The 57,671-nt window shown below is 44.7% G+C and carries 56 protein-coding genes, 1 rRNA gene and 1 other annotated feature (1 of these 58 running past the window's edge); of the genes, 38 read left to right on the plus strand and 19 right to left on the minus strand.

The genetic code is table 11. The features are described from left to right. Positions 1 to 9 precede the first annotated feature (9 nt). The 14 genes from rrf to O9X84_RS16910 all read left to right on the plus strand — a co-directional run bounded on the left by rrf (position 10) and on the right by O9X84_RS16910 (position 15,205). A 5S ribosomal RNA gene (gene rrf / locus O9X84_RS16845) occupies positions 10 to 125 on the plus strand. A gap of 670 nt (positions 126 to 795) precedes the next feature. Further along, entirely contained in the window at positions 796 to 1,530 is a 735-nt protein-coding gene (locus O9X84_RS16850; protein WP_269520844.1) for a hypothetical protein, read from the plus strand. A gap of 168 nt (positions 1,531 to 1,698) precedes the next feature. Next, complete coding sequence (locus tag O9X84_RS16855; RefSeq protein WP_269520845.1) at positions 1,699 to 2,190, plus strand: HvfA family oxazolone/thioamide-modified RiPP metallophore; 492 nt, start codon at positions 1,699 to 1,701, stop codon at positions 2,188 to 2,190. 76 nt (positions 2,191 to 2,266) lie between these two features. Continuing rightward, complete coding sequence (locus O9X84_RS16860; protein ID WP_269520846.1) at positions 2,267 to 3,118, plus strand: HvfB family MNIO-type RiPP peptide maturase; 852 nt, start codon at positions 2,267 to 2,269, stop codon at positions 3,116 to 3,118. After that, on the plus strand, positions 3,118 to 3,876 hold the full coding sequence (locus O9X84_RS16865) for an HvfC family RiPP maturation protein (RefSeq protein WP_269520847.1): 759 nt from the start codon (positions 3,118 to 3,120) through the stop codon (positions 3,874 to 3,876). Before O9X84_RS16860 ends, O9X84_RS16865 begins: the two co-directional genes overlap by 1 nt. A gap of 335 nt (positions 3,877 to 4,211) precedes the next feature. Beyond that, positions 4,212 to 4,748, plus strand: a complete 537-nt coding sequence (gene apt, locus O9X84_RS16870; protein ID WP_032095911.1) for an adenine phosphoribosyltransferase — start codon at positions 4,212 to 4,214, stop codon at positions 4,746 to 4,748. 92 nt (positions 4,749 to 4,840) lie between these two features. Next, a complete protein-coding gene (dnaX, locus tag O9X84_RS16875; RefSeq protein ID WP_269520848.1) occupies positions 4,841 to 8,104 on the plus strand; it encodes a DNA polymerase III subunit gamma/tau in 3,264 nt (1,087 codons plus the stop codon). Between the two features lie 37 nt (positions 8,105 to 8,141). Beyond that, positions 8,142 to 8,468: a YbaB/EbfC family nucleoid-associated protein gene (locus O9X84_RS16880; protein WP_269520849.1), complete on the plus strand. Its 327-nt coding sequence runs from the start codon at positions 8,142 to 8,144 to the stop codon at positions 8,466 to 8,468. Positions 8,469 to 8,862: 394 nt separating this feature from the next. Continuing rightward, positions 8,863 to 9,699: a hypothetical protein gene (locus O9X84_RS16885; protein WP_269520850.1), complete on the plus strand. Its 837-nt coding sequence runs from the start codon at positions 8,863 to 8,865 to the stop codon at positions 9,697 to 9,699. 262 nt (positions 9,700 to 9,961) lie between these two features. Next, entirely contained in the window at positions 9,962 to 10,888 is a 927-nt protein-coding gene (locus tag O9X84_RS16890; protein ID WP_442864554.1) for a hypothetical protein, read from the plus strand. A gap of 7 nt (positions 10,889 to 10,895) precedes the next feature. Further along, positions 10,896 to 11,495 (plus strand): recombination mediator RecR, encoded by a 600-nt coding sequence (gene recR / locus O9X84_RS16895; protein ID WP_269520852.1) that lies wholly within the window; start codon positions 10,896 to 10,898, stop codon positions 11,493 to 11,495. A gap of 105 nt (positions 11,496 to 11,600) precedes the next feature. Then, positions 11,601 to 13,523 (plus strand): molecular chaperone HtpG, encoded by a 1,923-nt coding sequence (gene htpG, locus O9X84_RS16900; RefSeq protein ID WP_269520853.1) that lies wholly within the window; start codon positions 11,601 to 11,603, stop codon positions 13,521 to 13,523. 340 nt (positions 13,524 to 13,863) lie between these two features. After that, entirely contained in the window at positions 13,864 to 14,508 is a 645-nt protein-coding gene (adk, locus tag O9X84_RS16905; RefSeq protein ID WP_269520854.1) for an adenylate kinase, read from the plus strand. 301 nt (positions 14,509 to 14,809) lie between these two features. After that, positions 14,810 to 15,205 carry an MAPEG family protein gene (locus O9X84_RS16910; RefSeq protein WP_269520855.1) on the plus strand — a complete coding sequence of 132 codons (396 nt, stop codon included), beginning with the start codon at positions 14,810 to 14,812 and terminating at the stop codon, positions 15,203 to 15,205. Between the two features lie 154 nt (positions 15,206 to 15,359). On the opposite strand, the gene lepB is transcribed toward O9X84_RS16910, so the two are convergent. The 9 genes from lepB to hisG all read right to left on the minus strand — a co-directional run bounded on the left by lepB (position 15,360) and on the right by hisG (position 23,416). Next, positions 15,360 to 16,055 carry a signal peptidase I gene (gene lepB / locus O9X84_RS16915; RefSeq protein WP_269520856.1) on the minus strand — a complete coding sequence of 232 codons (696 nt, stop codon included), beginning with the start codon at positions 16,053 to 16,055 and terminating at the stop codon, positions 15,360 to 15,362. A gap of 185 nt (positions 16,056 to 16,240) precedes the next feature. Next, entirely contained in the window at positions 16,241 to 16,858 is a 618-nt protein-coding gene (gene hisIE, locus O9X84_RS16920; protein ID WP_032095922.1) for a bifunctional phosphoribosyl-AMP cyclohydrolase/phosphoribosyl-ATP diphosphatase HisIE, read from the minus strand. Next, on the minus strand, positions 16,855 to 17,667 hold the full coding sequence (hisF, locus tag O9X84_RS16925) for an imidazole glycerol phosphate synthase subunit HisF (protein WP_032095923.1): 813 nt from the start codon (positions 17,665 to 17,667) through the stop codon (positions 16,855 to 16,857). The genes hisIE and hisF overlap by 4 nt, the downstream gene beginning before the upstream one ends. After that, positions 17,649 to 18,386: a 1-(5-phosphoribosyl)-5-[(5-phosphoribosylamino)methylideneamino]imidazole-4-carboxamide isomerase gene (hisA, locus tag O9X84_RS16930; RefSeq protein ID WP_269520857.1), complete on the minus strand. Its 738-nt coding sequence runs from the start codon at positions 18,384 to 18,386 to the stop codon at positions 17,649 to 17,651. Before hisA ends, hisF begins: the two co-directional genes overlap by 19 nt. Then, complete coding sequence (gene hisH / locus O9X84_RS16935) at positions 18,386 to 19,018, minus strand: imidazole glycerol phosphate synthase subunit HisH (protein ID WP_269520858.1); 633 nt, start codon at positions 19,016 to 19,018, stop codon at positions 18,386 to 18,388. Before hisH ends, hisA begins: the two co-directional genes overlap by 1 nt. After that, positions 19,018 to 20,088 carry a bifunctional histidinol-phosphatase/imidazoleglycerol-phosphate dehydratase HisB gene (gene hisB, locus O9X84_RS16940; RefSeq protein ID WP_269520859.1) on the minus strand — a complete coding sequence of 357 codons (1,071 nt, stop codon included), beginning with the start codon at positions 20,086 to 20,088 and terminating at the stop codon, positions 19,018 to 19,020. The genes hisH and hisB overlap by 1 nt, the downstream gene beginning before the upstream one ends. Further along, on the minus strand, positions 20,085 to 21,161 hold the full coding sequence (gene hisC / locus O9X84_RS16945; protein ID WP_269520860.1) for a histidinol-phosphate transaminase: 1,077 nt from the start codon (positions 21,159 to 21,161) through the stop codon (positions 20,085 to 20,087). The genes hisB and hisC overlap by 4 nt, the downstream gene beginning before the upstream one ends. Next, positions 21,161 to 22,501 carry a histidinol dehydrogenase gene (gene hisD, locus O9X84_RS16950; RefSeq protein ID WP_269520861.1) on the minus strand — a complete coding sequence of 447 codons (1,341 nt, stop codon included), beginning with the start codon at positions 22,499 to 22,501 and terminating at the stop codon, positions 21,161 to 21,163. The genes hisC and hisD overlap by 1 nt, the downstream gene beginning before the upstream one ends. A gap of 12 nt (positions 22,502 to 22,513) precedes the next feature. Beyond that, on the minus strand, positions 22,514 to 23,416 hold the full coding sequence (gene hisG / locus O9X84_RS16955) for an ATP phosphoribosyltransferase (protein ID WP_269520862.1): 903 nt from the start codon (positions 23,414 to 23,416) through the stop codon (positions 22,514 to 22,516). Positions 23,417 to 23,463: 47 nt separating this feature from the next. Then, positions 23,464 to 23,583: a sequence feature (His leader region), on the minus strand. A 357-nt stretch (positions 23,584 to 23,940) separates the two neighbouring features. Here hisG and O9X84_RS16960 point away from each other — a divergent pair. Continuing rightward, positions 23,941 to 24,192, plus strand: coding sequence for a hypothetical protein (locus tag O9X84_RS16960; RefSeq protein ID WP_269520863.1), 252 nt, complete (start codon positions 23,941 to 23,943; stop codon positions 24,190 to 24,192). Between the two features lie 174 nt (positions 24,193 to 24,366). Here O9X84_RS16960 and O9X84_RS16965 read toward each other — a convergent pair whose 3' ends face one another. Continuing rightward, positions 24,367 to 24,939: a YSC84-related protein gene (locus O9X84_RS16965; protein ID WP_269520864.1), complete on the minus strand. Its 573-nt coding sequence runs from the start codon at positions 24,937 to 24,939 to the stop codon at positions 24,367 to 24,369. Between the two features lie 275 nt (positions 24,940 to 25,214). On the opposite strand from O9X84_RS16965, the gene O9X84_RS16970 reads away from it, so the two are divergent. Then, on the plus strand, positions 25,215 to 25,403 hold the full coding sequence (locus tag O9X84_RS16970; protein ID WP_269520865.1) for a hypothetical protein: 189 nt from the start codon (positions 25,215 to 25,217) through the stop codon (positions 25,401 to 25,403). 49 nt (positions 25,404 to 25,452) lie between these two features. Here O9X84_RS16970 and O9X84_RS16975 read toward each other — a convergent pair whose 3' ends face one another. Both O9X84_RS16975 and O9X84_RS16980 read right to left on the minus strand, forming a co-directional pair. Continuing rightward, positions 25,453 to 25,698 (minus strand): DUF6482 family protein, encoded by a 246-nt coding sequence (locus O9X84_RS16975; protein WP_269520866.1) that lies wholly within the window; start codon positions 25,696 to 25,698, stop codon positions 25,453 to 25,455. A gap of 115 nt (positions 25,699 to 25,813) precedes the next feature. Next, a complete protein-coding gene (locus O9X84_RS16980) occupies positions 25,814 to 26,296 on the minus strand; it encodes a DUF2244 domain-containing protein (protein WP_269520867.1) in 483 nt (160 codons plus the stop codon). A gap of 157 nt (positions 26,297 to 26,453) precedes the next feature. Here O9X84_RS16980 and O9X84_RS16985 point away from each other — a divergent pair, with 157 nt between their 5' ends. The 13 genes from O9X84_RS16985 (at position 26,454) to O9X84_RS17045 (ending at position 39,547) form a co-directional block, all read left to right on the plus strand. Beyond that, entirely contained in the window at positions 26,454 to 27,365 is a 912-nt protein-coding gene (locus O9X84_RS16985) for a sulfite exporter TauE/SafE family protein (protein WP_442864555.1), read from the plus strand. 66 nt (positions 27,366 to 27,431) lie between these two features. Continuing rightward, entirely contained in the window at positions 27,432 to 28,742 is a 1,311-nt protein-coding gene (locus tag O9X84_RS16990; RefSeq protein WP_269520869.1) for an alpha-amylase family glycosyl hydrolase, read from the plus strand. A gap of 103 nt (positions 28,743 to 28,845) precedes the next feature. Then, positions 28,846 to 30,768 carry an ATP-dependent DNA helicase gene (locus O9X84_RS16995; protein WP_269520870.1) on the plus strand — a complete coding sequence of 641 codons (1,923 nt, stop codon included), beginning with the start codon at positions 28,846 to 28,848 and terminating at the stop codon, positions 30,766 to 30,768. 12 nt (positions 30,769 to 30,780) lie between these two features. Then, positions 30,781 to 31,524: a tRNA (adenosine(37)-N6)-threonylcarbamoyltransferase complex dimerization subunit type 1 TsaB gene (gene tsaB, locus O9X84_RS17000; RefSeq protein ID WP_269520871.1), complete on the plus strand. Its 744-nt coding sequence runs from the start codon at positions 30,781 to 30,783 to the stop codon at positions 31,522 to 31,524. A gap of 83 nt (positions 31,525 to 31,607) precedes the next feature. After that, entirely contained in the window at positions 31,608 to 31,904 is a 297-nt protein-coding gene (locus O9X84_RS17005) for a hypothetical protein (protein WP_269520872.1), read from the plus strand. Between the two features lie 377 nt (positions 31,905 to 32,281). Further along, positions 32,282 to 33,019, plus strand: coding sequence for a Slp family lipoprotein (locus O9X84_RS17010; RefSeq protein ID WP_269520873.1), 738 nt, complete (start codon positions 32,282 to 32,284; stop codon positions 33,017 to 33,019). A gap of 20 nt (positions 33,020 to 33,039) precedes the next feature. Then, the gene (locus tag O9X84_RS17015; protein ID WP_269520898.1) at positions 33,040 to 33,954 is read left to right on the plus strand and encodes an alpha/beta hydrolase; all 915 of its coding nucleotides are present in this window, start codon (positions 33,040 to 33,042) and stop codon (positions 33,952 to 33,954) included. Positions 33,955 to 34,075: 121 nt separating this feature from the next. Beyond that, on the plus strand, positions 34,076 to 35,728 hold the full coding sequence (gene fadD / locus O9X84_RS17020) for a long-chain-fatty-acid--CoA ligase FadD (protein WP_269520874.1): 1,653 nt from the start codon (positions 34,076 to 34,078) through the stop codon (positions 35,726 to 35,728). Positions 35,729 to 35,788: 60 nt separating this feature from the next. Further along, positions 35,789 to 36,958, plus strand: coding sequence for a ribonuclease D (rnd, locus tag O9X84_RS17025; RefSeq protein ID WP_269520875.1), 1,170 nt, complete (start codon positions 35,789 to 35,791; stop codon positions 36,956 to 36,958). 151 nt (positions 36,959 to 37,109) lie between these two features. Continuing rightward, positions 37,110 to 37,406 (plus strand): YcgL domain-containing protein, encoded by a 297-nt coding sequence (locus tag O9X84_RS17030; protein ID WP_269520876.1) that lies wholly within the window; start codon positions 37,110 to 37,112, stop codon positions 37,404 to 37,406. Between the two features lies 1 nt (position 37,407). Further along, a complete protein-coding gene (locus tag O9X84_RS17035) occupies positions 37,408 to 38,379 on the plus strand; it encodes a lytic murein transglycosylase (protein ID WP_442864553.1) in 972 nt (323 codons plus the stop codon). Next, positions 38,379 to 39,044, plus strand: coding sequence for a fumarylacetoacetate hydrolase family protein (locus O9X84_RS17040; protein WP_269520877.1), 666 nt, complete (start codon positions 38,379 to 38,381; stop codon positions 39,042 to 39,044). Before O9X84_RS17035 ends, O9X84_RS17040 begins: the two co-directional genes overlap by 1 nt. Next, a complete protein-coding gene (locus O9X84_RS17045) occupies positions 39,044 to 39,547 on the plus strand; it encodes a YcgN family cysteine cluster protein (RefSeq protein ID WP_269520878.1) in 504 nt (167 codons plus the stop codon). Before O9X84_RS17040 ends, O9X84_RS17045 begins: the two co-directional genes overlap by 1 nt. A gap of 21 nt (positions 39,548 to 39,568) precedes the next feature. Here O9X84_RS17045 and O9X84_RS17050 read toward each other — a convergent pair whose 3' ends face one another. From O9X84_RS17050 to nhaB, 3 genes are read right to left on the minus strand one after another with little or no spacing between them, the layout of a single operon-like run. Further along, positions 39,569 to 40,120, minus strand: a complete 552-nt coding sequence (locus O9X84_RS17050; RefSeq protein ID WP_332108338.1) for a GNAT family N-acetyltransferase — start codon at positions 40,118 to 40,120, stop codon at positions 39,569 to 39,571. Continuing rightward, a complete protein-coding gene (gene dsbB, locus O9X84_RS17055; protein ID WP_269520880.1) occupies positions 40,117 to 40,644 on the minus strand; it encodes a disulfide bond formation protein DsbB in 528 nt (175 codons plus the stop codon). Before dsbB ends, O9X84_RS17050 begins: the two co-directional genes overlap by 4 nt. A 3-nt stretch (positions 40,645 to 40,647) precedes the next feature. Then, positions 40,648 to 42,231, minus strand: coding sequence for a sodium/proton antiporter NhaB (nhaB, locus tag O9X84_RS17060; protein ID WP_269520881.1), 1,584 nt, complete (start codon positions 42,229 to 42,231; stop codon positions 40,648 to 40,650). A 438-nt stretch (positions 42,232 to 42,669) separates the two neighbouring features. Between nhaB and fadR the strand changes: the two genes are divergently transcribed. From fadR to O9X84_RS17075, 3 genes are all read left to right on the plus strand, one after another. After that, complete coding sequence (gene fadR, locus O9X84_RS17065; RefSeq protein ID WP_269520882.1) at positions 42,670 to 43,380, plus strand: fatty acid metabolism transcriptional regulator FadR; 711 nt, start codon at positions 42,670 to 42,672, stop codon at positions 43,378 to 43,380. 212 nt (positions 43,381 to 43,592) lie between these two features. Next, the gene (locus O9X84_RS17070; RefSeq protein WP_269520883.1) at positions 43,593 to 43,952 is read left to right on the plus strand and encodes a phasin-related domain-containing protein; all 360 of its coding nucleotides are present in this window, start codon (positions 43,593 to 43,595) and stop codon (positions 43,950 to 43,952) included. 125 nt (positions 43,953 to 44,077) lie between these two features. Next, positions 44,078 to 44,926, plus strand: a complete 849-nt coding sequence (locus O9X84_RS17075; RefSeq protein ID WP_269520884.1) for a hypothetical protein — start codon at positions 44,078 to 44,080, stop codon at positions 44,924 to 44,926. Positions 44,927 to 45,084: 158 nt separating this feature from the next. Here the strand turns inward: O9X84_RS17075 and O9X84_RS17080 are convergent, their stop codons facing one another. Continuing rightward, positions 45,085 to 46,518: a hypothetical protein gene (locus tag O9X84_RS17080; RefSeq protein WP_269520885.1), complete on the minus strand. Its 1,434-nt coding sequence runs from the start codon at positions 46,516 to 46,518 to the stop codon at positions 45,085 to 45,087. A 59-nt stretch (positions 46,519 to 46,577) separates the two neighbouring features. Further along, positions 46,578 to 48,047 (minus strand): DUF3336 domain-containing protein, encoded by a 1,470-nt coding sequence (locus tag O9X84_RS17085; protein WP_269520886.1) that lies wholly within the window; start codon positions 48,045 to 48,047, stop codon positions 46,578 to 46,580. A gap of 250 nt (positions 48,048 to 48,297) precedes the next feature. Here O9X84_RS17085 and O9X84_RS17090 point away from each other — a divergent pair, with 250 nt between their 5' ends. Genes O9X84_RS17090 through O9X84_RS17100 form a run of 3 tightly spaced genes read left to right on the plus strand, consistent with a single transcriptional unit; the run spans position 48,298 to position 51,638 of the window. Next, positions 48,298 to 49,506, plus strand: a complete 1,209-nt coding sequence (locus tag O9X84_RS17090) for a DUF445 domain-containing protein (protein WP_269520887.1) — start codon at positions 48,298 to 48,300, stop codon at positions 49,504 to 49,506. A 15-nt stretch (positions 49,507 to 49,521) separates the two neighbouring features. Further along, positions 49,522 to 50,199: a TetR/AcrR family transcriptional regulator gene (locus O9X84_RS17095; RefSeq protein ID WP_269520888.1), complete on the plus strand. Its 678-nt coding sequence runs from the start codon at positions 49,522 to 49,524 to the stop codon at positions 50,197 to 50,199. Continuing rightward, entirely contained in the window at positions 50,199 to 51,638 is a 1,440-nt protein-coding gene (locus O9X84_RS17100) for a wax ester/triacylglycerol synthase domain-containing protein (protein ID WP_269520890.1), read from the plus strand. The genes O9X84_RS17095 and O9X84_RS17100 overlap by 1 nt, the downstream gene beginning before the upstream one ends. Before the next feature lie 81 nt (positions 51,639 to 51,719). Here the strand turns inward: O9X84_RS17100 and O9X84_RS17105 are convergent, their stop codons facing one another. Continuing rightward, the gene (locus O9X84_RS17105; protein ID WP_269520892.1) at positions 51,720 to 52,472 is read right to left on the minus strand and encodes a DUF1439 domain-containing protein; all 753 of its coding nucleotides are present in this window, start codon (positions 52,470 to 52,472) and stop codon (positions 51,720 to 51,722) included. 233 nt (positions 52,473 to 52,705) lie between these two features. Here O9X84_RS17105 and O9X84_RS17110 point away from each other — a divergent pair, with 233 nt between their 5' ends. Continuing rightward, entirely contained in the window at positions 52,706 to 54,355 is a 1,650-nt protein-coding gene (locus O9X84_RS17110; protein ID WP_269520893.1) for a GMC family oxidoreductase, read from the plus strand. 41 nt (positions 54,356 to 54,396) lie between these two features. Here O9X84_RS17110 and O9X84_RS17115 read toward each other — a convergent pair whose 3' ends face one another. Continuing rightward, the gene (locus O9X84_RS17115) at positions 54,397 to 55,092 is read right to left on the minus strand and encodes a TetR/AcrR family transcriptional regulator (protein WP_269520894.1); all 696 of its coding nucleotides are present in this window, start codon (positions 55,090 to 55,092) and stop codon (positions 54,397 to 54,399) included. 276 nt (positions 55,093 to 55,368) lie between these two features. Between O9X84_RS17115 and O9X84_RS17120 the strand changes: the two genes are divergently transcribed. After that, the gene (locus O9X84_RS17120) at positions 55,369 to 56,208 is read left to right on the plus strand and encodes a crotonase/enoyl-CoA hydratase family protein (RefSeq protein ID WP_269520895.1); all 840 of its coding nucleotides are present in this window, start codon (positions 55,369 to 55,371) and stop codon (positions 56,206 to 56,208) included. A gap of 54 nt (positions 56,209 to 56,262) precedes the next feature. Further along, a protein-coding gene (locus O9X84_RS17125) for an NADPH-dependent 2,4-dienoyl-CoA reductase (RefSeq protein ID WP_269520896.1) crosses the window boundary here: on the plus strand, positions 56,263 to 57,671 show its 5' portion. 634 nt of this gene lie beyond the right edge of the window; only the first 1,409 of its 2,043 coding nucleotides appear in the window; its start codon is at positions 56,263 to 56,265; its stop codon lies beyond the right edge, outside the window.

Raw genomic sequence — 57,671 nt, forward strand, 5'->3', positions numbered from 1 at the left:
CCAGTTTTTCCTGGCAGCCATAGCGATACGGCACCACCTGACTCCATTTCGAACTCAGAAGTGAAACGTATTAGCGCCGATGGTAGTGTGGGGTTTCCCCATGTGAGAGTAGGACACTGCCAGGTCCCATTAAGAAAAACCCGCCTAACGGCGGGTTTTTTGTTTTCTGCCCCAAAAAAATAAATGGGGGTCAGATCAACATTAATCCCCTAATCACATCCAACTCAATATGTAGGGTCAGATCTCAATATATTGTTGTCTTCAGCATATAAGTTTGGTTCTCAAACTTAAAAATAAACGAGGTCAGATCTCTATTTGTTGTCATCCGCAATGCTTAAAACAGACAAAAGATCAAAGAATCTGGTTCTGACCCCAATTATCGATTTACCGTCAAAAGAATGTGGATATGACCGCATTTATAATCTCCAAATTAGCAAACAAAAATTGAAGTCAGAATCCAATATTGTCGTCCTCAGCGTGTAAGTTTAAAATAAACGGGGTCAGAACAGTATTTATCCCCAATTTAAACAAACATAATCAAACTCAACGCTCATAAAAGAGGAACAGAACCCTACTGTTGTTATCTATAGGCTCAAACGAGAATAGATAATAGAAAATCTGGATCTGACCCCTATTATGATTTATCTGGTTCTGCCCCCAGTTATCTATCGATTATTGATTCCGTAAAGATTTTCATACCTTAAATAGCATAGTAATTGAATGAAATTATGTCTTTCAATCAAATAGTGATATATAGACTATCATTAATATTCAGTGCTTATTTTTGGTAACTCAATGCGCTTTATTTGTGATTCTATAATCTTCGTTACAATTCTTATTGCAGCCATGTTGCCATTGTCGAGTTTCGCACAAGAGGAATCGAAGACAGTTACCTTGGGAATTGTGGTGTTTCCACCTCTAGTGATAAAAGACAGTGAAACTGGCCGTTGTTATGGTGAGGTAGTGGAAATGTCCTCACAGATCCTCAAGCAGTTTGGTTATAATATTAAGGTGGAATGTGTTCCCCCTATACGGTTATTTGAAAGGGTGAAGAAAGGCGAGATAGACATAACAGTTAATGTTAAAGGGACTGCTGCGCTTGATAATCATGCTACTTTTATAGACAAGCCTGTTACAAATTTAATTATCATGAAAGTAGCAAATAGAGCGCGTTCGAATGAAAAATCGATCGCGGCTATTAGAGGCTATGATTATGTTGGTGAACGGAAACGTTTAATAGAAGAAGGGTATTATTTTGTGGATATGCCCACTAGTGTCGATTCAATCAAGCTTTTTCTGTTTGATAGAACTGCGAACCTCATTACATATCAGAGACCATTTTATTATTTCCTTGGTGACAAACCGCTGAGTAAAGAAACGAATTCAATTACCTTACGAAAAAATATCCCAACTTTTTTCGCGGTATCACACCAAAGTAAATTCAATGGTGACCTTCTTCAAAAACTGGAGACCTATACCCAAGCTGTCAATGAAGCAACGATAATGGAACATGTCTTAATGATGCAGTGATAAGGGGGTCGAACATTTATCCTGAGACGTTATATATCGTAACCTTTTGAAAGTTGAATATATTAAAAATAGTTAAACATTTTTGAAAGCAAATTGTTAACAGCTCGGTCTTATTTATTGAACGTCAACATTGTGGTTTACAATAGAATAAATTTCCGAGGGGTAAAAATGAAGCAAATTAATAAAACATCAATAGCAACAGCGTTAGGTGCAGTAGTTATCGGCTCGTTAGCATCAAGTGTAGCGGTAGCAGATTCAAATCCATTCGGTATGCAATCTCTTGAGTCTGGTTATAGTCAATTTGCCGCAGAAGGAAAATGTGGCGAAGGCAAGTGCGGCGGTGATAAAGCCGCAAAAGAAGGCAAATGCGGCGGTGATAAAGCCGCAAAAGAAGGCAAGTGCGGCGGCGATAAAGCAGCCAAAGAAGGCAAGTGCGGCGGCGATAAAGCAGCCAAAGAAGGCAAGTGCGGCGGCGATAAAGCAGCCAAAGAAGGCAAGTGCGGCGGCGATAAAGCCGCAAAAGAAGGCAAGTGCGGCGGTGATAAAGCCGCAAAAGAAGGCAAATGCGGTGGTGATAAAGCTGCAAAAGAAGGCAAATGCGGCGGCGACAAAGCAGCGAAAGAAGGTAAGTGCGGTGAAGGTAAATGCGGTAGCATGTAACCATTGCTTCCTATGATCCGTAAGATGGCCGTCAATTGATGGCCTTTTTTTTCAATGCTGTTCTTGGAGACTAAGAGTGAAAAATATCAAAGGTGCTGGTTTAGGCTTCAGACGTGAAATGCTTGATGATCTTTTCCCTATTCTTCCTAAAGAAGTCGATTTTTGGGAAGTGGCGCCAGAAAACTGGATCCCTCTTGGTGGCATCTACCAAAAACAATTTGAGAAGGCCATTGCACAAGCACCATTTAGTACCCATGGACTGTCCCTTTCAATAGGCAGTAGTGATAAACTTGACGTTGAGTTTATAAAAACCGTGAAGCAGTTCTTAGACAGCAATAACATAGGCCTATACAGCGAGCATTTAAGCTACTGTTCTGGGAACGGTCATATGTATGATTTAATGCCTATTCCCTTTACTGAAGAGTCGATTAAGCATGTAGTCTCTAGGATTAAGCAGGTACAGGATATTCTCGAGAGACCTCTCGTATTAGAAAATGTGTCTTACTATATTGCGCCAGATCAGGATATCTCTGAACTTGAATTCACCAACGCAGTTTTATCCGAGTCTGGCTGCGCTATGTTGCTAGACGTTAATAATGTTTACGTAAACAGTATTAACCACAACTATTCTCCACATGATTTTATTAAAGGACTGCCGTCTCACAAAATAGTCTACGGTCACATTGCGGGACATTACGACGAGGCTGCAGATTTAAAAGTGGACACACACGGCGCCGATGTTATTGAGCCAGTATGGAAACTATTAGACTATGCGTATAGCGTACATGGCGTTTACCCTACTTTACTAGAGCGTGACTTCAACATTCCCTGTGTGGATAATTTACTCAACGAAGTGCGTAAAATTAAAGCAATACAGTCAAAACACGCGTCTACTGAAATGAACTCTTCAAGTAGGGGAGTTGCGTGATGCCTTCGTTACAACAAAGCCAGAGTGAATTTGTACAAGCGATAAAAGACCCTTCAACGCTTAACGCGAAAAATGATGATCACTTAAGACGGATGAAAATTTATCAGTCGCTATTTTTCAGCAACATAAATGGTTTCGTTAGCTCAGCACTTCCAGTCTTAAAATCTATTATCATTGCTCAACATGGCGAGAACCAATGGGAGCAAGTAATCCGTCAGTTCTTTATTGAACATCAATGCAGGTCTCCTTATTTTAACGACATCAGTAAAGAGTTTGTAGAATACTTAGCGACATCTCCCGCTTTAGGTTTTGAACTACCAGCGTTTTCTTGTGAGCTAGGCCATTATGAATGGCTAGAGCTAGAAGTGGCCACGCGTAAAAGCAGTGAAAGCCTCTCGTTTTACTCATCAGGTGAGGATATTACCGCGGTAAAAATTTCACCATTCGCCACGTTAGCGTCATATTCCTACGCGGTGCACCTTATTGGTCCAGACCATTTGCCCGACAAGCCTATGGACGCGCCCCAATATTATGTCGTATATCGAGATGAAGAATATCAAGTTCAATTCGTTCATTTAACTGCGATGACCGCCATGCTGGTACATACCGTAGAGGTAGCTGAAAAAGGCATTTCACTAGCGGTATTAGCTAACCAACTGATTGAGCAGGTGCCAAGTATTCCTCAGCCAACGCTCAAAGCGGGAATGGAACAAACTGTCGTCGATTTGCTTCATAAAGGGATATTAATGCCGGTATAAGCCTGCAAGATCTCTAAATATAACCGGCACAGTGCTTAATTTTTTATCATTTGATGTGTCTATTATTAACTTTATCCACCAACTGTATTTATTGTGAGCGTTTAACTATATTAGCGCTGTCAATCGGGCTTGCTTTCGATTAACATTTACGACCATTTTTTTGTTCACAATTATTGTTTAGGTAGTGCATATGGCTGACAATGAAGATTTTAAAGAAGTCTATAACAAATGGTACTTCTTGGCCTCATTAGTAACTTTACTCGCTTTTCCGTTGATGCATATCATCGCCGGTTGGTTCACGTTCTGGTTATAAAGCAGACATATAAGGTATTATCGTGACTGCAGAATATATAAAATCAGTAGTGAAAACCGTTCCTGACTATCCAAAGCCAGGTATATTATTTAGAGATGTAACTAGCGTTTTAGAAGATCACAAGGCGTTCAAAAGCTGTATCTCATTACTTGTTGAAAAGTATCAGGGTATGGGATTCACAAAGATCGCAGGCACTGAAGCTCGCGGCTTTTTGTTTGGCGCGCCTTTAGCAATTGAGATGGGTATTGGGTTTATCCCAGTACGCAAGCCGAACAAGCTACCCAGAGAAGTTGTAAGTGAAAGCTACGAGCTAGAATATGGCACAGATACGCTACAAATCCATCGCGATGCAATTGTCCCTGGCGACAAGGTATTGTTGATTGATGACCTTCTTGCTACCGGCGGAACTATTGCTGCATCGGCGAAGCTCATTCGCTCATTGGGTGGTGAGTTAAACCACGCTGGGTTCGTTATTAATCTACCCGATTTAGGCGGTCATAAAAAATTGACCGAACTCAACATCGAAAGCTATTCAATTTGCGAGTTTGAAGGCGAGTAGTTAGCCATTCAAAAAGGCGCAAGAAAGCCACAATAAGGCGTGATTAAGCTTGATGAGGCATAACAAGGCGTGATGAGGCAAAGAGTACAATAATGAGTTATCAGGTATTAGCAAGGAAATGGCGACCAGGGAAGTTCGGTGAACTTGTCGGCCAAGAGCATGTGGTGTCAGCCATTTCAAATGCCTTAGATAACGATCGTTTGCATCACGCTTATCTGTTCACCGGCACACGAGGCGTTGGAAAAACGACAATAGCGCGTATTTTCTCTAAAAGCTTAAATTGTGAAGTAGGTCAGGGAGCTAATCCTTGCGGACAGTGCCATACTTGCAAAGAAATTGAGCAAGGAAATTACGTTGATTTGCTCGAGATTGATGCGGCATCAAGAACGAAAGTAGAAGATACGCGAGAGCTTCTGGACAATGTGCAGTACAAGCCAACTCGTGGCCGCTACAAGGTGTACCTCATAGATGAGGTACACATGCTCTCGAAACACAGTTTCAACGCGTTGTTAAAGACGCTGGAAGAGCCGCCTCCTCACGTAAAATTCCTGTTGGCGACCACCGATCCACAAAAGCTGCCCATCACCATTTTATCTCGCTGTCTTCAGTTTAATCTTAAGGCTATGTCGCGAGAGCAAATTGTTGGCCAACTTACCCATATTCTAGAGCAGGAGCAATTGAGCTTCGAGCCTCAAGCGCTGTCGCTGCTTGCAAGAGCCGCACAAGGCAGTATGCGTGATGCGCTCAGTTTAACTGACCAGGCCATTGCGCAGGGCGGAAACCAAGTAACTGCATCGGTGGTTACCGACATGCTTGGTTTAATGGACAAAAACCAGCTGCTCAAAATTATCAATGCGGTGGTAAATAAAACACCCAATGATGTGATTCAGTTGGTCAACGACTTGGCTGAGCAGGCGCCAGATTACGACAATGTTCACGGTGAATTGGCGAGCTTACTTCATCAGATAGCCTTGACCCAATGGGTGCCGGAGGCATGTAAGCTAGAGACAACATCGGCAAAAGCGATTTATCAACTCGCTAAAACCATCCCCGCTGAACAAGTACAGTTGCTCTATCAAATCGCAATTCAAGGGAGAAAAGACTTACCTTTCACAGCCGATGGTAAGAGCGCATTTGAAATGACATTAATGCGAATGATGTCGTTTGCACCTGCAACACCTCCTGAGAATGGTGCAGACACCATTGAGCGCGGAGGTAGTGGGCACGACCTTCCCGTCAAGACCGCCTCTGAATCAAAGACTGGTGATCCGGGAAACGTCGGTAAGCAAGGGGAAGCGCTTAAAAGCGAAACTCTTGCAGATGCCACACCACAAGCAGAAACAGCAGAGCCGCAAGTTCAAGGGCAACCCACTTTTAATACAGCATCTGAATCTGATGTACAGCCTGAGCCAGAGCTTTCAGAGGCGTCTAACTCAGCTTATCGCGGTAGTGATATGGATACTGTTGAATTAGAGCCATCAGCGGATCAAGAGCCATCAGCGGGACAAGAGCCATCAGCGGATCAAGAGCCATCAGCGGGACAAGAGCCATCAGCGGATCAAGAGCCTTCAGCGGATCAAGAGCCTTCAGCGGATCAGGAGCCTTCAGCATATCAAGCGCCTTTAGCGAATAAACAGCCTTCTGAAAATACAGTGCCTGAACTCTCAGCTGTTGCTGAGAATGTTGCAAACCATGACAACACAGCAAACTTTGACTCTGATCCTCAACTGGGTGAATCCCAGCCCAATGAATCACAAAAGGCCGAATCAGAAAAAGCTGAATCACAACGGCAAGTGTCTGAAAAGCCCGAACCTGAGCAGCCACAGAAACTCGAGCCGCAGCAGTCAGACTCGAGGTCTGAAGCTTCGTATCCGCAAAGTGATTTGTCGCCATTTTCTGATAATGAGCCTCCGCTAGATGCCTACATGGATGATATGCCGCCTGCCAGTGATGAAGAGTATCCATCAGATATAGATAACAGCTTTTCACACCATGCTGACAGCGAGCAAAGCGGTGCGCAAGATACCATGCCAGATACTTTGCCAGAAACTGCACAGCCGTCTCCAGAAGAACAGTTGAGTGCTACTGCAAGCATGCTCGCGCTTAGACAAAAAATGAAACAGCGCAAGGCACAAGACACAGAAGATAAAAAAGCGCAGGCATCTGCAGAAAGTCCTTCGCAGGACGCCGCTGATAGAATGTCTAATACTCTGCGTTCTCGATTTTCAAATGCGAACGCAACGTCATCAGGGCAGAATAACCAAGCGCAACTTTCACAGAAGCATTTTGAACAAGAGCAAACAGCCCCAAATCATTCTCAATATCAACGTGAATCTCAAATGTCAGAGGCTGAGGATAGCGCTAAAGAAGTGGAACCTGGTTTATCAAACTCAGCGAATACAGCCTCTGATAGCATAAGCTCGCCCAATACACCAGATGTTCAGCCTTCTGTTAACAGCAACGACAGCGGCGAAGGCAGTGCATTCGATGATGACGAGTTTTTCGATGCCGAATTTGAAGAAGATATGCCGTTTGCGAGTGACTCGCAGCCTGTTTCGCTTGTTTCGCAGACCGCTTTATCAAACGAAGGCTCATTACAAGAAGTAGCCTTACAGCAAGGCACGCCACAAGAAAGTACATCGCAAGCGCATTCTGAAGATGGCTTTTCTACAGAAGATCTACCGCCGTGGGAGACTGAACAGAGCAACGGTTCTTTTGCTTCCAATGACACTGTAGCTTCTAATTATATTGCGGAGCGCGACTCATTAGAAAGTGCAAATACTGAACAAGTGCCTTTAAAGCCTGCCAATCAGGCTATTAGCAATCAGCCGAGCGGCTTTGATCAAGATAGCAACCTTCAACTCAGCGGTGAAAATTCGCCAAGCCAAGATGCTGCTGGCAATGAGTTAGACGCAAGATTCACCTCACAAAGCGGCAGTTTAAGTGCGTACCTCGAAGATGGAACTAAACTTACTCATGCTAGCCAAATAGATGAGTGGAGTAACTTAGTTGAGCAGATGCCAATTGCAGGGCTTTTAAAACAATTGTTCCTTCATGCTTCTTTTTCTCGAGATAACGGTACTGTGTCCCTTGAAATTGATAACAGTCAGTCGCATCTACTCAATGAGAGCGCGAAACAGCAATTGCTAGACACACTGCATCATGGACTGGGAGAGAACGTAACGGTGAATATTACGTTAGGCTCACCAAATTCAACACCATTTGCACTGCAGCAAGATATTCATGCAATGCGCCAGGCGCATGCACATTCAGTTGTACAAACTGATGAAAAAATTCAAGCGCTGCTATCAATTTTTGATGCCTCAGTGCTGACCGATTCGGTTAAAGCACGATAGCAGATTAACTTAATACCAAACAAAGTGAGATAAAAATATGTTTAAAGGCGGTATGGGCAACATGATGAAACAGGCGCAGCAGATGCAAGAGCGCATGCAGAAAGTGCAGGACGATCTCGCTAAGCTAGAAGTTACCGGTGAAGCCGGTGCAGGTATGGTTAAAGTCACCATGACCTGCAACCACAACGTACGCCGCGTTGACATCGACGACTCGCTAATGGACGACGATAAAGACATGATTGAAGATTTGGTTGCTGCGGCGTTTAACGACGCCGTTCGCCGTGTCCAAGAAACCAGCAAAGAAAAAATGGCTGACGTAACTGGCGGTATGTCACTTCCACCAGGTATGAAGCTGCCGTTTTAAATAGGGCTAATCAAAGCAGGGCCTATTGAGGCAGGTTGCTATAAAAACTGAACTTGATAAATTTTAATTCAGATAAAGCACCCGCCCGATAATTCTAGTATTCAAAAGCCTTGGAACATTCCAAGGCTTTTGCACATTCAGCGTTCGTTTTTTGTGACGCTATTTTCCTGTAGTCTGTGTCTTCCATAGTCTTCACATCACAACCACTGTATTAAACGTACTGAGCATCAAAATCTAACTCTCCACCGTTCCTCTGCAAATGCGTTATCACTTGTCAGGGAGAGTACTCGCTGATACGGTATTATTTTATTAATAGGGCGTGCTGTTCTTTGTTGTGCATTTTTTCAGCTGCCTGTGTGCTTTTTAGACAGCGCGCTCCTATAGGGATATGTTTATGAAATATGGAATATTTGTACTTGTATTCGCGGCTTTTGTTGCGGGCTATTTTGTCGGTCAAGCAAGACCTTTTACGGACGCTGATACATCATCGTCTTCCCCGCTCACGACTAGCACTTCTTCATTGCTTACGCCAACGTTAAATGCCCAATCTGTCGCTGACTCTGATTTAAAATCAGGGGCCCCAAATAACCAAACTACCGACCCCCTAACTAGTAATAATCAAACTAGTGATAACCCATCTGACGACTATCAGCAGCAGTCAATATTGCCAGATAACTCAGATGAAACAGAATCCGGAGACGTCCTTGCCAGTCAAAATGATGATATTCAAAAAGGTGCCCCCTCATCTGACGCTAATACATCCGACCAACAAAATGCTGCATCGTTTCCCGCTGCACAGGAAGAGCTCGATGAATGGGTAACTGCTCGAAAAGAGGCGCTTCAACAACAGCTTAACGATGCAATCGGTGAACAAGATGCATTGTGGATGTACGATCAAGTGCTAAAAGATAATGAGTTTCTCAACCAGCCCGCAGCGACTAATGCATTTGACGACGATGTGGTGTCGCGATTTGAAATGGAACAAAAGCTAAGAGATTTTATAACCGCTAGAAGCAAAGACCCTCAACTTCAGATACTCAGTGTGAACTGTATTCAAGGACGTTGTGAAATTACCTTGGAAGGCAAAGACCAGACAGCAGCTATCTTCTTATTCTTTGATATTCAGAAAGACAACTCGTTGGGAGTAATCGAGTTAATGACCCCCACATTTTATATGAATGACGAGGGAAATTATTGGCTCTATAGAACCCTTACTTATGCAGTGAATTAATCTTGCGCATCGCTATCTTGAATCGCCTTTACAATCCGCTATAAAAGAGGTTTCACCAGCTTTTATACTGTTAATGCATTACAATAGCGAGAACTTTGGAGCCATTCACAATGGCATCTCGTATTATCACTATCTAATATCGCCTATTAGGGCTTGTTGAGCTTTATTCCGCACTTTGCAGCGTTTTGTGTGCTGTTTAAATAAGGTCAACATGCCCTGACTATTTCTAGATAAAAAGGAACCCGTCTTGATCAGAAAAGGTTTGGTCACATCCACTCTCATTCTTATTCCTATTGCTATCGTATTAACTGTTTTCAGTATCTATTCTTTATTCAGTATCAAAACAGTCACCGTCGACCCGAAACTAAGGGAGATATCGGGTATCGAGTTTGATAAAAAGCAGCGCCTTTGGGCGATTAACGACAGTGGCGATGGCCCCATTCTTTACATGTTAAATAAAGACGGTTCCATCGCTCGTGAAGTGACAGTATCAAATGCTAAAAACGTCGACTGGGAGGACATGACACAAAACCAGTTTGGTCATTTTTTCTTAGGTGATTTTGGTAACAACGATAACGACAGGCGTTGGCTGACTATTTATAAAATTGAAAACCCTATTGATATTAAAACCGACACCACAGAGGCTGAAATCATAAAGTTTACTTACCCTCAAATGGAAGAAGGTGAGATCAAACCAGAAGATAAAAACTATGACCTTGAGGCATTCGTTGAATTTAAGCACCACCTTTATCTGTTTACTAAAAATAGAACAAAGCCCTTCGACGGTATCACTAAACTGTATAAGGTGGGCGATCATGCTGCTAATTTTGATGCTGAATTAATCGGTGAATTTAAAACCTGTACCACGCTGGAAAAGTTATGCTGGATAACCTCAGCGGCGATAAGCCCAAATAGAGAAAAGTTGGTTTTACTTGATTCAACCAGTTTATGGCTATTTGAAAATTTTGATGGCGATAACTTTTTCAATGGTGATGTGTCGCGCATAGACTTAGGCATTATCACGCAAAAAGAAGCGGTGACCTTTTATGACGACAACACGCTTATATTTACTGATGAAGAATTCAAAGGCTTGGTAGGCGGAAATGTGTATGAAGTTAAACTCGACCAAGTAAAGCGGAACGTGATTAAATACCCTCAACAAAATGATAGCGAACGAATAGCGAAGTAGTCTCATTATGAAGTTTAGTCCCTTACTTGCAGAGCTCATTCAAGCGTTAACTTGCCTGCCGGGTGTTGGCAACAAAAGTGCGCAGCGAATGGCTTTTCATTTACTCGAGCGAAACCGAAAAGGTGCCGTTGCCTTAAGCGATGTATTGCACAACGCAATGGAGCATATCCACCATTGTAAGCGCTGCAGAACCTTTACCGAAGATGAGCTGTGTGACATATGTCGGCACCCTGAGCGCGAGGCCAGCGGCCTTCTGTGTGTGGTGGAAAGCCCTCAAGATGTATTGGCAATAGAGCAAACCATGAGTTTTAAGGGTCAGTATTTTGTTTTGATGGGACACCTATCACCTATTGATGGCGTGGGACCAGAAGAAATTGGTTTGAATGAACTTGAAGCGCGATTTGCCGCTGGGGGGATCACCGAGGTAATACTTGCGACCAATCCTACCGTAGAAGGTGAAGCCACCGCCCATTATATCGGCCAGCTATGTGCATCTCACCACATTGACGCCTCTCGTATTGCCCACGGCGTACCTGTTGGGGGCGAACTAGAATACATTGATAACAACACACTAACCCACGCATTCTCGGGGCGGCGTAAACTTTAGTGTGATAAAAACAAATAAATTTTCTCTCTTGTAGTTGAAAAACACGCTTCGAGTCCACACCTGTCTATCAGTAACGTGATCCATTCAACGAGGAGATACTGGATTATGGCTGAAGCAGCCCATAAAGAAACCCACGGTTTTCAGACGGAAGTAAAACAACTTCTACATCTGATGATTCATTCTTTGTACTCAAACAAAGAAATCTTCTTACGCGAGTTAGTGTCTAACGCCGCTGATGCCGCAGATAAATTGCGCTTCCGCGCATTGGAAAACGACGGTCTCTATGAAAACGATGGCGACCTGAACGTTAAACTAAGCGTGAACAGCGAAGCGAATACCATCACAATCGCCGACAACGGCATTGGTATGTCTCGAGATGAGGTTATCGCTAACCTTGGTACTATTGCTAAGTCTGGCACAAAAGACTTCTTTAGTAAGTTGTCTGGCGATAGCGCAAAAGACTCGCAGCTTATCGGACAGTTTGGCGTAGGTTTCTACTCTGCGTTCATCGTTGCTGATAAAGTCACCGTGCGTTCTCGCGCCGCGGGTGCCGATGCATCAACGGGCGTTGAGTGGGTTTCAGATGGTGGCGGCGAGTTCACTATTGCCGACATTAACAAGCCCACTCGGGGTACCGAAATTACGCTTCACCTTCGTGAAGAAGAAAAAGAGTTTGCAGACACGTGGCGTCTTCGTTCAATTGTTAGCAAATACTCAGACCACATCAGCATTCCGGTGCATATGTGGAAAGATGAAGTGCCTGAAAGCGAAGGACCTGATGGCGAGAAAATTGAAGCTCAGCCTGGCGAGTGGGAAGCCGTTAACAAAGCAACTGCACTGTGGACTCGTGACAAGTCTGACATCAGTAATGATGAATACAACGAGTTCTACAAGCATATTTCTCACGACTTTGCCGATCCACTTTCGTGGGCACACAACAAAGTTGAAGGAAAAACTGAGTACACTAGCTTACTGTATATTCCTTCAAAAGCGCCGTTTGATATGTGGAATCGTGACCAAAATCACGGTTTGAAGCTGTACGTTCAACGTGTGTTTATCATGGACGACGCCGAACAGTTTATGCCTACGTATCTTCGTTTTGTGAAGGGGTTACTTGATAGCAACGACCTTCCACTGAACGTGTCTCGTGAAATTCTTCAAGATAATAAAGTGACTCAAGCGCTGCGCCAAGGGTGTACTAAACGCGTGCTTCAAATGCTTGAAAAAATGGCGAAGAACGACGCAGAAAAGTATCAGTCTTTCTGGAATGAGTTTGGTAACGCCCTTAAAGAAGGTCCTGCTGAAGATTTTAGCAACCGCGAAAAAATTGCCGGTTTACTTCGTTTCTCATCGACTCACGGTGATTCTGATGCGCAAACCGTATCACTTGCCGACTACATTGAGCGCATGAAAGAAGGGCAAGACAAGATTTACTTCGTTACTGCAGACAGCCTGCAGGCGGCTAAGTCGAGTCCTCACCTTGAGATATTCCGCAAGAAGGGTATCGAAGTATTGCTAATGGGCGAGCGCATTGACGAATGGTTAATGTCCCACCTGACTGAGTTCAACGAAAAGCAGTTTACTTCAATTGCGAAAGGCGACTTGGACTTAGGCGATTTGGAAGATGAAGAGTCTAAGAAAGCCCAAGAAGAAGCTGAGAAAGAAATTGAAGGTGTACTAGAAAGAGCAAAAGCGGCGTTAGGCGAGAAAGTGGTAGATGTGAAATTTACCCATCGTTTAACAGACTCTCCTGCGTGCATCGTAGCCGATGATAATGGCATGACAACGCAGATGATGAAGCTAATGCAAGCAGCTGGTCAAAGCGTACCAGATGTTAAGTATCACTTTGAGCTTAACCCTGAGCACAGCCTTGTTAAAAAGCTAGCCGATACGCAAGACGAAGAGTTGTTCAATGAATGGGTAGGGGTGTTATTCGACCAAGCTGCACTTTCAGAACAAGGCAGTCTTAAAGACCCTGCTACCTTTGTTCAAAACATGAATGCATTGTTGATGAAGCTAGCAAAATAAGCGGCTTTTAAACCACTGCAAACTTTAGAAAACGGGCTTTACGCCCGTTTTTTGTTTTTATGTCTTAAAATCCAGTATACCCATAATAATGTGCTATATTTTCAGGCCTTAAATACGCAGCCCCCACTGATATTGCATACGTGGGGAATCAAGCGTGTAGATAATGGCCGATAGCGTCGCAGTTTATGCGTTGCTCAAAAAGTGACTATAAGTTGAACGTATATTCGCCATTAGTCGTAAGATTAGCCTTGGGGTGCTGCTTACACTTGTCACTAATGTATTGAATGTGTAAAGTGCCCGAAGTAAAAATTTTAAAAAATCATAAGCGGAGAACGCACTCATGCGAATCATTCTTCTCGGCGCTCCTGGCGCGGGTAAGGGCACACAAGCTCAGTTTCTAATGGGCAAATACGGTATTCCACAGATCTCTACAGGCGATATGCTTCGCGCAGCTATCAAAGCTGGTACCGAACTTGGTTTAAAAGCCAAGCAGGTGATGGATGAAGGTAAGCTGGTTTCTGACGATATCATTATTGGTTTAGTGAAAGAGCGAATTGCAATGGACGATTGCAAAGACGGTTTTTTACTCGACGGCTTTCCTCGCACTATTCCGCAAGCGGATGCAATGAAAGAAGCCGGTGTGAAAGTTGATCACTGCATTGAATTTGATGTTGCAGATGATGTGATTGTTGAGCGCATGGGCGGAAGACGAGTACACCCTGCGTCTGGTCGTGTTTATCACGTAGTCTACAATCCGCCTAAAGAAGCAGGCAAAGACGACGCCACTGGTGAAGATCTTATTGTCCGTGAAGATGATAAAGAAGAGACTGTTCGCAAGCGTTTAGCTATTTATCATGAGCAAACTAAGCCACTCGTTAATTACTACATGGCGGAAGCAGATGCTGGCAACTGCGAGTACCACAAACTCGACGGAAACCGTCCGGTCGATGACGTTAGCGCTGACCTTGAAAAGCGCTTGAGCTAACCAGCTCGACACATTACAAGAGGCCGCATTAATGCGGCCTTTTTATTGTGACGATTTTATTATGCCTTTAAAGTGAGAAGACGGCGTGACTTTCGTGTGCTGCCCCCCCCCCCCCGAATTATAACTCAGAGCGATGACTAACGGGGATGGAGCTTAGAGGGCGAGTAATTAAAAGTGTAACTGAGAGCGCTAACTAATAACGCATCACATTCAGCTATACGTTGTTAAAATCTCTATGCTACCTTAGAGACATAAGTTGCAAAAACGGTTGCAAGAATAATTATAAAAATTGGAGTTGATAATGGTTTTACCAATTACGGCCTTTTACGCCAGCTTATTAGGTATATGCTACCTGTACCTATCGTTTCTTGTAATTGGCGCACGTCGTCGGCACAACGTCAGTCTAGGTGATGGCGGTCATGAAGATCTTGGGCGTTTAGCGCGAGCTCACGGCAACTTTAGTGAATACGTACCCATCACGCTAATTATGATTGCGTGTTTTGAAGCAAATACGGGTCAAGCATGGGCTGTGCATGCATTAGGGAGTGCTATTTTGTTTGGAAGGGTATTACATGCCTACGGTCTAGGAAAACACGCAGGCGTTAGCTGGCAGCGTTTTGCAGGTATGCTCCTCACCTTTCTCGCGATGTTAGTCACCGCCGTTGGCAATTTAGCGTTAATTCACTTTGGGATGTAGTGACTGCCGAGCTAGCTTTGCTAGTAAAGCGTCTACAACAAATAATGAGTCTAAAAAAGCCCGCATCGCGGGCTTTTTTTTGGCGTATAGATTCTACCAATCCGCATAGTTCATTGGCCACTCAGAAGGTAATTATCAATGCGGACTAATGGAATTAATTCAGTGTCAACAAGACGCGGTCTTGTCGTGGTAAATAATAGTGACTCTTATCAAGAGAAAAAGCCACAGAGGTGGCCCTGCCTTGTATTTCAGAGATAGGAAATAGTCCATAGTAGCGAGAATCCATGCTGTTATCTCTATTATCACCCATGGCCAATATATAGCCTTTTGGTATGGTCACTGGGCTAAATGAGGATGCAGGGTTACCAATCAAGGGGTGAGTGACGCCGCTGCTATCAATAAAATCACGGTTAGTCAGCGCAATAGTGCGAGAGTCACCTAAAAGATTCTCTTGATAAAAAGGTGCAGTAAGGGGCGTGATGGTGGCTGATTCACCGTTTATGAAAAGGCGATTATGACGAAGTTCAACAGTGTCGCCCGCCACGGCAACCGCACGTTTAACCAATCGATTCTGTGCTGCACTGCTATTGATAATCACAATATCGCCACGCTCTACGTCGCCAGTATTGGCAATGACAATGTCACTAAAAGGTAATTCTAGGGTGTAAGCTGTTTTATCTACCACTATTCTGTCGCCCACTTGAATTGTCGGTTCCATCGAGCCTGATGGCACATGATACCAGTCGGCCATACTGCTTCTGAATGAAAACATAAGGACAATAAAGAGAATAAAAGGAAGATTTTCTTTAATCAGTTTTTTTGCGTTTGGCAAAGCCGTGTCTTTGTTCAAGAGGGTATCCACTAATGTGTATGGTGTATTTAGTTAGATACCTAAAAAACAAAATGTTCATTATCAAGATGTAAATGAGTGTGTCGGCACAAAAAAGCCCATCGTTATGATGGGCCTTTTGTGTAAATTAGCGCATATGTACGAGCTTTTTTATCAGCTTATTTTAAAACACACTTCATGTAGAGTTACTTATGACGCTCTTGTAATACGCTCAGCGCATCGTTTAGCGACATATCGCTTGCTTGCAACAACACGGTGAGGTGATACAACAAATCAGCAGCTTCGTTTTTAAGTTCTTCTTTGTCGTGAACGGTTGCGGCTAATGCAGTCTCAACGCCTTCTTCCCCCACCTTCTGCGCAATGCGTTTAATGCCTTTGTTGTAAAGACTGGCGGTATAGCTGCTTTTAGGATCGGCAGTTTTACGTGAAGCCAATACGCGCTCTAGGTCCGCTAAAAACGTAAACGCAGGCGTACTGCCTTCAAACCAGCAGCTTTCTACACCGGTGTGACAGGTCGGGCCGTTCGGGTTAGCTAATACTAGCAGTGAATCGCTATCGCAATCACACGCAACACTCACCAAATCTAACGTATTACCCGATACTTCCCCTTTCATCCACAAACGTTGTTTAGAGCGGCTGAAGAATGTCACTTTGCCACTTTCTAAAGTTTTGGCCAGTGCGTCTTGGTCCATATAGCCTTGCATTAACACTTTGCCAGATAATGCATCTTGCACAATCGCAGGTAAAAGATTATCCATCTTTTCCCATGCCAAGGTATCGCTGTTTTCATTAGTAATGATCATGGGTTAACTCCTTCTGCTTGCGCTGTTAAGCCATGACGCTTGCGCATAGGGACGCCGTTGGCAGTCAACTCTGCTTTCAACTCGTCTATATTAATAATGTTTTTATGAAATACGGATGCGGCAAGGGCCCCATCAACGTCAGCTTGCTGAAACACGTCGGTAAAGTGTGCAATTTCGCCTGCACCACCTGATGCAATTAACGGCACTTCGCACGCATCTCTTACCGCTTTAAGCTGTTTAACGTCGTAACCATTGCGCACGCCGTCTTGATTCATGCAGTTAAGCACGATTTCACCAGCACCACGAGACTGCACTTCTTTTATCCAGTCTATGGTTTGCCACTGACTTTTTTGAGTGCGGCTTTCATCACCAGTAAACTTGTACACTTCGTATTGATTAGTGGCTTCGTTGTAAAAGCTATCAATACCGATAACCACGCATTGCTGACCATAAACGTCATGTAACGCGTTTATCAAATCAGGGTTATTGAGGGCAGGGGAGTTAATGGAGATTTTATCCGCGCCCATTTCCAGAATGCGCCCAGCATCTTCAATACTTTTGATGCCGCCAGCAACACAAAATGGAATATCAATCACTTGCGCAATACGGCTTACCCAGCTTTTATCCACAACGCGAGCATCAGAGCTTGCTGTAATATCATAAAAGACCAGTTCGTCAGCGCCTGCCTTGGCGTATTGCTCAGCAAGTGGAACAATATCACCAATTATTTCATGGTTTCTAAATTGAACCCCTTTTACTACCTTGCCGTCGCGAACGTCTAAACAAGGAATTATGCGTTTTGCCAGCATGCGATAGCCTCCTTCACGGTGAACTTACCTTCGAGTAAGGCGCGACCTAAAATAACACCATCAACCTTGGTTGGCTTTAAAACGGCAATGTCATTAAGACTCCCAATACCACCAGAGGCTTGCCATTTCACATTAGGAAACTGAGCTGCCATTTCTTCATACAGCGCTTTGTTCGCGCCTTGTAAGGTGCCGTCACGGCTTATGTCTGTGCACAACACGTGTTTAGCACCCACAGTAGCGAAATCGCTTAACAGCCCCTCAAGGGCAACGCCTGAGTTTTCTTGCCAGCCATGGGTGGCAATCAGTTTTTCGCCGCTTTCGCTGATATTAATATCTAAGGCAAGTACGATATGTTCTGGTCCGTATTTCTCAACCCAAGACTTCACTAGCTCAGGTTGTTTAACGGCAAGAGAGCCAATCACAACGCGACTTACCCCTGTCTCAAGTAACTGTGCTACCTCTTCTTCAGAGCGAATGCCGCCACCAGCCTGAAACTTCATGCGCTTGGTGTCTACCATAGATTTAATCAATGACAGTTGGCGCTTGCTCGTATCTTTTGCACCCGTTAAGTCAACAATATGCAGCCACGTAGCGCCTTGGTCAGCATAGTCGTGTACTACCTCTACAGGGTCTAATTCGTATTGTGTCTTTTGCTCGTAATCGCCTTGGTAGAGACGAACCACGTGTCCGTCAATAAGATCAATTGCTGGAATTATCATTATAAGTTCACAAAGTTGGTAAGAAGTTGTGCGCCAGCCTCGCCGGAACGCTCTGGGTGAAACTGCACGCCATAAAAATTGTTTTTATTAATGGCCGCAGAAAATGTGCCGCCGTAATCGCAACGGGCAAGGGTATGAGCATAATCAGGCACGGCAAAGCTGTGTACAAAGTAAAAGTAGGTATCTTGAGGAATGCCTTTGAACAATTCGTCATCACTGTGCTGTACAGTGTTCCAGCCCATGTGAGGTAAACGCAAACCGTTCGCCTCCATGCGTGCTACGTGCCCAGGCATGAGTGAAAGACACGGAATATCACCGCTTGTATTATTCATTCCACCTTCAGCACTGCTATCTACCATTAACTGCATACCTAAACACACGCCTAATACAGGTTGAGTGAGAGACTGTAGTGTAGCAACAAGTTCTTTTTGTTTAATACTCGTCATCGCAGCAGAGGCTGTTCCCACGCCAGGCAAAAATACTTTATCTGCGGCGGTGATAACGCTTTTATCATCAGACACTTCTACCTCTACGCCTAAACGCTCTAATGCAAATCGCACAGAAGAGATGTTGGCACAGCCAGTATTGACAATAACTATTCTCTGTCGTTGGTGAGTGTTTACCACTGACATTACAGTGCTCCCTTACTGCTTGGCAGTGCGTCGCCTTTTAATGCGATTGCTTGACGAAGCGCGCGACCAAATACTTTAAATAAGCTTTCAACCTGATGGTGCGCATTACCTTCGCTTGTCGATAAGTGTAGAGATAAGCCCATACTTTGCGCTAAAGAATAGAAAAAGTGTGGCACCATTTCTGTGGCCATTTCACCCACTTGGTCACGGCTAAACTCTGCTTCAAATTTAAGGTGAGGGCGGTTTGAAATATCCATTATGCATTCTGCGCGACACTCATCCATAGGCAGTGCAAAGCCAAAGCGACCAATACCGCGTTTGTCTCCTAGCGCTTTTTTAAGAGCCTCTCCAATTGCTAGCGCGGTATCTTCAACGCTGTGGTGATCGTCGATGTGCAAATCGCCATCTACGGACACATTAAGCTGAAAGCCACCGTGAACGGCAATTTGATCTAGCATGTGATCGAAAAAGCCAAGCCCCGTGTGAATAGCCGACTTCTCTTGAGAGTCTAAATCTACACGCACTCTAATATCGGTTTCAGACGTAGTACGAACCACTTCTGCGATACGAGACGAAGCAAGAATAGTCTTTTGAACTGCATTCCAGTCAAGGCTGTCGCGGTTGTATTGCAGCGCCTTAATACCCATATTTTCAGCAAGTTGAACGTCGGTCATTCTATCGCCAATTACATAAGAACGCGTAAAGTCTACCTTGCCTTGTTGAAGATAGTCTTTAACCATACCAAGCTTAGGTTTACGGCAGGTGCAGTTGTCTTCATCAAAATGTGGGCAAATAAGCACGTCGTCAAAGGTAATCCCTTGGCTTTCAAAAATACCCATCATGGCATTATGCGCCACGTCAAAGTCTTGTTGAGGGAAGCTATCAGTACCTAAACCGTCTTGGTTAGTTACCATTACCAGCTTAAACCCTGCTGCTTTGAGTTTTAACAGTACCGGTATAACGTTTGGCTCGAAGACCAGTTTTTCTAAACTGTCTAATTGCTTATCTACAGGCGGTTCTTCGACAAGAGTGCCGTCGCGGTCTATAAATAGTATGGCTTGCTGACTCATGCCCCGTCCTCATTTATAAAATCATTTATTAATTGCATTAATCGTAAATTTTGTTCTTCGCTGCCAATGCTCACTCGTAGGCAGTTAGTGAGATTAAGCTGTTTAGACTGGTCGCGAATGAGCATTCCTTTCGATACCAAGTACTGCATTAGCGCTGCAGACTTTGCATATCTAAATAAGATGAAGTTTGCCTTTCTGTCACCAATTAGGCGAATGCCATCAATTTTTGACAGCGCAGTGGCAAGTATCTCTTTCTCGCGATTAATCGTGTCTACCTGCAGTTGTAAAAGCGTTAACGACTCCGTCGACAGCGCTTTCCCTGCAATCTGAGCAACCGGCTCAGGAATAGGGTACGGCGCTATGACTTTCAGCAGCGCCTGAATAACAGACTCTTGGGCTAAGGTAAAACCGCAGCGAAGCCCTGCTAACGCAAAAGCCTTCGACAATGTACGCAGTATAACAAGGTTAGGGTAGGCCTCGATGTCATTTGCCCACGTGTTGTCGGCATCAAACTCGATATAGGCTTCGTCTACTACCACTAACGCCTTATCTGCAAAGTGAGTTAACACTTTTTTGATGTCATCTCGAGCAACCTGAGTACCGGTTGGGTTGTTAGGCGCACAAATAAACACAACGTTGACGTCGTCGGTAGCACAAACGCCATCCACGTCTAAGCTAAAGTCTTCGTTAAGCGGTACTTTTTTCACACCCACATTGCAGGTTTCAGCGCTTATTGCGTACATACCATAGGTAGGGGGGCAAATAAGAATATTGTCTTTACCTGGCGTACAAAATGTTCTAATGAGTAGCTCAATACCTTCATCGGCGCCGCGCGTAACAATAAGGTTGCTACTATCGACACCCGCGTAAGCGGCATAACCACTCACCACCTTGCTTGGCTGACAAGAAGGGTAGCGATTAAAGTTACTGCTATCTACAGTATAGTCGTTAGCATAGGGCGACTCATTTGCGTTTAACCAATCTTGCCCGCCAGAAAACAAACGTCGGGCAGACTCGTATGGCTTAAGCGGCACTAGATTTTCGTTAATCAGCGTATCTACTAAGCGAGACATTACGCGTTGCTCCCATTATTGACATCAACGGCATTAGACGTGTCGATTATGCCAAGCTTCTTCATACGAAGCGCCACAGCCTGCTCGTGGGCATCTAACCCTTCTGCGCTAGCGAGGGTCATGATTGCTGGACCAAGGTTGCGCATACCGTCGGCTGATAACTCTTGAATCGTGTAGCGGCGCATAAAGTCTAACAAGCCTAAACTTGAGTAGTTTTTCGCATAGCCATAAGTAGGCAAAACGTGATTAGTGCCTGAGGCGTAATCCCCTGCTGATTCCGGCGACCATGGGCCCAGAAAAATTGAGCCTGCGTACTTTATTTTTGGCAAATAGCTTCGTGCATCTTCAATTTGAACAATCAAGTGTTCCGCCGCATAAGCATTGCTTGCTTCTATTGCTTCGTCTATGGAACTGGCCAAAATATAACGTGCGTTTTCCATGGCCGGTCTAGCTATTTCAGCGCGAGACAAAGTAGCAAGCTGTCGTTCAATAGCGGCTTTCGCTGCGTCGATTAATTCACGGCTATCACTGACTAAAATTGCCTGTGAGTCTGGACCGTGTTCGGCCTGTGAAAGTAAATCGGCGGCAACAAATTCAGCATCAGCAAATTTATCTGCCAGTACCAAGACCTCAGAAGGGCCCGCAGGCATATCGATTGCCGCGCCATCAGCACGTTGACTCACTTGTTGTTTAGCTTCGGTAACAAAGCTGTTTCCAGGGCCAAAAATCTTATCAACCTGTGGAATGCTTTCAGTGCCTAATGCCATTGCCGCGACGGCCTGAGCGCCTCCGCACAAAAATATATTGTCAATGCCGCACTTGCGAGCAGCATAGGCAATTTCAGGTGCAATGCGCTGCTGTTTATTGGGCGGAGTACATAAGAGCTTGCGCTCACACCCGGCAACAAGCGCAGGCACACCAAGCATCAATACAGTTGATGGTAGGGGAGCGCTGCCCCCTGGAATATATAGACCAACGGCATCTAAAGCGGTAAATCGAAGCTCACAGTGCACGCCAGGTGTTGTTGTCAGTGAAATATCAGAAGGTACCTGCGCCTCGTGAAACTGCTTAATATTGTCAAAAGCGGTATCAATAGCGTTGGCTACTTCCACACTTACCTTCGAGGCCAATTCATCAATGTCGCTCTGCGAAAGCACTAGCGACTGTAAATCAGGGCAATCAAATTTGCGGGTGTAATCTAAAACCGCACTGTCGCCTTTGGCCTCGACGTTAGCGATAATCTCGCTAACGGTTAGTTTAAGTTGCTGGCTATTGGCCATAGCCGGGCGCGAGAGCGCCTGTTTTTTCTCATCATTAGAAAGAGATGACCAAGTAATCATAATAGTCTGCCTTTAGCCCATCATTTTTTCGATTGGCATTACAAGAATAGAGCTACAACCAAGGGCTTTTAATTTTTCCATGGTTTCCCAGAATAAGGTTTCTGTTGATACTACATGGATAGCCACTTGCTCTTCATTGCCTGCAAGAGGAAGTACAGTTGGGTTTTCAGCGCCTGGCAACAAGCTCTTCACTTGCTCTAAATACGCCTTTGGTGCGTGAAGCATGATGTACTTACTTTCTTTTGCTAACAGCACACCGTCTACGCGAGGCATCATACGATTGATCAATGCTTGTTTCTCATCGCTCATGTCGCCGCCAACGCGCTTAATCAATACCGCTTTAGACCGGAAGATTTCTTCTTTTTCAACTAATCCGTTGGCTTCCAACGTGGCGCCAGTGGACACTAGGTCACAAATGGCGTCTGCAACCCCAGCGCGAGGAGCAACTTCTACAGAACCGGTTAGCATAACGGCTTTTGCGTTAATGCCCTGTTCTTTGAAATAACGTTCAAGAAGGTAAGGGTAGGTTGTAGCCACTTCTTTACCGTTAAGCGATTGAATACCATCGTAATCCATCTCGTTTGGCACCGCGATGGATAAGCGACAGCCGCCATAGTCTAGACGACGAAGAGTTTCGTATTTAAAAGGTTTTCCTGCAGCTTTTCGTTCGAGAGACTTTTCTTCTAATTCGTTCTCGCCGATAAAGCCTAAGTCAACCACACCGTCCATGACTAAGCCCGGAATATCGTCATCACGCACGCGCAGTAAATCAATAGGTTCGTTTGTAGAATGCGCTATCAGCAGACGATCACGAATATTGAGTTTTATGCCGATTGCTTTTAATAATGCAATGCTGTCATCGCTCAAGCGGCCTGATTTCTGTACGGCAATTCGAAGTCTTTTGCTGTTACTCATTAAAACGTTCCTTACACATGTTGTGTTTACTTGTGATTGCGCAAAACATAAAAAACCCCCGGAAGTTTCCTTCCGAGGGCCGAGAATTTTTTATCTGCGCCATTGGAAGGAGACATAGACCTTCCAGCACGAACCTGAAAGGTTATGCTATGTGGTGATGGTGGTGTTTTACAGCGCAATTAATCATTTTGAAAAAATATGTCCTAAAATTTAACGAGCGAAACATTAGCGGTTTGAACAAAAATTTGCAAGGCTAAAATGAACTCTTTGGCTACAATACGCACAAATTAATAGGCATATAGTAAAACTTTTTGATCTGAGCGAAGTTAAACCTTTTGCCATTGTGCTTAAATGGTTTTTTCTTACATGAAACTACTGTTATTCAGCGAGGTTTTTGATAGTTGAAGACTTTCACAGATACAAAGTTGGTCGTTAGTCACTATATTACGTAGAAGTATTAACAGGCAAAGATATTAATAGACAGTAACGTTGATAGGCAAAGAAACAGCGGAGATACCGATATTATGAGCAACGACCTACTATTTCCCATTTTACCGCGCAACACGAAAATTGTGATTGAAGAAGACAAGCGTGTAAAAAAAGTGGAAAAATCAAAAAAATCTGAGTACCTCTCTGAAGAGGATAGCGACCAGTTTGATGAAGTAAATCGTGCCGATGCATTAGAGTACGCAACCAAGCACAGACACGAAACTAATAAAAAAAGCGTTAACGATAATAACGAAGGCGGGTTAAAGCATATCGACGTGGACGTTTGATTTGCGACAAACCTATCACATGTTTGCCACATAGTTACCGCTTTTCTTACGTTAATAATGCCTGTGATTATTCGGCCGCCACGCCCTCGACCCCAATCATGTCAATGCGAACATCAATGCTTATATAAATTAACTCGCTGACAACGGCAAAAGCTTAGTTAAGAATAACGCCAGCTAGTTAAGTTTTTTATCTACCCAAAACTTCGTTCCTTTAACAGTCGCTTGCAATGCCAATCCGCTTTCAGTCATGGTGTAAACAGTAACATCACCTAAATACCCTTCGCCTTCGGCAGATACACCCTTGTTTCCAGCCTTAGCTGCTGCGTCGGCATTTGTGCCTACCGTCCAGCCGTTTTCAATAAAGTACGACATCGCTTTTTGCGAGTGAAACACCATGACCACTCGGTAGTCTTTAGCGCCTAAACCCAAGCCTACGCCTCCTTCAGCCATGTTCATATAGGTTTTATTACCCGTTGCATTGTTGTTTACCACGCCGTAACCCGTTCCTGCGGCAAAAAAGATAACGTTCACATTAGCATTAGTAAAAACCGCATATCCCGCAGCAGTTTGTAACTGTGAGCGCGTGTCGGGCTTTTCGCTGTAAAGACGAGTTAATACATTTTGCTGCATGTCCAATATAGCCTGTCTTTTTTCAGCAACACTTCCGTCTCCCATTGAGGCACAAGCGCCAAGCATAAAAATTGTGGCGAAAACCCATGCGTAAGAAGCTAACTGTTTGAATTTCATATTTTTCTCCATAACGTATTCGTCTTGTTTATTACTAGGTGAAAACGGGAAATGTCTTCAGCTTATTGGTGAACAGCACTATTAAAACCATTTTTTATTTATCTACATGTGCTCTATGCATTTACTTTGCCAGCTAATAGCTTGTCGAAATTCATGTGCACTGTGCTTTCGAGTTCAATGAATAGAATTAGTTGCACTATTTGAGAATAAACGCTGCCAGAGTGTCACGGCTGATATAGTTAAATAGGGGAGAGCTTAACGGGCATGTTGCATTAATGGCTTACAGTTATCGACAGATTTTACCGCCCCATGAAGCAAAAAACGCAGCAGCGTCAACCGCTGCGCTTATCGATGGCTATTGGCTGCGTTATTCCATGGGAAGCATTGGCAACGGCAACTTCGAAGAGCCGGTAGTGAGAATTAAGCAATACGTAAGAGACACTATCAACCTCTTTGCTGTCTGAAGGCCTAATCGGTAAACCATCGGCAATAAAAAAGAACCGTAACGGTTCTCTATAATTCGATTTCCAGCTCTAGTGCGCCTGGGTGATCGGTCTGCCCAACCATTTCTTCATAGGGTGTATTTTGTCTTAGCCACACGTGCTCAAAAGATTGTGCGTCGAAATGCTCCCTAATCTCATTCAAACAATGAAATGTCTTTGGTTGCGAACTCTTGTCTCTTACAAGTGCACGGGATGCTCCAACACCGGTAGATGCAAGATAATTACCGCCTTCAAGTGATTCAATGTACAAGTTCATAGCTGAATTTCTCCTTAACGTTACTTAATGTTTAGTCGAAATATTTGAAAAGTGATCATTAATTATGATTCATTTATATAAACCGACACGCCGCCGTGGCTAAATCTGTCAGCAGCTACCACCATTTATTGCTGCATCTCAGTAGGCCTGCCGATGTCAGGTGTGTAGAGAGTTGGTCTTTATCTGATTCGTTTAAAAAACTGCCAACCTCACATTCACATAAGTCGTCTTTTAAAATAATTCGGGGTAACCGGCCAAAACGGGTGTCCTCAATAAAATAGAGATAGGACGCGGTTTTGTTCAACATCCAGCGATTATCTTGGGAGGTAGTAATTTCGATAGTCGCTGGGGTAATGGTGATATCTTCCCATCGATAGGTTGCGCGGGAGGTAATATACATAACACAAATAAGCGTAAATACTTCAGCGCCAGCAAAAGGAAGGATTACCCATGCACCCGCTACAGCCCAAGCGGTTGCTATTGAGCTAATAAACAGCGCAAAGGCTAGCATAAGAAACTTTGTCTGCTTCCACGTGGCAGACCTATTCGGCGTTATATGAATAACGGTGTCGTTATTTTCTGTTGATACTACTATCATGTCGCTGCGTTAACGATACGGCCGTGAAAACAAACATGAAGCCTTATACGTATCGATTTAAGCATTTAGATTGAAATTTGTTCAGTTGTAGGTAGCAACTCGAACGCTCAGTTAATTCGTTGTAGGAAAAAGAGACTTGTCATATTCCCATTTATTACTGCTATTTTCTCGTAAGGGTGCGTGGTTTTTTGCTGTTATTTCAGCATGGTTTCTTATTCTTTTTTCCCAAAATAATGTGGGGGTTTTGTTGCACGAATATGGCTTTTTCACCTTTGTCGGCGTAGTGGGGGCTATATTTGCCAATGCTACAGGCGCTGGTGGAGGCGTGGTATTTGTTCCCTTTTTTGCGTATCTCTCCTTTACTCCTGAAAGTATTATTGCAACAAGTTTTGCCATACAATGTTGTGGTATGACGGCAGGAGCCATTACCTGGGCTCGCTTTTTTTGCTCTCAACGCCAAACAGACCAACATAAAACAGACAGCCAGTGGGGCGCACTGCCAAGTGCTCTTTTATTAACCGTTATACCTTCTCTTTGTGGTGTTCTGTTTTCGCAATACACCACACATGGCTCAGCGCTTCTACTCAATGTATTAGGTGGACCTGAAAACCTACACACGGTATTCGGCGTGTTTTCCGTTATATTGGCCATTGCCATTATAGGGTCAATTCCGCTGATGAAGCGCCAAGTGTTTAGCAACGCGTTAGCCGCAAAGGATATTATTTTGCTTCCCACCATCGCCTTTTTGGGTGGGTGTATTACCGCTTGGCTATCTATCGGTGTGGGTGAGCTTATCGCGGTTTATCTTATTATTCGCGGCTTTAACGTCACTATGTCTATCGCAGTGGCGGTTATTTTATCAGCATTTACAGTATGGTCAGCAGTACCCTTTCATGTACTTGTTAGTCATGCCATAGTATACGACGTTGTTATATTCGCTGGCGCAGGCGCTATTTTAGGAGGCGTTGTCGCTAAATACCTTGTACTGGCTTTTTCTACTCAATCACTAAAGCTATTTTTTGGGTTATGGGTATTTCTACTAGGCGTAACCAGCCTACCTATTTTTTAGCGTTTTTTTATATGTCGCTTTAAATTTAGTAAAGATAAGCGACTGACCCTTTAAGGGAGTTAGTCTATGCAATTTGACGTAACACCTCGCTCTCTATATCGCGTAAAACAGCCGGACTGGTCTTCCCATGCGGTTATCTATCAAGTTAATACTCGGCAATTTAGCGCCAAGGGTACCTTTGAAGGAGTCACCGAAAGACTCGAGAATATTAAAGAGCTAGGCGCGGATATTATATGGTTGATGCCAATTCATCCTATCGGAAAAGAAAATAGAAAGGGGCAGCTCGGCAGCCCCTATGCGGTTCGAGATTATCTTAATGTCAACGCCGAATTTGGCAATAAGGACAGTTTTAAACACCTAGTATCTCAAGCTCATAAGCTCAACCTTAAAGTCATTCTAGACTGGGTACCTAATCACAGTGCATGGGACAACGCTCTTGTCGACTCCCACCCACACTGGTATGCAAAAGATCACAAAGGCGACTTTCGCCCATCGCCCTGGTGGGATTGGTCTGACATTATTGAGTTTGATTATTCCCAGCCTGGCCTGAGGGAATACATGATTTCTGCAATGCGCTATTGGGTGGAAGCGTTTGATGTTGATGGGTTTCGTTGTGATGTTGCAGGTTACGTCCCCAACGATTTTTGGGAGCAAGCTCGCCACGCTCTCGACGCCATTAAGCCTGTATTTTTGCTTGCTGAGTGGGAAAACAGAGATTTACACGAGAACGCTTTTAATATGACTTATGCGTGGAGTTGGAATGAAACCCTTCACGAATTAGCCAAGGGGCGCTGCAGTTTAGACAGACTCAGAAAATACTACTCATGGAATGAGAGAGCATGGCCGCATAGCGCCTATCGCATGACGTTTGTGAGCAATCACGATAAAAACGCGTGGGACGGCACGCAGCGTGAGCAGTTTGGTGACGCGCTCGAGGCGTGCATTGCGCTTTCAGTTATAGGCGAGGGGATGCCACTTATCCACAACGGACAAGAAGCCGGAGAGACCAAACGTCTGGCTTTTTTCGAGCGAGATCCCATTGAGTGGCAAGCACATCCTATTGGCGAACTGTACCGAGAGCTCATCGCCCTTAAAAAATCGAAGCCATTTTTGGGCAATGGCGAGTTTGGAGCACGTATGATCCAAGTGCCTAACTCATCAATGGCTCAGGTATTCAGTTTTGTAAGACGAGAAGAACGCGAGGGCGGCAAAGTCTTTGTGGTGATGAACTTTTCTGATTTGCCCGTTACGGTGACATTTGAAGAATCGTTGCATCTAGGTACGCTGCAACATTGGAAGCGCAATCAGAAAACGACGTTTTCTTCTGATACCTCGCGCACGTTAAAGCCCTGGGGCTTCGAAATCTGGCACAAATAACAGGGTAATTGTTTATTTTTACATGCGTTGTTCGATAGGTTTTCAACGCTGTTTTTGGCATAATGCGGGCCTAACAATGCAATGTATTTGAAACGTCTCAAAAATGCCCACTATTAAAAATGTATTTTCATCTGATGGCCTGCTGGCAAAAACCATAAAAGGGTTTGTGCCAAGAGAGGCGCAAACCGATATGGCCAACGCGGTAAAGCACGCTATCGATACAACGGGCAGTTTGGTTGTTGAGGCCGGTACCGGAACGGGCAAAACCTTTGCTTATCTTGCGCCGGTGTTAATCAGCAGTGGTAAAGCCATTATTTCCACCGGAACGAAAAATCTGCAAGAGCAGCTTTTTCATCGCGACTTGCCGCTGGTAAAAAAAGCATTAAGCAGCAAACGTAAAACGGCATTACTAAAAGGGCGGTCGAACTATTTGTGTTTGCATCGATTATCTCAGCATGGCGGTAACTCCACCTTGGTAGAAAAAGAGGTGTTAGGGCAGCTTTCTGAAGTGAAACGCTGGTCAAGCACTACCAAAAGCGGTGATATGGGAGAGTTGAAAACCCTTCCAGAAGATGCGCGAGTGCTTCCAATGGTGACATCTACCGTAGACAACTGTTTAGGCCGAGAGTGTCCAGACTACGAAGACTGTTACCTAGTTAAAGCCCGCCGTAAAGCCCTTGATGCCGATATTATTGTGGTAAATCATCACCTGTTCTTCGCCGATATGGCGCTAAAAGACACAGGGTTTGGCGAGCTTATTCCCGAAGCCGATGCCATTATTTTTGATGAGGCCCACCAAATCCCCGATATTGCCAGCGACTACTTTGGTGAGTCGTTGTCTACGAGGCAAATTCAAGATATTGCCAAAGATATTACCTTACTGTTTAGAACAGTACTCAAAGATGCCGGGCAGCTAGATAAAGCCGCTGATAAATGCCGCATGATTGCGTCTGATTTACGTCTGCTTTTTCCTCATGATCCTGAGCGGGGAAATTGGGCACTCGCACTCGATCGCGACGACGTTCGCCTACAGGTAGGTAAGCTTGCCGAAGCACTAGGTGTGCTTTATGAAGTGTGTAAACTGCATTTGGGCCGCGATAAAGACTTAGACAATATGTACGAGCGTATTGTTGCATTAAGAGAGCAACTTGACGCATTGAGTGATAACAAGCAACAAAACGTAAGCTTGTGGTATGAAACCACACCACGCCACATTGTTATGCACTTAACGCCATTGTCTATTGCCGCAAAATTCAGACGCTTTGTTGAGTCGCCGCCGCGAGGCTGGGTGTTTACGTCGGCCACGTTGATGGTCAATGGTGGTTTCGAGCACTTTCAGCGTCGAATGGGGTTGGAAGATTCAGAAACCCTTGGTTTAGACAGCCCCTTCAACTACCCAGAGCAGGCCATGCTGTGTGTGCCGCGCTACTTGCCCGAGCCAAGCAGCTACGCAATGCGCGAAACTCTGCTGCAAACGGCGAAGCGCTTAATTAAAGCCAGTCGCGGGCGTTGTTTCTTGTTGTTTACCAGCCACGCGATGCTAAGAGAAATAGCAAAGAAATTAGAAGATGAAATAGATAATCCGCTGCTTGTCCAGGGAACTACCACAAAACAAGCATTGTTGGATGCGTATTTAGCCGATGAGAAAGCCGTGCTCATGGGTACAGGTGCATTTTGGGAGGGCGTTGATGTTAGAGGTAACGACCTCGTCTGCGTGATGATAGATAAGCTCCCGTTTGCTTCACCGGATGATCCTTTGCTTCAAGCTAGAATGGAAGATGTGAAAAAACGCGGCGCAAACCCTTTTGGCGTTATTCAAATTCCTCAAGCAGTTATCACCTTAAAGCAAGGGGCCGGACGCCTTATTCGCGACCCTACCGATAAAGGGGTGTTGGTCATTTGCGATAATCGCTTAGTGACTAAACCTTACGCAAAAACGTTTATCGGCAGCTTGCCTGACATGAAGCGCACGCGAAGCCTAGATGATGTAGAGGCATTTCTTGCCGGCATCGATGATGAAAAATAATAGAGAGTTGTAATGAATATTTTAGCTATTGATACAGCAACAGAAGCATGCTCAGTCGCCCTAGAAGTCGATAATACGCTATTTAGCCATTTTGAAGTATGCCCGCAGCAGCATAGCCAGCGTCTGTTACCCATGATTGACGGGGTACTAAAGGAAGCCGGCGTTGAACTAGCTTCTCTCGAACTATTGGCGTTTGGTCGCGGCCCCGGTAGCTTTACGGGAGTGAGAATCGCGACCGGTATGATTCAGGGGCTAGCACTTGGCACAGGGTTACCCGTGGCAGGTGTAAGCACGCTAAAGGCAATGGCTGTAGAAGCTGCACAGAAGAGCACCGGCCAATTTGTAGCCGTTGCGTCAGACGCACGTATGGGTGAAGTCTATTTCTGTGTATACAAACAGTCGGATGATGGGTTAGAGATAATCGTTCCTGAACAAGTGTGTCCGCCCACAGAAGCAGTCAATTACCTCAGTGAATTGGGCGAGGCGCTCAACAATAATGTAATTGTTGCTGGCACTGGCTGGGCGGCCTATGAGGAGCTTCAGCAGTGGTTGAACATGCAAGGTGCTGCAGAATCATCAGCAAGCGCAGTAGCAACCGCTGCCATAAACCCAGCCGTGACATTACCAAACGCTGCATTCATGCTTGAAGACGCCAAAGAAGCTGTTCGTGCAAACACAACCACAAGCGCCGCAGAAGTGAAACCGGTTTACCTAAGAGATAAAGTGACGTGGAAAAAGCTTCCTGGTCGAGAATAAGGGGTATCTTATACTGGGAATGAAAATTGCAGTCGCTAGAGCGTTATGAGAATTACAGAGCGTTATGAAAACTATAGTGCGTTATGAATATTAATACTAATTTTGGCATAGCATCTTCTGACGCCGCTCAAGGCCGGGTCTCGAAAATTTCGAAAGACCCTCAACAGGAGAGCAAAGGGCAAAGTGAATCGTCTCAAGTAAAGGCGATTGTTGTTGCACCCGACGAACAGGGCGCGAGTAATGCAAAGGCCTACCAAGATTTTATAAAAGAAGACAGCAATGCCTATTCTCAGCAGGCCATTGCGTCTTATCAGAGTTTTGAAAAACAGCAGCAGCGTGAGTCGATACAAGACATGTTTGGTGTTGATATCTACGCGTAGAGGGGAACCCGTCCTTTGCCAACTAGCCCATTACTACCTGCTTAGTCGCTCCCATCCCTTGTTTAGTATTGTTGCAGCTAATTCGGAGGAGTGCTTACTATCATAAGAGCTTACCAACAGCCTGAAATTATCCGGTGGTAATACATTGAGTGTCAGGTGGCTGAAATTCCGAAGCTTTTACAGAGTTTGTTTTAGAATCTTTATCATTTTGTAACAGAACTCTAGTGGTTCTGTGAACGTATCAATGCTAACTTAGTCATAGTTATTAAGCCCTCAAATGCTCGAATAAAAAGCAAGACGAAGGCTGTTTACATAATTTTCTACTTCAGTGGTAACGCCGGGGTTAATCGTCAAATGATGTACAAAGGAGCGCGCTTATGTTTCGATATCTACTTTTATTGACCGTGTTCATGTTTGCAGGATGTGCCATGGTGCCAGATACCCTAGAGGTTCCTGAAGGCACCGCATTAGTTTCCTATTCCAGTGCCGTTACCTCTGGCGCAAGTGTACAAGGACAAAAAGCGCGCTGGGGCGGTATTGTTGTTGGAGTCGAGAACAAGCCAAACAAAACGTTTATCGAACTTGCGCATTTTCCGCTTAATCATTACGGAAAACCACGCAGTAATGGTGAAACATCTGGACGTTTTAAAGTGCAGATAGATGGATTTGTTGATCCTATTGTGTTTGAAGAGGGCCGAACGGCTACGTTCTTGGGCACACTTATCGCACCTACCACGGGGATGGTAGGTGAACAGCCTTATATCTACCCCACAATCGCGGCAGACGACTATCATATGTGGCGAGATAGGGAAGTGTATGACGTTAATACCTTCTTTTTTAACTACCATAGCGGGTGGTACTCTCCGTTCTACGGCTTGCGAGGTCCTTGGGGATGGGGTGGTGGCCCATGGTTGAGAGGGGGCTTCATCGGCGGTCCTTGGATGTTCCCTCAAATGAATCACATGAGAGTTATCCGTTACAGCAATGCACCAAGGCGGGCTCGGATCACCAATATGAACGGCGCTGGCCCGACGAGAAGTAACAATAGGTCATCTAGGTCGAGCGGTGGACAAAAAGGCCCAGTGATAACCAACCCCAAAGTGCAGCAGCATTAGTAGTAAGAGGCGGCAAAGTGATGCCGCCTCTTTTGTTTTTAAGTGAGTTTAAACTCAGGATGTGGCAAAAATTTGCCGTTGGTGGTGATGAATCTATGATTGAATTTGAAGCAATGGCAGGTTCTCTTAAATTAGCAGGGTTAGATAATCAGGGAAGTGGTCAAGTAGTTATTGCTCTTCACGGTTATTTGGATAACGCTGAAAGTTTGCGAGTGCTTGCGCCCTATTTGTCATTCTGTCGCTATATCGCTATTGACCTTGCAGGGCATGGGCGTTCTTCTCATCGCCCTTTAGGTGCGCACTATAATCAGACTGACTACTTACAAGATTTGCACGCACTTATTGAGAGTGAAGGCTGGAATAATGTTATCCTTATAGGGCACTCTCTTGGTGGTATCCTCGTCACTATGTATGCCGCGTTATTCCCCGAAAAGGTGAAAGCCGTCGTCAGTATAGATGCTTGCGGCCCGCTTACTGAAAGCGAAGAAACGACACAGCAGCAGATGCGTAATGCGTTAATGAGCAGGCAGGGTAAATCAAGCAACCACCGCCGCACGGTTAACCTTGATGATACGGTGAAAGCGCGGTGCAAAATATCTGATATGAACGCCAGTCATGCGCGGCAAATACTCATGCGAAACATGATTACAGAGGCAGATGGCAATACCTATTGGTGTAGCGACCCTAAGCTTCGGACAAAATCCATACTTAGACTTACAGAAAAACAAGCACAAACGTTAATGGAATCGGTGGCATGTCCTATACTCTTTATCGGCGCATCGGCGAGTTTTAAAAATTTGCCTCATGTTTTCGAGCAACGAGCACACTGGTTTGAATCTGCGCAATATGAACAATTTGTAGGCGGCCATCACATTCACATGGAAAATAGTGAGGATGTAGGGCGTCTTATTTGTGAATTTGTTGAGCAAATGTAAATTGTAGCGTTTATTTTTTTTTACACTTCCTATACTATTCGCAGGTTATCAGACCAGTTGTATGGGCGCGGGTTCTAACGGGCTCAATTATTAGTATAAGAATAAAGTGAAGGAGGTTTTGGTGGAAAAAACCTGGCTTAAACATTACGACCCTCGTGTATCCGCAGAAATTGATGCCGATCGCTACGACTCTGTCGTCGACATTTTTGAACAATCGGTAAAAAAGTTTAAAGATAAAGAAGCCTTTATTAATATGGGGCATTCAATGACGTTTGGTGAGCTTGATACGTTATCAGCTCAGTATGCGGCTTATCTACAGGCAAGCGGACTAAAGCGCGGTGATGCCGTTGCGATAATGATGCCAAACCTTCTGCAATATCCTGTCGCCATGTTTGGTATTTTGCGCGCCGGTATGGTCGTTGTTAATGTTAACCCGTTGTACACGGCCAGAGAGCTTAAACATCAGCTTAACGACGCTAATGTAAAAGCCATTGTCATTGTTGAAAACTTTGCCTGTACCCTAGAGGCAGTTATTGGCGATACTCAAGTCAAAGAAGTCTTCCTTACTGCACTCGGTGATATGCTTCCAGCGCCAAAACGCTGGGTAGTGAACGCGGTAGTGAAATACGTGAAGAAAATGGTGCCATCGTTTAATCTATCTGCAACTACGTCGTTTATGTCGGCGGTCAAAAAAGGGCAGTCTTTAGAATATAAGCGTCCAACGATAGAAAACTCAGACATTGCCTTCTTGCAATACACCGGCGGTACAACCGGCGTATCTAAAGGGGCAATGCTGACCCATAGAAATATGGTCGCCAATTTAGAGCAAGTGTCAGGAATACTTGAAACCGTAATTGAAGAAGGTAAAGACTTTGTCGTAACGGCACTGCCGCTTTATCATATCTTCGCATTACTGGCGAACTGCTTGATGTTTGTGAAGTACGGCTGTCGCAACCTACTTATCACTAACCCACGAGATATGCCTGCCTTTGTCAGTGAATTGGGGAAATATCCGTTTACTATATTGCCCGGCGTAAATACGTTATTTAACGGCTTACTTAACACCCCAGGGTTTGATGAACTCGATTTCTCCAACTTTAAGTTCGGACTTGGCGGCGGAATGGCGGTTCAGCGTCCAGTGGCTGAGAAATGGGAAAAAGTAACAGGCACGGTACTTTTAGAGGGCTACGGTCTCACTGAATGTTCGCCAGTTGTTGCGGTAAACCCGCCTCAGATAGAGGCGTATAAAGGGGCAATCGGTATGCCGGTTCCTTCTACCGACATCAAACTATTAGATGACGATGGAAACCCGGTAGAAAAAGGCGAACCAGGCGAGATGTGGGTAAAAGGCCCGCAAGTCATGAAGGGATATTTAAACCGCCCTGAAGCGACCGACGATATTTTGAAAGATGGATGGCTTGCCACGGGTGACATTGCCACGGTAGACGATGAAGGTTACTTCTATATTGTTGACCGCAAAAAGGATATGATCTTAGTTTCAGGCTTCAATGTGTTCCCAAATGAAATTGAAGAAGTTGCTGCTATGCACGAAAATATCGTCGAAGCGGCTGCGGTGGGTGTACCTCACGAAGTCAGCGGTGAGGTTGTTAAGTTATTCGTAGTACGCAACAACGACTCGTTGACAGAAAAAGACGTCATCGCTCACTGCCGTAATGAACTAACGGGCTATAAAGTGCCTAAACATGTTGTCTTTAAAGATGACTTGCCAAAAACCAATGTAGGTAAAATACTGCGTCGGGAGCTTAGAGACTAATTTCTTTAACTAGTTTTTAAAGCCGGCGTGAGCCGGCTTTTTTATTTAATGTGCGAAATAATGCAATATCAATTAATTACAACAAACGAACAGTTAGACAATGTATGCGCTTTGGCGCAACAACAAAGTGCTGTGGCCCTTGATACAGAGTTTGTGCGAACACGAACACTTACACCTCACCTTGGGCTTATACAGCTTTACGATGGACATCAACTCGTTCTTATCGACCCTATTGCCATAGACAATATGCAGCCGTTTATCGATTTGCTGGAAAATAAGTCTCTCGTTAAGGTACTGCACTCATGTTCTGAAGACTTAGAAACGTTTCTTGTTGCTTTTAATACTATCCCCGAGCCTGTTTTCGACACGCAGTTTGCAGCAAGCCTATTAGATATGGGGCCAAGTTTAGGGTATGCCCGTCTTGTAGAGATGGTTTGCAATGTGAGCCTTGATAAAGGTGAATCTCGAACCGATTGGATTGCCCGTCCACTGCGTGAGTCGCAGCTAAGTTACGCTGCTAACGACGTGCTGTATCTGCTGCCTTGCTATGAGGATTTGGTAGACAAGATAAAAAGCGCTGGTATTGAGAACTGGGTTTACCAAGAGATAGCCTTGCTAGCTGCGAAAAAGCGGGCGCAAATGCCAGCAGATTTTGCCTACCTCACTATTAAAAATAATTGGCGATTGAACAGCGAACAACTTACGGTACTTCAGGTGCTAGCGTCGTGGCGTTTAACCACGGCAAGAAAAAAAGATCTCGCGTTAAACTTTGTCTTTAAAGAAGGGCATTTGTTCGAGGCGGCACAGCGCCTTTTATCGAGTAAATCAGACTTATCGAAAATTAACGATTTAAATCACCAGGCAATACGTCGATATGGCGATACCATAATTGATTTAATCGCCGAGGCTCGAGAACGGTTCGCTCAAACTCCGGATAAACTGCGACTACCGCAAGTACTGCGCTTGATGGATATTCCTAAGTACAAGAAAACACTTGCCGATCTCAAAGTTATCAGCGAAGAGATTGCTAAAGAAAATGGCGTGAATAACGAAGTAATGTCATCGAAAAAGCAGCTGAATCAATTATTAAAGTGGTATTGGTTTGATGTAGATGAAACCCGTATCCTAGGATTAAAACCTGACGTGTTATCCACATGGCGTGGGCCACTCTTTATGCCAAAAGTGATTGAACTACTTGGCGACTTACCTAAAAATTCGCCCCAACCTTAAAAGAGGGCACGGAAATAAAGGGTTAGCGACAAGGGCCTAGACATACAGCTTCAGAAATACCGCTTAAGAAAAAAAGGCTCAGAGAGAAAAGCACTGAAACATCGCTTCAGTATTGATGAATATAAACCAGAAATAGAAAACGAGAAATAGTATGTTATGTGCGGTTTATAAAACCAGAAAAAAACAGGGTATGTATTTGTACGTGCCGAAAAAAGACGTGTTCGATGATGTGCCAGAACCTCTTATGCAGCGCTTTGGTAAGCCTGAGTTAGTAACACTGCTAGCACTAGACAAACGTGAAAAGATAGCGGGCATCGACAAGCAAAAGCTCACAGATGAATTAAATAGCAACGGTTTTTACCTACAAATGCCTCCGAAAGAGGACGATCTTCTGTCTACTCATCGAGTTTCTCTTGGCCTATCTTCTTCACCGGACAAAAAGTTTTAGTATGCGTTTAACTATGTTGTTAGCAATGCTGGTGGCAAGTATTGCTGTGTCTTCATCTCAAGCCAGCGACAATGAATTTAATGATTACCTAAAAACGCTGAAAAGCGAAGCGATAGAAAAAGGTTATGACGTTCAGTTTATTGATAGCGCTTTTAGCGATATCACATTTCGACCTACTGCCGTCAAAACAGATAAAAATCAGCCGGAAAAGAAAATCACCTTAGACGATTACATTGAATCGCGAGTACCTGATTGGAAAGCTGAGCAGGCAGTACAGAAATACCTTTCTAATAAAGCGTTACTGGACGAAATTGGCCGCAAATATGGTGTTCAACCGCGATTTATCGTGGCGCTATGGGGCAACGAGTCAAACTTTGGAAAAATACAGGGTTCGTATAGCGTACTGTCGGCATTAGCCTCTCTGGCGTATGAAGGGCGTAGGGAAGCACTATTCAAAAAGAATTTCTTTGCTGCGCTTACTATTTTAAGTGAAAAGCACGCACAGGTGGATAATTTTAAAGGCTCTTGGGCCGGAGCGATGGGGCAGACCCAATTTATGCCAGTATCGTTTCTCACCTATGCTGAAGACTACGACGGCGATGGTAAAAAAGACATCTGGGGCACAAAAGCCGATGTATTTGCCTCGATTGCCAATTATCTGGCTTCAGAGGGCTGGGATGGCACGGGGACATGGGGCCGCCAAGTAAGACTCACTAAGCCAGTAACGGTATCGGGCTTAGCTAAAGGAAACATGAGGCCGCTTTCGTTTTGGCAAAACCAAGGCGTAAGACGGTTTGACGGTAGCGACCTTCCCAATGTGGATATTAAAGCGTCGTTAATTATGCCTGACGGTGAAAACGGCAGGATTTATCTTGTCTATAATAATTTTCACACCCTGATGAAATGGAATCGTTCGACCTATTTTGGCGTTTCCGTTGGGTATTTGTCTGAGCGTATAAAGAGAGGGTACTGATGTCTTATCAACACAAAAGCGTAGCTGAGCAGCCTATTTCTCTTCCAGTCAATAAAGTCGTGTGTATTGGTAGGAACTATTTAGACCATATTCAAGAAATGAACTCAGTGGTGTCTGAAGATCCTTTGCTTTTCATGAAGCCGAAGTCGGCTATGTGTGATATGACAATGCCACTTGCGATACCCGCTGATAAAGGTGCCTGCCACAATGAGCTAGAAGTTGCGGTGCTGTTAAAAAATAGCCTCAAAAATGCCAGTGAGTCTGACGTTGCCGACGCTATTTGGGGTATCGGTTTAGGGCTAGATTTAACGCTACGGGATGTGCAGGCATCGCTTAAAAAGCAGGGGCAGCCCTGGGAACGTGCAAAGGCATTTGATAACAGCGCACCGCTTTCCTCTTTTGTCCCATTGTCAGAGTTTGATAATCTCGACGACCTGCGTTTTACCCTTAAAATTAACGGCGAGGTGAGACAGCAAGGCCATACTGCGTTGATGCTGCATAAGATTATTCCTCTTATTGCGCACATGTCCACCGTATTTTCTCTCGACGCCGGCGATGTTATCCTCACAGGTACGCCAAAGGGCGTTGGCCCGCTTACTAATGGCGATACAGTCGAAGTATCGCTAGACGCTTTCTTTTCGCTTCAAACTAAGGTTATTGTGTAATGCCCGCATCGTCAGCGCCATTTTGGGAAACCAAGTCATTAGAAGAAATGAACCAAACCGAGTGGGAATCACTGTGCGATGGTTGTGGTAAGTGCTGTTTACACAAGTTTATCGATGATGAAAGTGTAGAAGAACACAGCCCCACCGATTTTATTAATGCAAACGAACAGATACATTACACCAACATTGTATGCTCTTATCTAAACACAAAAAAATGTGAATGCACTGAGTATCAAAACAGAACGGTGCTAGTGCCCGATTGCGTCAAACTGACGAAAGAAAACCTGAAAGACATCTTTTTTATGCCAACAAGCTGTACCTACAGAAGGTTACATGAGGGCAGGGGGATGCCGTCGTGGCACCCATTGCTTAACAAAGGTAAAAAGCATGTCATGCATGCTAAAGGGATGTCTGTTCGCAATAAAACCATATTCGAAACTGATGTAGATTTAAATGAATTTGAAAACTACATTGCCATTTGGCCGTTGGAAGACTTAGATTAGATCCCAAGTGAATAGGTTACCCTATTCATTAACAAGCGCATAAAGTAGGGCGTCTCTGCCAAAAACGCGTTTACGGCAAAGCCCTTCTTTCATAGCCCCTATGCGTTCTGCTACTCGCAAACTGGCTTTATTGTTTGGCTCTACAAAGCATTCCAATCTATTTAAGTTCATTTGGGAAAAGGCGAGCTTTTTCAGTGCTTCACAGATTGCTGTAGCAAGGCCTCTGCCACAGGCGTCTGGTCGCAACCAATAACCAAGGTTTGCACTAAGATGAGTATGATGTATGTGGTTAATAATACCCATGCCTAAGCATCGCTCTTCATGCACAAGTAAATAGGTTAAGCCATAGCCACTCTCTCTCGCCTTTTCCATGCTCTCTATACACTGTTTAGATAAAGCCGGAGTGACGGGGCAGGTCGATGCCCCAAACCACGGCTTTACATGATGAATAGACTGTTGCCCGGCTTCACACAGCATGTCGCAATGCTTGCGAGCAATACGCTGTATGGAGACGGGGCCTTGCTCAGTATGAATCGGCGGAAGGCGAGATGGGAGTATAGATAAATCCATCAAAAGGGCTTTTTATCCAATAGTCTGCATGCAAATACGACGACAAACGCAATGGCATAGGTAGCGAAGATGATTTGCATCCATTCTGCCATACCCATAGACAGAAATTGCCACGTGTTTTCTAGGCAGTCACCCTCAGCAGCGAACACTGCAGGGATCCACTCATGAAGCTGTAGCCAAGATGGAAAGTTAGGCACAATCTCACAGCTTGCAAAAAATGGATTAGACGCGTTAAGAAGTTCTACATGCTCAGTAGCCAGTAAATAGCCCCATCCCGCAGATACTGCCCAGCCAGCAAAACCGAGCATTCGGGTAAACCCATTATTACTAATGACTACTATTAACGCTGAAAACACGATGCCATACATCGCCGTTCGCTGGTAAATACACATGATGCAGGGCTTCAATCCCATGGCGTACTGAAAATAAAGTGCTGCAATCTCAAGTGCCAGTGACGAGGCAAAAAGCACAAGCCATGATGACTTGTGCTCTGCCCACTGACTAATTCCGTGGATAACGCTTCGCATTACTTAGTGTCCCACCGCTTCAGTGCCAACTGCGGTGGCTGAATGGTGCTCAATCAAGTGCATGTCATAAAGCCATGCGGTGGCGTCGGCTAAACCAATATAGGTTGCTAACAAACCAACAATGGTCAGTACGACGGTATACGGCAGTGCCATCATCACCATCTTGCCGTACGACAAGCGCAGTAAAGGCGCTATGGCTGAGGTCAGTAAGAACAAGAATGCAGCTTGGCCGTTAGGTGTCGCCACACTCGGTAAATTCGTACCCGTGTTAATGGCTACTGCAAGCATGTCGTACTGATCTCGTGTAATCTGCCCAGCTTCTAAGGCTGCGGTCACTTCGGTAATGTATACCGAGCCTACAAACACATTGTCGCTGACCATAGAAAGCACACCATTTGCCAAGTAGAACATGACCATTTGAGTTTCACCTTCAAAGGACAGCACCCAATGAATAACTGGCTGGAAAAGCCCTTGGTCGATAATAACGGCAACAACACCAAAGAAAACAGCGAGCAGTGCAGTGAATGGCAGCGCCTCTTCAAAGGCTTTGCCTAAGGCATGTTCTTCAATAACGCCGCTCATAGAGGTGGCTAGCACAATAACAGAAAGACCAATCAGCCCAACGGACGCCATATGCGTTGCTAGACCAACAATTAACCAGACACCGATTAGCGCTTGAACCAGCAACTTCGCTTTTTCTCGCTTACTGCGTCCTTCATCCATGTGCATATTGTAATCGACAAGAATTTGTCTTACCGCAGAAGGGAGTTCAGCGCCGTACGAAAATAGCTTCGTCTTTTCCACAATAATGGTGGTTAGTAAACCAAACACAAAAACCGGTAACGACACGGGTGCCATACGAATAAAGAACTCGACAAAATTCCATCCGGCTTTGTCGGCAATAATCAGGTTTTGAGGTTCGCCTACCATGGTCATTACGCCGCCAAGCGCCGTGCCGACCGCAGAGTGCATCATGAGGTTGCGCAAAAACGCACGAAAGTCTTCTAAATCGTTACTACCAATATCGTGTACACCATCGTCACTGGTATGGTCATGGTCAGAGTGAAACTCTTTGCCCGAAGCGACTTTGTGGTAAATAGAGTAAAAACCTAAGCCAACACTGATGATTACTGCAACTACAGTAAGAGCGTCGAGGAATGCTGATAAAAACGCAGACGCAAAAATAAATGAAAGGGAAAGAATGAGCTTGTTTTGAACCTTAATAACCAGTTTGGTAAATAGGTACATAAGCAGGTCTTTCATAAAGTATATGCCAGCGACCATAAAGACCAGCAATAGCAACACTTCTAAATTAACCTCTATTTCATGCATCATATGCCCAGGGGTGGTCATTCCGATAAACATGGCTTCTATAAGCAGTAATCCGCCAGGCTGAAGGGGATAGCATTTAAGTGCCATGGCAAGGGTGAAAATAAACTGAATGACCAGTGACCAGCCAGCTATATATGGGTCCACCATAAATATAAACGGGTTGGCAATGAGAAAGGCAATAATCGTTTTTTTGTACCAATCGGGCGCATGTCCCAGGAAGTTCTTATAGATCGCCGAGATCATTGAGGTTTGCATGAGTTCCTGTTCCTTTTACAACAAAGCACGCATTTGTGCGCATCTTTACACTGTATAATTGCGATTTATCGCGTTACAAATCTGTCGATGAGCAGTCGCACTCATCGTAAAAACAGTTTTACCGCAGTTATTATAGTCGGGATTTAAGCGTACATGATATTAACGTGTTGAGAAAGCAATTCACGGGCATCTGGTGACGAAAGATACTGAAAAACTGCGATTTTTTTTTGATAATTACCAATCTTTTAAAAATGCAAAGAAATGTGAGCATTTTGTGAACAAAAAATATATTCACAAGACAGCTTTGAGAGCAAAATTAAAAAGGAATCGCGTCTAGCTAGCATTGTTGAGGTATATTTCATTGTGTAAATATGCAACCATCTGGTACAATCAGTTGTTAAATTTTATGATCTTATGTAACCGTGCAGGCGATTAGTTATGATATATAAGGCGCAGAGTCCCGCTGGATTCGCCGAAGAATACATTGTGGAATCAATTTGGAGCGGCCGCTTTCCGCCAGGTACTATTTTACCGGCAGAAAGAGAGTTATCTGAGCTAATTGGTGTTACCCGAACTACGCTACGAGAAGTGCTTCAACGACTCGCTAGAGATGGATGGTTAACTATTCAGCATGGCAAACCAACCAAAGTGAATAACTTTTGGGAAACGTGCGGTTTAAACATTCTAGAAACCCTTGCTCGACTCGATCAAGAAGGCATTCCTGAGCTAGTTGATAATCTGCTCGCAGCACGCACAAACTTAAGTGCAGTATTTATTAGAGGTGCTATTCGTCACAACGCGCAAGCATCTGCAGATATTATTGCGCGATACAAAGACGTAGAGCAAGAGGGCCTTGCCTTTGCGCAGTTCGATTATCAGATGACTCACGACTTAGCCCTTGCATCTAATAATAATGTATTCGTGCTAATGATGAACGGGTTTCGCGGTTTGTATTCGCGTATAGGCGGGTATTTCTTTGCCCACCAAGACGCTCGCGACATCGCCATGAAGTATTATGCAGATTTGCTTGAAGTTGCAGAGAGTGGCGACCACGACCGCGTGCCAAATGTAGTAAGAAACTACGGCATAGAAAGTGGAAAAATGTGGCAGGAAATACGAAACGATATGCCAAAAGACTTAGTTGACTAGCTAGCTATTCTTATTGGGTTTTACGTGTTCGATAAAACGCCTTTCGGTAAAATTACTCTGTGCAGGGAAACCTTGCCCAATAAGAGTATTTTCACCGAAGGGCGTTTTTTTTACGTTAATTTTGTTTTTAGTATGCGGTTTCTAATTGTAAAGCGTAGAGTTTAGTCATGGTGTTTAGTCACACCCCAATTAAGCACTCATAGGAGCTCAAAATGACTACTAAAGATACTATCAAAGGCAAAATTAATGACGCTGAAGAAATGGCGCGTAAAATTTGGTTAGCAGGTCTTGGCGCTTATGGAAAAAGCGTTGATGAAGCGCAAGGCCGTTACGACAAGCTAAGTGAAGAAGCGAACAAAATGTTTGATGAGCTTGTGTCAAAAGGCGAAACCTTAGAAGACGATGCACGCAGTAAATTTAAATCAACAACCAATGAAGTTGAACACCGCGTTGCTGATGTTCGTAAAAAGCTGGGGTTAGATGCAGAGCCAGCAGATCAACGTATCGACGAGCTATCTGCAAAAATTGATGCGTTAACTGAAGCGGTTGCTAAGTTAGCTGCAAATAAATAACACCCGTTGTGCTGCAGTAACCTGTTAGTGCAGCAACCATAAGGTTAAAGATAGGTGGTGTAGTGGGAAAAGCCTAATGGCAAATAAAAGCTACGCCATCTTTATCTCCTTCAAAAGGAGGCGTCATGAGTAACAATTCTACACAGTCAAAACAGACCGTTGTGGTTAGCGCCGAAGTAAAAGCGCCGACTACATCGCAAGGCTCCATCACGACATCATTAAAGTCTTCGCCTATTTTTGGTTGGTTTTATGCTGGGGCAGAAATGCTTACTGCCGAGTTGGACCAAGTAGCAGGCTTAGTGAGCAAGCAAATTGATAAGACCAGCGAAACATTGCAAGAGATGCAGTCGAAGGGCATTGAAGTTGAGGCTGATTTAAGACGCTCGTTGAGCCCTTTTGTATTTCTTGATGCGGCTCAGAATTTAGTGAAATCTTCATCAGTGTATTCGGTGCTTTCTGGCGGACAAAAGCAGCAGCGCAAAGCGCAGCAAATAGATGAGCTTTCCGCCAAGGTAGATGCGTTAGTAGAGCAAGTGGCACTCCTTGCGGCTAAGGAGGCAGCTAAAGAAGCGGTAAAGCAGGCTGAGAAAAAAGCGACGCCTAAAAGAGCGCCTGCTAAAACAGCACCTAAAGCAGCTTCCAAAGCAGCTGCCAAAGCCTCAACAACAAAAACTGCAGGCCCTGCGGCTTCAAAAGCAAGCCAAGGCAAAACTACTGCGTCGGCTACCGTAAAAGCGACTGCAACTAAACCATCAGCCAAAACGACTGCATCGAAAACGACTGCGCCTAAAACATCGGCTAAGGCGACTGCGCCTAAAACATCGGCTAAGGCGACTGCGTCTAAAACATCAGCTAAGGCAACTGCGTCTAAACCTGTAGCAAAGACGAAAGAGTCAGAAGCAGAGGTTGCGACTCCTGATAAAGCCGCGAGCGCAACCATATCGGTGAGCACCACCGATAAGAAAAACGACTGAGCGAGTTTTTAGCGTAGCCATAGCAAGCCAATTATTACTCACTTTAGCGAGCGGTTGAATCAAACAAAAAAGCAAACCTTTCGGTTTGCTTTTTTTTGCCTATATTTTTATCTAGGGCATGAGACCATTAATCGCAACATTACTCATAAGATATAATCTTACGTATTTTTTGCCCAAATGTTTTGGTGCTTTTTAAAGCCAAAAAAGTCGTGAGGCTCCCAGAAACTTGGCACTAAATCATCTAATGATTCTTGTGAGAAGTTACTCGATAACTGGCTCATTATTTCACTGAGTCTTGCTTCGCCTAACCGCATTAGTTTTTTTCTATTGGCAGGAAAGTATAGGTTTCTACTCTTTTCTATCACTTCTTGAGCGCCGCTGGTCACAAAGTTTTGATTTCGCGTCACTACTTTACAAATTGGCTCGGCGGGTTTAGCTGGATTGAGCCCCGTTACGATGGCGTATTCAAACTGGTTTTTTTCCTCGCCTCTTTCATTTCTCGGAATAAAGGCAACACCAAAACCTTGTGGGAAATACCCGACTAGATTCATAAAATCTTGCGCCAAATGTTTGTTCAAACTCCCTTTTTTCGCCAGTTGCTCTATAAGCAAGTAGCCTTTCGGCAAATCTAGGCGGGTATAATCTGCCTTGGTAGATAGCACAATAGACACATAAATCTGTGGTATTTTTACTAGCTCTCCTAGCCCAGTTTTTGATAAGAAGGCGTCTTTTACCAGTTGCTGAAGAAATTCAGATGCCTCAGTGTGGGCTTTAATAAAGCGGTCTCTTTCTTCTCTAATATTTCCAGTGTATTTTGGAATGCCCAAACCGTCAGATAAATACTTCATAGAAAAGTGATAGTTAATTTTTAACAAGTTTTTGCGCTGCTCTGCATCAAGCAATCTAAACTCGTCTAAATGGCCATCTTTACCTTTCAAAATGGTCAGTGCCGCAGGGCTTTGCAAACCAATATCTTGAAGTAGAGCTGCGGCGATTAGCGGCACACCCAGCTCCGTTTTCCACTTGTCTTTCCAATATTGATCGTTTCGAAAGCGCGAAACCGCTTCACGGTATTTCGACAAATAAGAATGGGCTATCGTATCGTGGTCTAACAAGCGATCAGCCAGCCTTAGTGTAAGAACGGCTTTGTATATGGGCTTATAGCGTTGGTGTACTGTTGCGAAGTTACCCTCGGCACCGCGGGTAAGTAGCATTAATGTTCCTAGAAACTTGGCACTTAGCTGCTGAGTCTCGGCCCAGGTTTCTCCCTCGCATAACTTAATTACTTTTGCGCAAACCGCTTCCAGTCTCTCTAGGCGAGCGAGTCTTTCTTCTTCAAGCTTTTCATTATTATTTTTAATCTGTCTCGCAAGTTGACTAGCAAGCACCTCCTTATTTTTATTATCTTTTATTTTGACAAGCTGTTCTTTTAAATCGGTGGTGTGCTGTTCTAATGTTGTGGTTAGCGTGAAGTAGTGTCGCGCATCCTCAAAAATAGAGCCGAACCCGGTCTCCTTCGGATACACTAAAGAAAGCAATTGTTTGACCTGTTGCGTGTAAATATTGTCGGGGTTTTGGCTTTGTGAACTCACCGTGATCCTTTAAATTGTTCTCGCATTAGCCAACGACAAGTTGCCACAACATACTCGCGTTATGGCGTGTGATGTGCAAGATGTCGAAGCTCCACCGCTTCTCGTTTCTTTAATTGCGCTAAATGATAACGCAGTTTCTCGCTTATTTTGGTATTTCTTTCTATTACATGGAGTTGCGGCCAAGACGCTTGCTCTCCGCTAGTCATTAGTTCATCCATGCTTTCTAGCGTTGGATTAGCCAATACCTTTGAAATATTGCTCAATTGACGCTTCGGCAAAATATTAATATCGCCGACATATTGCTGATCAATTATCGACCTTACTTTGTGAATAGCAAGTTTAGCACTCTTATTGCCCACCATTTTTTCAATCATATCAATAGCGAATACGCTGTTTGATTTCGCCAGCTGACCGATGTGACGAGTTGTCATGTCCCACAGAGAATGTGCATCAATTCTTCTGGATGAGATAAAAGGAACTGCTAGTGGGTTGGTTTGGCTCACAATGCTGTGATTAACCCCATAAAGCCTGGCCAATCGTTTAAACGGTAAATCGGCCATTAACGAGCCATCTGCAAACCGACGATTTGGAATGTAGGGTACAATCTCGCCCGATGGTGTTTTCGCTTTTAGCTGCACGGGGCTAAATACGATAGGCACCGCACACGACGCTCTTACGGCTTGGCTGATAATAGCATTGGGCGATGTTTTTGCATTCAGTAAGCGAGAGTGCTGATGTAAATCCGCCGGCGACACCGTAATAGTAACGTGTCGGCCCGTTTTCTTAAACGCTTCTTCAAACGTCGTTAAGTCGAATAACTCAATCAGTGCATTTTCCAGCATGGAGCTATCAAACAAGCTGCCTTTATTAACCCCTGCGAAAGTACGCCAGTGCTTAAACATTTCGTAAATTCGCTTTGAATCTAAGGATTCTTCAAGTTCATCGTGGGTTCGGGTGGCGAGCATAGCGCCAATAATGGAACCTGCAGAGGCACCAGATATAACGGTGGGTAACAGTCGTCTTTGATTTAACGACTTTACAACGCCTGCGTGAAAGAAACCAAGCCCTGCACCGCCAGACAGCATAAGGCAGCTGCGCCCGAAAGCGTGGGCAGTTTCTTCAAAAAACGAGAGCTTTTCATAAAAGTCCACGTCGTCTTCATTGGCATTCACAATCTGCTCAAGCGTTAAAAAAACCTCATCAATAAATTGTTCAATGAGCTTTTTTGTACCTATTTTGCAGTGAGCTTGTAAGGCTGGATTAGCAATATTGCCCAAGTTTCCATGCAGTCCCTCATGCAATATGGACATTAGAGCATGGATATCGCCTCTTCCTCTTGCAATTTGAAGGCGTTGCACCCGTTTTTGAATAAGTTTGTAGTCGTAGTCTTCACTCTCATCCTTTGCTTTCCAGTCGTCAGCGCCAGACATTGCATCGTGAGCCAGACAAGCAGCTTCATATTCGTCGTAGTTACTTGCGTGTTTAATATCACGTTCAAGCTTTTTTAACGGTAAATCGAATGCTGTCATGGCAACCACCTTATTTATTCCAAAGACAAAACGCCTAATGTCATAGTAGATATCAAAATTAGAATTCACTACCTAAGGTTGGGTATAAATCGCGTTATTTAGCGTAACTTAGTAACATCGCGTAGGCATTGGGTGTGAAAATTTGTTTTCTATCAACAATTACGTCTAATTACATTTTTTACGTTGACCAAATCATAAGCACTCAGTAGCCTGAGTAGTAGAATAATAAATTGGAACGTTTGTTCGCTGTATGGACTGGAATATTCAAACCCTTAGCTTGCTATCAATACCACTGATAAGTGCAGTAGTTGGTTGGGCGACAAATTATCTTGCAGTTAAGATGATGTTTTACCCCATCGAGTTTGTGGGCATTAAGCCTTTTCTGGGCTGGCAGGGTCTCATTCCGGCTAAACGTCGGCAAATGGCAGAAATAGAAGTTGAGCTTGTTTTAGGTAAGCTACTGAGCGTGGAGGAGCTTGCTCAACGGCTCGACCCCGATGAACTCACCAAAGCTATTGAACGCAGACTTAGCCAAGTTATTCGCAAAGTAGTTAACGATGTTATGGCCGAGTCAGCGCCTCAAATGTGGGCAGCACTGCCGGTTCAAGGAAAGAATTTAGTTTACCAGCGCATTGAAAACGACATTCCGAATGTTGTGCATAAAATGGTGGATGATTTTCAGCACAACGTGTCTGAAATTCTTGATATTAAAGAACTCGTTGTTGAGCAACTGGTTAATTCACCAGAATTGATTAACGAAATTTTTCTCACAGCAGGCAGTAAAGAGTTTCCTTTTATCGTGCGTTCTGGGCTGTATTTTGGTTTTCTCTTTGGACTACCCACCATGCTGCTGTGGCACTTCTACCAAGCATGGTGGATTTTACCCTTAGGAGGCTTGCTAGTGGGGTATGCCACAAACTGGATAGCCATTAAAATTATCTTTGAGCCCAAGCGGCCCCGAAAAATTGGCCCCTTTGTGGTTCAAGGCATGTTTTTAAAACGTCAAAAAGAAGTGTCTGAGGTGTACTCGTCGATTATAGAAGAGAAGCTGATTACGCCTAAAAATATCACCAATATCATTTTACACGGCTCTGGGTCGGCGCAGTTACTCGAGCTTATTGAGCTGCATGTTAACGACGCTATTGAGCGCTATGTGGCCATTGCACAGCCTTATTTTGCACTTGGGGTAGGGTCAGAGAACTATCACAAAATGAAAGCTTTAGCAGTGCAGCAAATTTTTGATAACTCGGAAAAATACCTGCTTTATGCCTACGATTACGCTAATGGCGCAATGCAAATAGGCCAAGACTTAAGCTTGAGAATGCAGGCGCTAAGTGCAGAAGAATTCGAGGGTGTACTGCGCCCAGCGTACCAGCAAGATGAGTGGAAATTGATATTAACCGGCGCGTTACTAGGTATGGCCGCCGGCTTTATGCAGCTTTATTTGGTGTTTATGTAAGGAGCGCTTAGCGCAATGAAAACAGCACAGCGTATCTTGCTCACTGCCTTGGCTATGTTTAATGAGCACGGAGAAAACTCCGTCACGAGTGTCGATATTGCCATCGAGCTCGATATAAGCCCTGGCAACCTTTACTATCACTTTAAGGGTAAAGAAAGCATCGTGGTGGCGCTGATGAAAATGCACGAACAGCAAATGCAGGCCTTGCTGACCCAAGACAAGCTCGATACCTTAAGTGCAGAAGACATAATGTACTACCTGTATTTGCTTGTTGATAGCATTCACGTATTTCATTTTTTATATAAAAGCCCCGCTGATTTGGCAGAGAAATACCCACAGATAGTGAAGCGTCGGCAGCATATTTTGGCCAATCTTAAACGTCAAATCACATTTTTATTCGAATCGTTAGTCAAGCAGAAGGTGCTGATTGCTACCGACGCCGATCGCGTGTTATTGGTCGAGCTTATACTGCTCATCATTACTCAGTCTTGTCAGTTCGATGAATTAAACAGTCATATGGATGATGAGACGCAACGCTTTCATGCTTTATCGCTCATGATGGTAAGTATTCTTCCGCGACTTGCTATGAATGAAGGTGAAAAGGCAAAGCTAGTGGCCATACTCAATTCCCACGAGTTTGCGAATAGTATAAAAAGCGAATCACCACTTTACGCCGTTAACGGGGATAAATAATGTCAAAAACCCTTAGTTTCTTAGACAAATCGTTCTGGATAACGGAATCGGATGAAAACCCAAAGCACGTGGCGTGTTTGCAGCTACTAGCGCTCCCTGAAGACGCCGACAAAAAAACTTACGTACCGACACTGTTTAATGAGATAAAAAGCTACACCCGGGCCACTTTGCCTTTTAGTTGCGCAGTGAAAACCTTCCTTGGATACCCCATTGGGTTTAAACCGGTGAAAAAGCTACATATGGATTACCATGTGCAAATTCACCGGGTAGCAAATGTGCAAAACAGAGAAGCCCTCGACGCCTTTGTCGCCCGTCTTCACGCCTCCCGTTTAGACCCCGACAAGCCCCTTTGGCAATACCATTTTATTTTTGATGAGATTAGCGACACCTTTGCCATTTATGCGCGCGTACATCACATGTATGGCGATGGCACCACGTTAGTTCGCTGGTTCCAAGCGGGCTATGTCCCACACTCTACCGACGGCAAATTTACGCCCATTTGGGCAACTAAGCGGCTTAAAAATAAAAAGCGGGATCCGATCAGTCTAGTAAAACGTCTCGTTGGCGTGGGATATGCTCTTAAAACCGTATTTGATTTGCTGGTTATTTTTGTCCGAATCTTTATGAAGCTGCTTAGAGTGAACCCGCACTATATGCCGGTGCCGTTCACCGGTACTAAAACCATGCTTACCGGACAGGTAAAAGCGGGAAGGGCAGTGGCTACTGTCGATTTAGATTTTAAGCGGGTAAAAGCACTAGCACGGCGTACCCGATCTACTGCAAACGAAGTGTTATTGTGTGCATTTGATATTGGTGTACACAAACTGCTTAAAGAGCATGGCCAGGTGTTTAAAAAGGCGCTGTACACCAATATGCCTATTAACCTTCGCAAACCGGGTGAAAAAATCACCGGTAATAAAATTGCGATTGTTCCAGTTAAGCTCGCCCATGGCGAGAACGATCCTTATCTTAGGTTAAGACAGATAGTCGTTAATCATCGCATAGTGAAGCACGCGGCTCAGCACGCTCGCCCGGCTGCGTTTAGTGGCTACACGATTGTTATTCAATCGATGGCATTAGTTTTTGAGTGGCTGCGCTTATCAAACGTGGTAAAGCCCATTGCCAATATACTTATTTCTAATGTGCCGGGTCCTAGAGAAACGCGATATTTAAAAGATGCCAAGTTACTTGCCTGTTACCCCATATCAACAATGACACCGGGGGGCGGGGTGAACATCACTTTTATGACCTATGCCGACACCGCCAACGTGGGTCTGGTTTGCTGCAATAAAAACGTAGAGTCCCTGCAGCCACTAGCTCTTTATGTGAAAGAAGCCTTTGATATGCTAGAGGCAAGTGTGGACGACCCTAGATTAAACATTGATGATATTGGTGAGCACATCGATAAAGTGCCGCTTTCTATAGTGACTGACCATTAGGGCTTTCTTGATTTAGCACCAGGGTATGTAGATTGAGCGCAGGATTATTTTGATTGAGCGCTATGTTGATTAATTATTTCGCTAGACGAGATAAAAGCGAAGTCGGTCGTCTTCTACGCGCACGCTTTTGCCAACTCGTGCAAACAGGGCCTCGCGCCAATGTGACTCGCGCATGGTATGACTCAGATTAGCGGTATTAAGCTCACTTTGAATGGCCTGGTTAATTTGCGGTTTGTGATAGTCCAATACCGCTTGTTTAGAGCCTGATAAATAGAGCTTTAAATATTCAGCAGCCACATCTGACGTGCCAACGGTAAACAGAGACATTGCCGAACGCAGTGACGATGTCACTAAATTATTAATGCCCTGCGGAAAGAATTTATTTAACAGGTAACGAGAGTCTTGTATCAGCGCGTAATTATCATTGACCAGTGTGATGGTGTCGATATTGACGTGGGTGAGTAATACGGTTTTACTTATTTCATCGTATTGGGGCGTTGCGCTTGATACAACTACAAGGTGCGCTCGATACAATGTGTTATTAGCCACGTCGATATTCATAGTGGCAAGACTCTGAAGCACCAGTTTATTATTTTCATTATCGAAGGTTATTTCGCCCTCCTGAACGTTGACCGAGCCAGTACCAATAGGAATATTAAGTGGAAAACGGTGGGGGAAGAGGTCGGCTATTAACTCGTGAAGTTCTTCTTTTGTGAAGTCATCAAAGCGCAGTTTACCGAGTTTGATAAGCAGTCTAGCAATGAGTAGCTTACACCTATCTTTAAGCGGCATACGCGATGGTTGACTGTCGATTGACGGCGAAGAGAGAGGCATAGCGACGGTGTAGGCCCTTGTATTAACACTGAGAATACTTCAAGACTATTATGTTTTGTGAAAGTTACAACATAAAACTTTCCCGAAGCACGGCTAATTTGCTAATCTGGTCTTACCACAACCTTTTGTTAACAATTAGAGCGTTAATAAATAGAGCATTAATAAATAGAGCGGTGCGGAATACAAAGATAGACGCGTAGCGTTTTACCCATCCCGTTTTTGGAGCAGTGACTATGAGTGAAATACAAGGTAAGTACGACTACATCATTGTAGGAGGAGGCTCTGCGGGAGCGGTATTAGCGACTCGATTGTCTGAAAATCCGGCCCTTGATATTTTACTTATCGAAGCGGGCGCAAAAGACACCAACCCTATGATCCACATTCCCTTTGGCATTTCCTTGTTAAGTCGTTTCGAGGGCATTGGTTGGGGGTATCACACTGCACCGCAAAAAGAGATGTACGACCGAGAACTCTTCTGGCCGCGGGGGAAAACTCTCGGCGGCAGCAGCTCTGTAAACGCCATGTGCTACATACGAGGCCAAGCCGAAGATTACGATCGCTGGGCGTTTGAGGAAGGCGCGGTGGGGTGGTCCTTTGACGAAGTACTGCCTTACTTCAAACGTGCTGAAAACTTTGAAGAGGGGGCTGATGAGTATCATGGCACAGGTGGCCCACTTAATGTGAGTAAGCTTCGTCATACTAGCGTGCTTTCCGATGCTTTTGTTGGCGCAGCCTCACACGGCGGCTACCAGCAAGTGGATGACTTTAATCGCGACCAACGCGAGGGTATAGGCTATTACCACGTTACTCAGGTTAACGGGCAACGTTGCTCTACGGCGAAAGGCTATTTATCACAAGCAAAACACCGTAATAATCTCACTGTGCTCACCAAAGTGGCTGCTGAAAAAGTTGTGTTAAAAGACAAACGCGCAGTGGGGGTGCAGGTAAGAGAAAAGGGCTCTGTTGCCACGTATTTTGCCAAAAGTGAAGTGATCTTGTGCGGCGGTGCAATTAATTCACCGCAGTTGCTAATGCTCTCAGGTATTGGTCCTCGCCATGAGTTGGAAGAGAAAGGTATTTACGTGCACCAAGATTTACCTGGTGTGGGCCAAAATCTGCAGGACCATCTCGATGCAATAGTGCAGTTTACTTGTGAAGCTCGTGAAGGGTATGCAGTTGCCGCAGGTGCATTGCCTAAGTACGTTAAAGCAACGGCAGAATATGCCCTTAAGCGCGACGGCATTTTTTCTTCTAATATTGCTGAAGCGGGTGGTTTTTTACGCTCGTCAAATGCAGGTGAATACCCTGATATTCAGCTTCACTTTTTACCTGCTATTCTTAACGATCACGGCAGACAAGTTGCCTTCGGTTATGGTTACGGGCTGCACGTATGCTGCCTTTACCCTAAAAGTCGCGGTACGGTATCACTACAAAGCAATCACCCCGCAGACCATGCGCTCATCGATCCGAACTACCTCAGTGCGGTGGAAGATCAGCAGGTGATGATTGACGGGGTAAGAATGGCCAGAAAATTACTTGCTGCTCCCGATTTCGAAAAGTTTAAGGGAAGTGAGCTATATCCAGGTGTTGAGGCACAAACTGACGAAGAAATTTTGGAGTTTTTGCGAGAGCGTGCTGAAACTATCTATCACCCAATAGGGACCTGTAAAATGGGTAGCGAATCCGATGAGTTGGCCGTGGTAGATTCCCAGTTAAAAGTAAGAGGAATTGAAGGATTACGAGTAGTCGATGCGTCGGTCATGCCAAGTCTCATTGGCGGTAACACTAACGCACCTACAGTTATGATTGCAGAGCGAGCAGCCGACTTTATTAAAGCCACTCATGAAGGGCAGCCAATACCCATTCAAACTGCGTCGGCGTAGGGTTAGGTATAGGGTTCTGTGTAATAAAGCGCCCCTGCGCTTTAGGCTTTGTTCGACGCCTGCATAAATAAATCTGCGGCACAGTCACACATCTCTTGAATGTGGCTGCTGTCTGCATAAATACCATCTATCAGCAGGCGTGCTATGCCGTGAAGTGTGCCCCAGGTAACTTGTGCTAATCGCAGAGCGTCTTGATTGTCCGGCAGCAAACCCTTGTTTTGCCAAAACTTAGTCATCGTTACTTGAAACTGGAAACAGGGAAAGGCCACGTCTTTTAAGTCGCTGGTGGCCGCATTGTTTTGCCAAAGGGTGCGGCCAAACATAAGCTCATACATTTCAGGGTTAGCTGCCGCATAGCCTACATATTCACAAACGAACTCTCTAAAGCGTGCACTGGGTGTTTTTTCTTCTTGTTCAAATATGCGTTTTGCTGTTGAGTGCCAATCGCTAAAGCCCTTTGCGGCAATGGCGCTAAGCAGTGCGCTTTTATCTTTAAAATGATGATAGGGCGCAGTACGAGATACGCCTGCATCTTCAGCAAGCTTGCGTAAAGACAAACTATCTACCCCATGTTCGGATAAGCGCTTTGCCGCCGCGTTTAAAAGGGCAGTTCGAAGGTCTCCGTGATGATAGGATTGGGCCGGATTTGATACTGCATTTGAAATTGTATTTACCGCTGTATCTGTTGCTGAAGTAACCACTGCCTCCCTCGTATCCGTCACATTTACTGCACTCATCGCTGTAGTCTCATTCTCTACGCACCTTCTATTTGCACTCTCTATTTAATGTGTATTCGGTTTTTGCTGCCTGCGGGTTTTTACTCTTTCGTGATATCAAATATCTCGTGATCACTCATACAGAGATATGAACCGCCTCGCGGCATTCGCCATTTTACTCGATAGTTTTCTAAAAAGGCTACTTTATCTTGACACCGTCAACATAGCCTTTTATCTTGACGCTGTCTAGTTTGCAAAAATGTTAATAGGATTTTCACCATGGAGACACCGCAAACCATGAAATACTCTACGCTAGAAGTTAAATACGAAGGGCTGATTGCACATGTTGTACTTAATCGTCCTGAGGCGATGAATAGCATGAACCCGGCGTTTTGGACCGAGTTCCCCGCGGCCGTTCGTGCCATCGATGACGAGGCCAAAGCGCGGGTCATTATAGTGTCGTCAACAGGCAAGCATTTTTCTGCCGGTATGGACTTAGCGGTGTTCTTGAACATGAAGGAAGATTTTAAAGGCGATCCTTCTCGTCGTGCAGAGCGCATGCGACGCACAGTAAAAATGCTGCAAGACAGCTTTACCGCTATTGAAGAAGCCCGTATGCCAGTGATAGGTGCTGTGCAAGGCGGCGCCATTGGCGGTGCGGTAGACTTATTGAGTGCGTGTGATATGCGCTATTGTACTAACGACGCCTTCTTTTCAATCAAAGAAACACAGCTTGGTATGACTGCCGATGTAGGTACCCTTCAGCGACTGCCTAAGCTAATTCCCATTGGCATGGTTAAAGAGCTTGCGTATACGGGCAGAAACTTTGGTGCGAAAGAAGCGCAGCAGCTGGGTTTCGTGAATGAGGTTTTCGAAAGCCAAGACGCAATGCTTGAGGCTGTCTCTAAAGTGGCTCAGCAGATAGCGGCGAATTCACCCCTCGCGGTATCGGGCACCAAAACCATGATCAACTATGCTGTCGAGCACAGTGTTTCAGAAAGCCTAGATTATATGGCGACATGGCAAGCTGGCATGTTTCATATGGAAGACGTATTTACTGCGATGGAATCACAGAAAGCGCAGCAACAACCAGAATTTCCGCCGCTACATGGCGCTGTAAAACAAATGAAATCGTAGTTTCAGCAGGCACTGATAACAACATCATTACGACTCTAATTTCAGGAATAGACTATGAACCAGACCGTTACCGACCATACAGTATATCCTCACCTATTTCGTCCTCTCGATTTAGGCTTTACCCAATTAAAGAACCGCGTGATCATGGGCTCAATGCATACCGGCTTAGAAGAGCTTCCGGATGGTCACAAACGCATGGCTGCATTTTACGGTGAGCGTGCTCGTGGCGGTGTAGGACTTATCGTAACCGGCGGCATCGGGCCAAATGAAGAGGGTTCAACCCATCCATCTACGGTTCGCCTTGATACTGATGAAGCCATTAAAAACCATAAAGAAGTGACCGATGCAGTACATATTGCAGGTGGCAAAATTTGTATGCAAATTCTGCATACCGGTCGCTATGCGTATGGTCCTAAACTGGTTGCGCCTTCAGCGGTGCAGGCACCCATTAATCCGTATAAGCCTAAAGCTCTTGAAGCGGACGAAATTGAAAAGCAGATTAACGACTTTATAACCACCGCTACTCAAGCCCAGCGCGCAGGCTACGATGGCGTCGAGATAATGGGCTCTGAAGGCTACTTTTTAAATCAGTTTATTGCCCGCAGAACTAACCATCGCGATGATGAATGGGGCGGTGAATACGAAAACCGTATTCGATTGCCAATTGAGGTCGTTCGCCGGGTTCGCGAAGCCGTGGGTGAGCGTTTTATCATTATTTACCGTTTGTCTATGCTGGATTTAGTGGAAGGCGGCTCTACCTTCGACGAAGTAGTGCAGCTAGGTAAAGAAATCGAAAAAGCCGGTGCGACTATTATCAACACTGGTATAGGGTGGCACGAAGCGCGAATTCCAACCATTGCCACTAAAGTACCCCGCGCAGCATTTACCTGGGTGTCGGCGAAATTCCGCGAGCAGTTGTCTATTCCTCTTATTACATCAAACCGCATAAACACGCCCGATGTGGCTGAAACCGTGCTTGCTCGTGGCGATGCAGATATGGTGTCCATGGCGCGCCCATTTCTTGCAGACCCCGACTTTGTGCGCAAAGCTCAGCAAAATAAAGCGGATGAAATTAATACCTGTATTGGTTGTAACCAAGCCTGTTTAGATCATGTGTTTAGCGGCAAAATGACCAGTTGCTTGGTGAATCCCCGTGCGTGTCACGAGCTCGAGCTTAATGTAAAACCTGCTGACAACAAAAAGCGAGTAGCGGTTGTAGGCGCTGGGCCTGCGGGTCTCGCAGCTGCGGTCACATCAGCCCAACGAGGCCACGACGTGGTTATTTATGATGCTGCAAGTGAAATTGGTGGGCAGTTTAATATTGCCAAGCAAATTCCTGGCAAAGAAGAGTTTTATGAAACCCTTCGTTATTTCGCCCGTCAAATAGAGCTACACGACAATATTACCTTGAAGCTCAACACCCGTGTTGACGCCTCAACGCTAAACGACGAAGGGTTTGACGA

Source organism: Alteromonas sp. BMJM2, from assembly GCF_027257845.1.
Lineage (GTDB): Bacteria > Pseudomonadota > Gammaproteobacteria > Enterobacterales > Alteromonadaceae > Alteromonas.

What these genes read in the sequence shown, in the direction of transcription:
- O9X84_RS17045 (WP_269520878.1), top strand. Translation starts at nt 39,044, where the DNA reads ATGCCCGCATCGTCAGCGCCATTTTGGGAAACCAAGTCATTAGAAGAA.
- O9X84_RS17005 (WP_269520872.1), top strand. Translation starts at nt 31,608, where the DNA reads ATGAATATTAATACTAATTTTGGCATAGCATCTTCTGACGCCGCTCAA.
- dsbB (WP_269520880.1), bottom strand. Translation starts at nt 40,644, where the DNA reads ATGCGAAGCGTTATCCACGGAATTAGTCAGTGGGCAGAGCACAAGTCA.
- hisA (WP_269520857.1), bottom strand. Translation starts at nt 18,386, where the DNA reads ATGATAATTCCAGCAATTGATCTTATTGACGGACACGTGGTTCGTCTC.
- O9X84_RS16880 (WP_269520849.1), top strand. Translation starts at nt 8,142, where the DNA reads ATGTTTAAAGGCGGTATGGGCAACATGATGAAACAGGCGCAGCAGATG.
- O9X84_RS16865 (WP_269520847.1), top strand. Translation starts at nt 3,118, where the DNA reads ATGCCTTCGTTACAACAAAGCCAGAGTGAATTTGTACAAGCGATAAAA.
- O9X84_RS16910 (WP_269520855.1), top strand. Translation starts at nt 14,810, where the DNA reads ATGGTTTTACCAATTACGGCCTTTTACGCCAGCTTATTAGGTATATGC.
- O9X84_RS16850 (WP_269520844.1), top strand. Translation starts at nt 796, where the DNA reads ATGCGCTTTATTTGTGATTCTATAATCTTCGTTACAATTCTTATTGCA.
- O9X84_RS17110 (WP_269520893.1), top strand. Translation starts at nt 52,706, where the DNA reads ATGAGTGAAATACAAGGTAAGTACGACTACATCATTGTAGGAGGAGGC.
- dnaX (WP_269520848.1), top strand. Translation starts at nt 4,841, where the DNA reads ATGAGTTATCAGGTATTAGCAAGGAAATGGCGACCAGGGAAGTTCGGT.
- O9X84_RS16965 (WP_269520864.1), bottom strand. Translation starts at nt 24,939, where the DNA reads ATGAAATTCAAACAGTTAGCTTCTTACGCATGGGTTTTCGCCACAATT.
- adk (WP_269520854.1), top strand. Translation starts at nt 13,864, where the DNA reads ATGCGAATCATTCTTCTCGGCGCTCCTGGCGCGGGTAAGGGCACACAA.
- O9X84_RS16990 (WP_269520869.1), top strand. Translation starts at nt 27,432, where the DNA reads ATGCAATTTGACGTAACACCTCGCTCTCTATATCGCGTAAAACAGCCG.
- O9X84_RS17040 (WP_269520877.1), top strand. Translation starts at nt 38,379, where the DNA reads ATGTCTTATCAACACAAAAGCGTAGCTGAGCAGCCTATTTCTCTTCCA.
- O9X84_RS17105 (WP_269520892.1), bottom strand. Translation starts at nt 52,472, where the DNA reads ATGCCTCTCTCTTCGCCGTCAATCGACAGTCAACCATCGCGTATGCCG.
- O9X84_RS17120 (WP_269520895.1), top strand. Translation starts at nt 55,369, where the DNA reads ATGAAATACTCTACGCTAGAAGTTAAATACGAAGGGCTGATTGCACAT.
- rnd (WP_269520875.1), top strand. Translation starts at nt 35,789, where the DNA reads ATGCAATATCAATTAATTACAACAAACGAACAGTTAGACAATGTATGC.
- O9X84_RS17090 (WP_269520887.1), top strand. Translation starts at nt 48,298, where the DNA reads ATGGACTGGAATATTCAAACCCTTAGCTTGCTATCAATACCACTGATA.
- hisD (WP_269520861.1), bottom strand. Translation starts at nt 22,501, where the DNA reads ATGATTACTTGGTCATCTCTTTCTAATGATGAGAAAAAACAGGCGCTC.
- O9X84_RS16975 (WP_269520866.1), bottom strand. Translation starts at nt 25,698, where the DNA reads ATGAACTTGTACATTGAATCACTTGAAGGCGGTAATTATCTTGCATCT.
- O9X84_RS17100 (WP_269520890.1), top strand. Translation starts at nt 50,199, where the DNA reads ATGTCAAAAACCCTTAGTTTCTTAGACAAATCGTTCTGGATAACGGAA.
- O9X84_RS16960 (WP_269520863.1), top strand. Translation starts at nt 23,941, where the DNA reads ATGAGCAACGACCTACTATTTCCCATTTTACCGCGCAACACGAAAATT.
- hisH (WP_269520858.1), bottom strand. Translation starts at nt 19,018, where the DNA reads ATGTCAGTGGTAAACACTCACCAACGACAGAGAATAGTTATTGTCAAT.
- O9X84_RS17035 (WP_442864553.1), top strand. Translation starts at nt 37,408, where the DNA reads ATGCGTTTAACTATGTTGTTAGCAATGCTGGTGGCAAGTATTGCTGTG.
- O9X84_RS16980 (WP_269520867.1), bottom strand. Translation starts at nt 26,296, where the DNA reads ATGATAGTAGTATCAACAGAAAATAACGACACCGTTATTCATATAACG.
- O9X84_RS17115 (WP_269520894.1), bottom strand. Translation starts at nt 55,092, where the DNA reads ATGAGTGCAGTAAATGTGACGGATACGAGGGAGGCAGTGGTTACTTCA.
- htpG (WP_269520853.1), top strand. Translation starts at nt 11,601, where the DNA reads ATGGCTGAAGCAGCCCATAAAGAAACCCACGGTTTTCAGACGGAAGTA.
- O9X84_RS17015 (WP_269520898.1), top strand. Translation starts at nt 33,040, where the DNA reads ATGCCGCCTCTTTTGTTTTTAAGTGAGTTTAAACTCAGGATGTGGCAA.
- hisF (WP_032095923.1), bottom strand. Translation starts at nt 17,667, where the DNA reads ATGCTGGCAAAACGCATAATTCCTTGTTTAGACGTTCGCGACGGCAAG.
- O9X84_RS17095 (WP_269520888.1), top strand. Translation starts at nt 49,522, where the DNA reads ATGAAAACAGCACAGCGTATCTTGCTCACTGCCTTGGCTATGTTTAAT.
- O9X84_RS17070 (WP_269520883.1), top strand. Translation starts at nt 43,593, where the DNA reads ATGACTACTAAAGATACTATCAAAGGCAAAATTAATGACGCTGAAGAA.
- tsaB (WP_269520871.1), top strand. Translation starts at nt 30,781, where the DNA reads ATGAATATTTTAGCTATTGATACAGCAACAGAAGCATGCTCAGTCGCC.
- O9X84_RS17010 (WP_269520873.1), top strand. Translation starts at nt 32,282, where the DNA reads ATGTTTCGATATCTACTTTTATTGACCGTGTTCATGTTTGCAGGATGT.
- fadR (WP_269520882.1), top strand. Translation starts at nt 42,670, where the DNA reads ATGATATATAAGGCGCAGAGTCCCGCTGGATTCGCCGAAGAATACATT.
- hisC (WP_269520860.1), bottom strand. Translation starts at nt 21,161, where the DNA reads ATGTCTCGCTTAGTAGATACGCTGATTAACGAAAATCTAGTGCCGCTT.
- recR (WP_269520852.1), top strand. Translation starts at nt 10,896, where the DNA reads ATGAAGTTTAGTCCCTTACTTGCAGAGCTCATTCAAGCGTTAACTTGC.
- O9X84_RS17030 (WP_269520876.1), top strand. Translation starts at nt 37,110, where the DNA reads ATGTTATGTGCGGTTTATAAAACCAGAAAAAAACAGGGTATGTATTTG.
- hisIE (WP_032095922.1), bottom strand. Translation starts at nt 16,858, where the DNA reads ATGATCATTACTAATGAAAACAGCGATACCTTGGCATGGGAAAAGATG.
- O9X84_RS17075 (WP_269520884.1), top strand. Translation starts at nt 44,078, where the DNA reads ATGAGTAACAATTCTACACAGTCAAAACAGACCGTTGTGGTTAGCGCC.
- nhaB (WP_269520881.1), bottom strand. Translation starts at nt 42,231, where the DNA reads ATGCAAACCTCAATGATCTCGGCGATCTATAAGAACTTCCTGGGACAT.
- O9X84_RS16970 (WP_269520865.1), top strand. Translation starts at nt 25,215, where the DNA reads ATGGCTTACAGTTATCGACAGATTTTACCGCCCCATGAAGCAAAAAAC.
- O9X84_RS17085 (WP_269520886.1), bottom strand. Translation starts at nt 48,047, where the DNA reads ATGACAGCATTCGATTTACCGTTAAAAAAGCTTGAACGTGATATTAAA.
- hisB (WP_269520859.1), bottom strand. Translation starts at nt 20,088, where the DNA reads ATGAGTCAGCAAGCCATACTATTTATAGACCGCGACGGCACTCTTGTC.
- O9X84_RS16855 (WP_269520845.1), top strand. Translation starts at nt 1,699, where the DNA reads ATGAAGCAAATTAATAAAACATCAATAGCAACAGCGTTAGGTGCAGTA.
- hisG (WP_269520862.1), bottom strand. Translation starts at nt 23,416, where the DNA reads ATGAGTAACAGCAAAAGACTTCGAATTGCCGTACAGAAATCAGGCCGC.
- O9X84_RS16995 (WP_269520870.1), top strand. Translation starts at nt 28,846, where the DNA reads ATGCCCACTATTAAAAATGTATTTTCATCTGATGGCCTGCTGGCAAAA.
- O9X84_RS16885 (WP_269520850.1), top strand. Translation starts at nt 8,863, where the DNA reads ATGAAATATGGAATATTTGTACTTGTATTCGCGGCTTTTGTTGCGGGC.